50 protein-coding genes (2 of these 50 only partly in view) are annotated in these 55922 nt (G+C 71.7%); 28 read left to right on the plus strand and 22 right to left on the minus strand.

What is annotated here, in order from left to right:
* A protein-coding gene (locus FHT26_RS10295; protein WP_168560028.1) for an RICIN domain-containing protein crosses the window boundary here: on the plus strand, positions 1-1191 show its 3' portion. Its footprint begins 930 nt before the window's first position; the window shows 1191 of its 2121 coding nt (coding positions 931-2121); its start codon lies off the left edge, out of view; the stop codon is at positions 1189-1191.
* A 255-nt stretch (positions 1192-1446) separates the two neighbouring features.
* Here the strand turns inward: FHT26_RS10295 and FHT26_RS10300 are convergent, their stop codons facing one another.
* Together FHT26_RS10300 and FHT26_RS10305 are read right to left on the minus strand one after the other, a co-directional pair.
* Positions 1447-2610, minus strand: coding sequence for a PepSY-associated TM helix domain-containing protein (locus FHT26_RS10300; protein ID WP_210427318.1), 1164 nt, complete (start codon positions 2608-2610; stop codon positions 1447-1449).
* A gap of 2 nt (positions 2611-2612) precedes the next feature.
* Positions 2613-4829, minus strand: a complete 2217-nt coding sequence (locus FHT26_RS10305; RefSeq protein ID WP_168560029.1) for a TonB-dependent receptor — start codon at positions 4827-4829, stop codon at positions 2613-2615.
* Between the two features lie 231 nt (positions 4830-5060).
* Between FHT26_RS10305 and FHT26_RS10310 the strand changes: the two genes are divergently transcribed.
* Positions 5061-5369 carry a hypothetical protein gene (locus FHT26_RS10310; RefSeq protein WP_168560030.1) on the plus strand — a complete coding sequence of 103 codons (309 nt, stop codon included), beginning with the start codon at positions 5061-5063 and terminating at the stop codon, positions 5367-5369.
* Here FHT26_RS10310 and FHT26_RS10315 read toward each other — a convergent pair whose 3' ends face one another.
* On the minus strand, positions 5370-5738 hold the full coding sequence (locus tag FHT26_RS10315; protein WP_168560031.1) for a hypothetical protein: 369 nt from the start codon (positions 5736-5738) through the stop codon (positions 5370-5372).
* A gap of 158 nt (positions 5739-5896) precedes the next feature.
* On the opposite strand from FHT26_RS10315, the gene FHT26_RS10320 reads away from it, so the two are divergent.
* Complete coding sequence (locus FHT26_RS10320; RefSeq protein WP_168560032.1) at positions 5897-6370, plus strand: nucleotide triphosphate diphosphatase NUDT15; 474 nt, start codon at positions 5897-5899, stop codon at positions 6368-6370.
* Here the strand turns inward: FHT26_RS10320 and FHT26_RS10325 are convergent.
* Both FHT26_RS10325 and FHT26_RS10330 read right to left on the minus strand, forming a co-directional pair.
* The gene (locus tag FHT26_RS10325; protein ID WP_246867812.1) at positions 6342-7259 is read right to left on the minus strand and encodes a ketopantoate reductase family protein; all 918 of its coding nucleotides are present in this window, start codon (positions 7257-7259) and stop codon (positions 6342-6344) included. The two genes, FHT26_RS10320 and FHT26_RS10325, sit on opposite strands and share 29 nt — an antisense overlap.
* Positions 7260-7324: 65 nt before the next feature.
* Positions 7325-8182, minus strand: coding sequence for an oxidoreductase (locus FHT26_RS10330; protein WP_168560034.1), 858 nt, complete (start codon positions 8180-8182; stop codon positions 7325-7327).
* A 123-nt stretch (positions 8183-8305) separates the two neighbouring features.
* Here FHT26_RS10330 and FHT26_RS10335 point away from each other — a divergent pair, with 123 nt between their 5' ends.
* The gene (locus FHT26_RS10335) at positions 8306-9295 is read left to right on the plus strand and encodes a LysR family transcriptional regulator (protein WP_168560035.1); all 990 of its coding nucleotides are present in this window, start codon (positions 8306-8308) and stop codon (positions 9293-9295) included.
* Here the strand turns inward: FHT26_RS10335 and pssA are convergent.
* The 3 genes from pssA to FHT26_RS10350 form a co-directional block, all read right to left on the minus strand.
* On the minus strand, positions 9276-9890 hold the full coding sequence (pssA, locus tag FHT26_RS10340) for a CDP-diacylglycerol--serine O-phosphatidyltransferase (RefSeq protein ID WP_168560036.1): 615 nt from the start codon (positions 9888-9890) through the stop codon (positions 9276-9278). The two genes, FHT26_RS10335 and pssA, sit on opposite strands and share 20 nt — an antisense overlap.
* A 61-nt stretch (positions 9891-9951) precedes the next feature.
* Entirely contained in the window at positions 9952-12747 is a 2796-nt protein-coding gene (locus FHT26_RS10345) for an AbfB domain-containing protein (RefSeq protein WP_168560037.1), read from the minus strand.
* 165 nt (positions 12748-12912) lie between these two features.
* A complete protein-coding gene (locus FHT26_RS10350) occupies positions 12913-14001 on the minus strand; it encodes a LacI family DNA-binding transcriptional regulator (RefSeq protein WP_246867813.1) in 1089 nt (362 codons plus the stop codon).
* Between the two features lie 141 nt (positions 14002-14142).
* On the opposite strand from FHT26_RS10350, the gene FHT26_RS29840 reads away from it, so the two are divergent.
* The 4 genes from FHT26_RS29840 to FHT26_RS10375 all read left to right on the plus strand — a co-directional run bounded on the left by FHT26_RS29840 (position 14143) and on the right by FHT26_RS10375 (position 17836).
* Positions 14143-15252 carry a glycoside hydrolase family 16 protein gene (locus FHT26_RS29840; protein ID WP_246867814.1) on the plus strand — a complete coding sequence of 370 codons (1110 nt, stop codon included), beginning with the start codon at positions 14143-14145 and terminating at the stop codon, positions 15250-15252.
* A 40-nt stretch (positions 15253-15292) separates the two neighbouring features.
* On the plus strand, positions 15293-15937 hold the full coding sequence (locus FHT26_RS10365; RefSeq protein WP_168560038.1) for a phosphoribosyltransferase: 645 nt from the start codon (positions 15293-15295) through the stop codon (positions 15935-15937).
* A 92-nt stretch (positions 15938-16029) separates the two neighbouring features.
* Positions 16030-16314: a helix-turn-helix domain-containing protein gene (locus FHT26_RS10370; RefSeq protein WP_168560039.1), complete on the plus strand. Its 285-nt coding sequence runs from the start codon at positions 16030-16032 to the stop codon at positions 16312-16314.
* 73 nt (positions 16315-16387) lie between these two features.
* Positions 16388-17836, plus strand: coding sequence for a sensor histidine kinase (locus FHT26_RS10375; protein WP_168560040.1), 1449 nt, complete (start codon positions 16388-16390; stop codon positions 17834-17836).
* A gap of 15 nt (positions 17837-17851) precedes the next feature.
* On the opposite strand, the gene FHT26_RS10380 is transcribed toward FHT26_RS10375, so the two are convergent.
* A complete protein-coding gene (locus FHT26_RS10380; protein ID WP_168560041.1) occupies positions 17852-18544 on the minus strand; it encodes a response regulator transcription factor in 693 nt (230 codons plus the stop codon).
* Positions 18545-18740: 196 nt separating this feature from the next.
* Between FHT26_RS10380 and FHT26_RS10385 the strand changes: the two genes are divergently transcribed.
* The 11 genes from FHT26_RS10385 to FHT26_RS10435 all read left to right on the plus strand — a co-directional run bounded on the left by FHT26_RS10385 (position 18741) and on the right by FHT26_RS10435 (position 27797).
* The gene (locus FHT26_RS10385; protein ID WP_168560042.1) at positions 18741-18986 is read left to right on the plus strand and encodes a hypothetical protein; all 246 of its coding nucleotides are present in this window, start codon (positions 18741-18743) and stop codon (positions 18984-18986) included.
* Positions 18987-19174: 188 nt separating this feature from the next.
* Entirely contained in the window at positions 19175-20143 is a 969-nt protein-coding gene (locus tag FHT26_RS30480) for a methyl-accepting chemotaxis protein (RefSeq protein ID WP_168560043.1), read from the plus strand.
* A gap of 65 nt (positions 20144-20208) precedes the next feature.
* Positions 20209-22419 carry a heavy metal translocating P-type ATPase gene (locus FHT26_RS10395; protein WP_349238120.1) on the plus strand — a complete coding sequence of 737 codons (2211 nt, stop codon included), beginning with the start codon at positions 20209-20211 and terminating at the stop codon, positions 22417-22419.
* A gap of 7 nt (positions 22420-22426) precedes the next feature.
* Positions 22427-22621 (plus strand): cbb3-type cytochrome oxidase assembly protein CcoS, encoded by a 195-nt coding sequence (gene ccoS, locus FHT26_RS10400; protein ID WP_056806120.1) that lies wholly within the window; start codon positions 22427-22429, stop codon positions 22619-22621.
* A 29-nt stretch (positions 22622-22650) separates the two neighbouring features.
* The gene (gene ccoN, locus FHT26_RS10405) at positions 22651-24093 is read left to right on the plus strand and encodes a cytochrome-c oxidase, cbb3-type subunit I (protein ID WP_168560044.1); all 1443 of its coding nucleotides are present in this window, start codon (positions 22651-22653) and stop codon (positions 24091-24093) included.
* Positions 24094-24111: 18 nt separating this feature from the next.
* A complete protein-coding gene (ccoO, locus tag FHT26_RS10410; protein ID WP_168560045.1) occupies positions 24112-24738 on the plus strand; it encodes a cytochrome-c oxidase, cbb3-type subunit II in 627 nt (208 codons plus the stop codon).
* 12 nt (positions 24739-24750) lie between these two features.
* Positions 24751-24915, plus strand: a complete 165-nt coding sequence (locus FHT26_RS10415) for a cbb3-type cytochrome oxidase subunit 3 (protein ID WP_056806111.1) — start codon at positions 24751-24753, stop codon at positions 24913-24915.
* The gene (ccoP, locus tag FHT26_RS10420) at positions 24912-25823 is read left to right on the plus strand and encodes a cytochrome-c oxidase, cbb3-type subunit III (RefSeq protein ID WP_168560046.1); all 912 of its coding nucleotides are present in this window, start codon (positions 24912-24914) and stop codon (positions 25821-25823) included. Before FHT26_RS10415 ends, ccoP begins: the two co-directional genes overlap by 4 nt.
* A gap of 13 nt (positions 25824-25836) precedes the next feature.
* The gene (ccoG, locus tag FHT26_RS10425) at positions 25837-27303 is read left to right on the plus strand and encodes a cytochrome c oxidase accessory protein CcoG (RefSeq protein WP_168560047.1); all 1467 of its coding nucleotides are present in this window, start codon (positions 25837-25839) and stop codon (positions 27301-27303) included.
* A 17-nt stretch (positions 27304-27320) separates the two neighbouring features.
* On the plus strand, positions 27321-27557 hold the full coding sequence (locus FHT26_RS10430; protein WP_168560048.1) for a hypothetical protein: 237 nt from the start codon (positions 27321-27323) through the stop codon (positions 27555-27557).
* Between the two features lie 9 nt (positions 27558-27566).
* A complete protein-coding gene (locus FHT26_RS10435) occupies positions 27567-27797 on the plus strand; it encodes a hypothetical protein (RefSeq protein ID WP_168560049.1) in 231 nt (76 codons plus the stop codon).
* 247 nt (positions 27798-28044) lie between these two features.
* On the opposite strand, the gene FHT26_RS10440 is transcribed toward FHT26_RS10435, so the two are convergent.
* The gene (locus FHT26_RS10440) at positions 28045-28746 is read right to left on the minus strand and encodes a helix-turn-helix domain-containing protein (RefSeq protein WP_168560050.1); all 702 of its coding nucleotides are present in this window, start codon (positions 28744-28746) and stop codon (positions 28045-28047) included.
* A gap of 83 nt (positions 28747-28829) precedes the next feature.
* On the opposite strand from FHT26_RS10440, the gene hemN reads away from it, so the two are divergent.
* From hemN to FHT26_RS10455, 3 genes are read left to right on the plus strand one after another with little or no spacing between them, the layout of a single operon-like run.
* On the plus strand, positions 28830-30254 hold the full coding sequence (hemN, locus tag FHT26_RS10445; protein WP_168560051.1) for an oxygen-independent coproporphyrinogen III oxidase: 1425 nt from the start codon (positions 28830-28832) through the stop codon (positions 30252-30254).
* 5 nt (positions 30255-30259) lie between these two features.
* Positions 30260-30958: a sulfite exporter TauE/SafE family protein gene (locus tag FHT26_RS10450; protein WP_168560052.1), complete on the plus strand. Its 699-nt coding sequence runs from the start codon at positions 30260-30262 to the stop codon at positions 30956-30958.
* A 19-nt stretch (positions 30959-30977) separates the two neighbouring features.
* Positions 30978-32564, plus strand: coding sequence for an oleate hydratase (locus FHT26_RS10455; RefSeq protein WP_168560053.1), 1587 nt, complete (start codon positions 30978-30980; stop codon positions 32562-32564).
* Positions 32565-32575: 11 nt separating this feature from the next.
* On the opposite strand, the gene FHT26_RS10460 is transcribed toward FHT26_RS10455, so the two are convergent.
* The 3 genes from FHT26_RS10460 to FHT26_RS10470 form a co-directional block, all read right to left on the minus strand.
* Positions 32576-33043, minus strand: coding sequence for a universal stress protein (locus tag FHT26_RS10460; RefSeq protein WP_168560054.1), 468 nt, complete (start codon positions 33041-33043; stop codon positions 32576-32578).
* 89 nt (positions 33044-33132) lie between these two features.
* Positions 33133-34959 carry an AMP-dependent synthetase/ligase gene (locus FHT26_RS10465; protein WP_168560055.1) on the minus strand — a complete coding sequence of 609 codons (1827 nt, stop codon included), beginning with the start codon at positions 34957-34959 and terminating at the stop codon, positions 33133-33135.
* Positions 34960-34970: 11 nt separating this feature from the next.
* Positions 34971-35348 (minus strand): high-potential iron-sulfur protein, encoded by a 378-nt coding sequence (locus tag FHT26_RS10470; protein ID WP_168560056.1) that lies wholly within the window; start codon positions 35346-35348, stop codon positions 34971-34973.
* Between the two features lie 106 nt (positions 35349-35454).
* On the opposite strand from FHT26_RS10470, the gene adhP reads away from it, so the two are divergent.
* From adhP to FHT26_RS10495, 5 genes are read left to right on the plus strand one after another with little or no spacing between them, the layout of a single operon-like run.
* Positions 35455-36480: an alcohol dehydrogenase AdhP gene (adhP, locus tag FHT26_RS10475; RefSeq protein ID WP_168560057.1), complete on the plus strand. Its 1026-nt coding sequence runs from the start codon at positions 35455-35457 to the stop codon at positions 36478-36480.
* A 46-nt stretch (positions 36481-36526) separates the two neighbouring features.
* The gene (locus tag FHT26_RS10480) at positions 36527-37240 is read left to right on the plus strand and encodes an ABC transporter ATP-binding protein (protein WP_168560058.1); all 714 of its coding nucleotides are present in this window, start codon (positions 36527-36529) and stop codon (positions 37238-37240) included.
* Positions 37241-37252: 12 nt separating this feature from the next.
* Entirely contained in the window at positions 37253-39619 is a 2367-nt protein-coding gene (locus FHT26_RS10485; RefSeq protein ID WP_168560059.1) for an ABC transporter permease, read from the plus strand.
* Between the two features lie 3 nt (positions 39620-39622).
* The gene (locus tag FHT26_RS10490; protein ID WP_168560060.1) at positions 39623-40861 is read left to right on the plus strand and encodes an efflux RND transporter periplasmic adaptor subunit; all 1239 of its coding nucleotides are present in this window, start codon (positions 39623-39625) and stop codon (positions 40859-40861) included.
* 55 nt (positions 40862-40916) lie between these two features.
* Positions 40917-43595, plus strand: a complete 2679-nt coding sequence (locus FHT26_RS10495) for a bifunctional acetate--CoA ligase family protein/GNAT family N-acetyltransferase (protein ID WP_168560061.1) — start codon at positions 40917-40919, stop codon at positions 43593-43595.
* On the opposite strand, the gene FHT26_RS10500 is transcribed toward FHT26_RS10495, so the two are convergent.
* The 6 genes from FHT26_RS10500 to FHT26_RS10525 are packed head-to-tail and all read right to left on the minus strand — an operon-like array spanning position 43585 to position 49597.
* A complete protein-coding gene (locus FHT26_RS10500; protein ID WP_168560062.1) occupies positions 43585-44007 on the minus strand; it encodes a universal stress protein in 423 nt (140 codons plus the stop codon). The genes FHT26_RS10495 and FHT26_RS10500 overlap by 11 nt on opposite strands.
* Before the next feature lie 36 nt (positions 44008-44043).
* Entirely contained in the window at positions 44044-44898 is an 855-nt protein-coding gene (locus FHT26_RS10505; RefSeq protein ID WP_168560063.1) for a universal stress protein, read from the minus strand.
* Positions 44899-44941: 43 nt separating this feature from the next.
* Complete coding sequence (locus FHT26_RS10510) at positions 44942-45874, minus strand: carbamate kinase (RefSeq protein WP_168560064.1); 933 nt, start codon at positions 45872-45874, stop codon at positions 44942-44944.
* The gene (gene argF, locus FHT26_RS10515; RefSeq protein WP_168560065.1) at positions 45871-46869 is read right to left on the minus strand and encodes an ornithine carbamoyltransferase; all 999 of its coding nucleotides are present in this window, start codon (positions 46867-46869) and stop codon (positions 45871-45873) included. The genes FHT26_RS10510 and argF overlap by 4 nt, the downstream gene beginning before the upstream one ends.
* Before the next feature lie 20 nt (positions 46870-46889).
* A complete protein-coding gene (locus FHT26_RS10520) occupies positions 46890-48119 on the minus strand; it encodes an arginine deiminase (RefSeq protein ID WP_168560137.1) in 1230 nt (409 codons plus the stop codon).
* A gap of 17 nt (positions 48120-48136) precedes the next feature.
* Entirely contained in the window at positions 48137-49597 is a 1461-nt protein-coding gene (locus FHT26_RS10525) for a basic amino acid/polyamine antiporter (RefSeq protein WP_168560066.1), read from the minus strand.
* A gap of 258 nt (positions 49598-49855) precedes the next feature.
* Here FHT26_RS10525 and FHT26_RS10530 point away from each other — a divergent pair, with 258 nt between their 5' ends.
* The gene (locus FHT26_RS10530) at positions 49856-50653 is read left to right on the plus strand and encodes a Crp/Fnr family transcriptional regulator (RefSeq protein WP_246867815.1); all 798 of its coding nucleotides are present in this window, start codon (positions 49856-49858) and stop codon (positions 50651-50653) included.
* Here FHT26_RS10530 and FHT26_RS10535 read toward each other — a convergent pair.
* The 3 genes from FHT26_RS10535 to FHT26_RS10545 all read right to left on the minus strand — a co-directional run.
* Positions 50610-52730, minus strand: coding sequence for a PAS domain S-box protein (locus FHT26_RS10535; protein WP_168560067.1), 2121 nt, complete (start codon positions 52728-52730; stop codon positions 50610-50612). The genes FHT26_RS10530 and FHT26_RS10535 overlap by 44 nt on opposite strands.
* 14 nt (positions 52731-52744) lie before the next feature.
* Entirely contained in the window at positions 52745-53503 is a 759-nt protein-coding gene (locus FHT26_RS10540) for a winged helix-turn-helix domain-containing protein (RefSeq protein WP_168560068.1), read from the minus strand.
* Positions 53504-53586: 83 nt separating this feature from the next.
* Positions 53587-55922, minus strand: partial view of a PAS domain-containing hybrid sensor histidine kinase/response regulator gene (locus tag FHT26_RS10545; RefSeq protein WP_168560069.1) — the 3' portion only. 499 nt of this gene lie beyond the right edge of the window; only the last 2336 of its 2835 coding nucleotides appear in the window; its start codon lies off the right edge, out of view; it ends in the stop codon at positions 53587-53589.

Raw genomic sequence — 55922 nt, forward strand, 5'->3', positions numbered from 1 at the left:
CTGCCCGGCGCGCGCATCCACCAGTGGGACTGCCTCGGCGCCGCGAACCAGCGCTGGACCCCGCTGCCGGCCGGCGACACGCCGCCGCCGACCGGCACCTGGGTCGGCACCTGGGGCGCCTCGCCGCAGGGCGGCAACACCAGCTTCAACCAGCAGACGCTGCGGCAGATCGTGCACACCAGCGTCGGCGGCGCGGCCGCGCGCGTGCACCTGTCCAACGTGTTCGGCAGCCAGCCGATCACGGTGGCCAACGTGCACATCGCGCAGCGCGCGAGCGGCTCGGCGGTCGTCGCGGCCAGCGACCGCGCGGTCGGCTTCGGCGGGCAGGCCACGGTCGCGATCCCGGCCGGCGGCGAGGCGGTCAGCGACCCGGTCGACTTCAACGTCGCCGCGCTGTCCGACGTCGCGATCAGCTTCTACCTGCCGAATGCGACCACGGTGACGACCGAGCACCAGACCGGGCTGCAGACGAACTACGTGGCGGCCGGCAACGTGAGCGGCAACGCGACGATCGCCCCGAGCGCGACCAGCGGCAGCTACCGGCTGCTGACCAACCTCGACGTGTCGAACGGCAGCCTGCGCGGCAGCGTGGCGACGCTCGGCGCGTCGATCACCGACGGCGTCGGCACGAACTTCGACGCCAACCAGCGCTGGCCGAACGTGCTGGCGAACCGCCTGAACGCGGCCGGCATCGGCGTCGGGGTGCTGAACCAGGGCATCAGCGGCAACAGCAGCCTGCGCGACGGCGCCGGCCCGAGCGCCGAGAACCGCTTCGACCGCGACGTGCTCGGCCAGGCCGGCGTGAAGTGGGTGATCTATTCGGACGACCCGATCAACGACCTGCGCGGCAACCCGCAGCCGACGCTGGAGCAGCTGCTCGGCCCGCTGCAGCGGATGATCGCGAAGGCCCATGCGCACCAGGTGAAATTCCTGTGCTCGACGCTGACGCCCTACAGCGACAGCGTCTGGACGCCGTCGCAGGAGACCACGCGGCAGGCCTACAACAACTTCGTCAAGGGCAGCGCGAGCGGCTGCGACGGCGTGATCGACCAGGACCTCGCGACCCGCGACCCGGCCAACCCGGCGCGCATGCTGCCTGCGAACGACACCGGCGACCACCTGCACCCGAACACCGCGGGGAATGCGGCGATCGCGAACTCGGTGAACCTGAACCTGTTCACGCTGCCCTGAGCACCCGGGGACCGATCGGCCTGGGAATGCCGATTGCCGAGGGGCCTGCGTCGCCACCGCACGCAGGCCCGCCATGACGTCCGTCCCACCGCTGCTGATGCACACCGTGCCGGAACCGCCGGCCACGCCACCGCCGCCGCCCGGCGGGCCGCCGTCGCTGCCCGAGATCGACGACCCGCCGTCGCCGCACCCGGCGGATCCGGTGACCGAGCCGGGCGCGCCGCCGCCGCCGGTCGCGAACCGGGCGCCCTGCGGTCAGGTTTGCGGCAAGTCCTGCGACGGCCCGGCGAGCCGCACGCCGGCCTCGTCGAGCAGCGACCTCGGCTGCCTGCGCTTGACCCAGAGGTACAGCCCGCTGCCGAGCACGACGATCGTGATGAGGTCGAGCAGCGCCCAGACGACCTTCAGCGGCCAACCGCCGTAGTCGCCGAAGTGCAGCGGCTGCGACAGCAGCAGCGTCGCGATGTACCACGGCACCGGCGGCGACGCGGTGACCTGCGCCGTCTGCGCGTCGACCATCACCGGCTGCAGCAGGCGTGCCGTCAGCGGCTCGTTGCCGCGCATGAAGAAGGTGTGGTGGTGCGGGCTCGAGAAGCCGGTGCCGGGGAACGCGATGAAGCCGACGCGCCTGTGCGGCGCCCTGGCCCGGGCGGCGTCGAGCATGCGCTGCGTCGGCGCGCGGGCGCCCTCCTCGACCAGCGGCTGGCCCTGGTAGGGCGCGAGCAGCGTGGTCAGCGCGTCGTACTGCCACAGCTTGATCAGCAGGTCGGCCCAGGTGTTGATCATGCCGGTCGCGCCGACCACCAGCGCCCACGTCACGGTGACGATGCCGAGCAGGTTGTGCAGGTCCAGCCACTTGACGCGCTTCGAGCGCTCGCGCCGCACCTCGCCGAAGCGCAGCTTGCGCATGAACGGCGCGTACAGCACCAGCCCCGAGACGATGGCCACCAGCAGCAGCAGGCCCATCGCGCCGAGGAACAGCTTGCCGGGCAGCCCGGCGAACAGGTCGACGTGCAGGCGCAGCATCACGCTCATGAAGCCGGTGTTGACCGGGACCTCGCCGAGCACCTGGCCGGTGCGCGCGTCGACCGCGATCGACTTGAAGTCCTGCGTCGGCGCGGGCGTCGGCGTCAGCGTGACGTGCCACAGGCGGTCGTCGTCTTCCGGCTGCGACGCGAACTGCACGATGCGCTCGGGGTAGAGCGCGCGCGCCGAGGCCAGCACGGTGTCGAGGCTGGCGCGCGGCGCGTCGACGGCCATCTCCGGCGCCTCGATCTCGCCGCCGGTCAGGTGGTCGATCTCGTGGTGGAAGATCAGCGGCAGGCCGGTCAGGCACAGCAGCAGCATGAACGCGGTGCAGACCAGGCTGCTCCACTTGTGCCACCACGACCAGGTCTTCAGGGCGTTGGCGCTCAGCATGCTCAGAAGTCGACGCTGGCGCTGAGCGAGACGGTGCGCGGGGCACCGACGACCAGGTAGCCGCTGTTCGGGTAGCCGCCGGCCGAGGCCCAGTAGTCCTTGCCGGTCACGTTGTCGACGCGCAGCCGCAGCGTGACGAGCCGCTGCTGCAGGTCGACGATCCAGCGCGCGCCGAGGTCGAGGCGCGTCCACGATGGCAGTTCCAGCGTGTTGGCCGAATCGGCGTAGCTCGACCCGGTGTAGACGACGCGGCCATCGAGCGCCAGGCCGTCGACGCCCGGCACGTTGAACTCGCTGCCCAGGTTGGCCTGCACGCGCGGCACGCCGAGCGTGCGCTTGCCGTCGGTGGCGGCGTTGCCGGTGGACCGCTGCTTCGCATCGAGCCAGGTCAGGCCGCCCAGCAGCTTGACGCCCGGAGCGGCCTCGCCGAACACGTTCAGCTCGGCACCCCGGTGGCGGTCTTCTCCTTCGGAGGTGAAGACGCGCGCCGTATTCGTCAGCGAGCGCGGCTTGGTGGTCGAGAACAGCGCCAGGCTGCCGCCGAGGCGGCCGCCGTCGAACTTCACGCCGATCTCCTTCTGCCTGGACACGTACGGGTCCAGCGACTGGCCGGCGTTCAGCGGCAGCTGCGAGGGGTCGGGGTCGAAGCTCGGCGCGGTGTCGCCCTTCGACAGGCCTTCGACGTAGTTGCCGTAGAACGACAGCCCCGGTCCGGCCTTCGCGACGACACCCAGCATCGGGCTCAGGCGCGAGCGGACGTACGACGCGTTCTCGACACCGGTGTTGTAGTCGTAGCTGTTGGTGTCGATCGTCTGGTGGCGCGCGCCGACCGTGACCAGCAGCCGGTCGTCGAGCAGCGACACGGTGTCGCCGAGCGCGATGCTGCGCAGGTTCGTCAGGCCGGTGGTGATCGGCGAACCCAGCGTGCCGCCGAAGCCGGCGCCGGCGCTGAAGGCCGGCTCGGGATGGCTGACCGGGGCATAGAGGTTGGTCGCGAACGGGTTCAGGTAGTCGAAGCGGTAGGCGTTGCGGCTGTCGAGGCGGAACGCCGAATAGGACGCCACCCATTCGTGGCCGACCGGTCCGGTGCGCAGCTTGCCGCGCAGGCCGAGCTCGCCGGTGTCGACATGATCTTCGCGGGCGTTGTCGAAGCGGTAGGCGCTGGCCGTGCCGTCGAGCGCGCTGACGGTCGGGTTGGCCAGCGAGTTCGATTCGTCGCTGCGGCGCAGGCCGTAGGCGAGCCACGCGGTCACGCTGTCGCCCAGGTCCCATTCGGCGCGCAGCGTGCCGAACAGGTCGCGCTCGTTGGAGTACGACCAGGGCTGCGCGAAATTGCTCGTGCCATCGGGCGCCGACGGCAGCGACGCGAGGCCGGCCAGCGACACGCTCGGGCGCGGCGCCTTCAGCCGGTTGTCATGGTAGCCGATGTCGCCCGACACGCGCACGTCGCGGCTGTGCCAGTCGAGCCCGACCGACAGCACGCCGAGCTCGGCCTTCTCGTCGTCGATCGCGGTCTCGCCGTCGCGGTAGATCGCGTTGACGCGCAGGCCGGTGGCGTTGTCCGGACCGAAGCGGCGCGAGATGTCGGCCGACAGCGTGCCCTGCCGGCCGCTGACGCCGGCCGTCACGCGGGTCAGCGGCTGGTTGGCGGCGCGCTTGGGCAGCAGGTTGATCGAGCCGCCGATGCCGTCGCCGCCCGGGTTCGCGCCGCTCAGGAAGGCCGACGCCCCGCGCAGCACCTCGACGCGCTCGAACAGTTCGGTGGCGATGTACTGGCGCGGCAGCAGGCTGTAGAGGCCGTTGTAGGCGACGTTGTCCGAGCTCAGCAGGAAGCCGCGCAGGAAATAGGCCTCCTGGAAATTGCCGAAGCCGCGCGCGATGCGCACGCCGCTGTCGTTCTGCAGCACCTCGCCGACGCTGCGCGCCTGGCGGTCCTGGATCAGGTCGTTGGTGTAGCTGGTGATGCTGACCGGCGTCTCCATGTTGTCGCGCGTGCCGAGGATGCCGGCACGCCCGCCGCGCGCCACCTGGCCGCCGGCATAGGGCCGGGTCAGCCCGGCGGCCGACGCGTCGGCGCTCGCGCTGATGTTCACGGTGGGCAGCGTCGTCACCGGCGCGCTGGCCGCCGCCTCGGGCGCTGTGGGCGCGGTCTGGGCCTGCACGGCAGGCATCAGGCAGGCCAGCGCGGCGGCGAAGGCAATCGGCGTACAACGGTTCATGGGGATCTCAGTGTCAGCAAATACGAATTGTTCGCATTCTAGTGGAACCCGTTCCGCCCGCCCCTGCGTGGCGCTCACCTGACAGCGCTACCATCGCCGCGCAACTTTGCCGACCGGGAGGTCCACCGATGAAGCTGAATCCCTTGTGCAGCGTGGCGATCGCCGCGGCCCTGCAACTGGCGGCCGACGCCGCGACGGCGATGACCGAGAAGGACGCCGCCAGCAACCTGAATGCACTTCGCGTTCGCGATGAAGGGCGCGGAGCAGTGCGACAAGCTCGGCTACCCGTCGATGGCGGCGCAGCGGCGCTGGGAGAAGGCCCATGCCGACCTGCTGGTGAGCTCGATGGCGCGCATCGAGCAGCATGCCGCGTCGTCCGGCAGCGTGACGCCGGCGCAGGCCAGGGACGTCGCGCTCGGCCTGTTCGTGCGCTTCAAGGACCGCTACGACCAGGAGATGGCGCCGACGGTCACTGCCAAGTCGTGCATGCGCTTCAACGAAACGCTGTCGTTCTACGGCACCAGGCTGATCAGCGACTGATCAGACCGCCAGCATCAGGTGCGGGTGGCTCGCGTAGTTGCGCTGCTCGCTGACCTTGTCCTGCACGAGTTCGACGGCGATGCCCTCGGACTTGTGCTCGTCGAGCGGCGACTTCTGGCATTGCTGCTGCATGTGCTGCTGCAGCATGAAGTCGAACATCTCGACGAGTTCCGGGCTGCGCGTCGTGTGATCGACGCCGGGCTCGGCCGGCTTCGCGCCGGGCGCCTCGATGGCGGGATCGCCGGCCGGCCGGCGCAAGGCGCCGATCGAAGCCGCCTGGAAGGCGGACTGACCGGGCTGCAACGGCATCGGTCCGATCGACCGGTACGAGGCAAGCGGGGACGGTGCGGCGCTGACGGTGATGCTCATGGCGGATCTTTCTGGAAGGGCCTGTGGTTCCCATGCTGCGCGCCGTCCGGTGCGCGGACGGCGCAGCGTGCGATCCGGTGCACGGTTTGCCGAAGCTGACCGGCCGCAGCGCCCGGCACCGGGTGACCCGGGCGTCAAGAAGGGAGAATCGCGCGACAATGACCGACACCACGACATCCCCTCCCCCGCCGCCGCGCGTCGGCGTCGGCATCCTGGTGCTGCGCGGCGGCAGGATCCTGCTCGGACGCCGGCGCGGCGCCCACGGCGCGGGCACCTGGTCGGCACCCGGCGGGCGGCTGGAATACGGCGAGTCGATCGAAGACTGCGCGCGCCGCGAGCTGCTGGAAGAAACCGGGCTGGCGCTCGGTGCCGGCGAGCGCGGCCCGTGCACCAGCGATGTGTTCGACGAGGTCAGGCAACACTACGTGACGGTCTTCGTGCTGGCGCGGCACACGCATGGCGAGCCGGCGACGCTCGAGCCGGACAAGTGCGACGGCTGGCAGTGGTTCGACTGGTCGGCGCTGCCGCAGCCGCTGTTCGCGCCGCTCGCGTCGTTGCGGGCCACCGGCTTCGACCCCGAGGCCGGCACGGGCCCGCACGGCATCAGCGCGGATTCGCCTCGATCAGCGTGACCAGCGTGTGCAGCACGCGGTTGACCGGCGTCGGCACGCCGTGCCGCTCGCCGCGTCGCACGACCAGCCCGTTCAAGTGGTCGATCTCGCTCGGCTTGCCGCGCATCACGTCTTGCGCTGTCGACGAGAACTGGCCCGGCATCGTCGCGGCCAGCCCGAACACCGTGGCCTCGATGTCGCCCGGCACCTGCACGCCCTCGGCCTGCGCGACCGCCCGGCATTCGGCGATCACGTCGCGCATCACCTGCGGCACGCCCGGGTGGTCGACGAAACGGCCGTAGGGCACGCGGCCGATCGCCGAGATCGCGTTGTAGGCGCAGTTCAGGATCAGCTTGGCCCACAGCGCGCCGCGCACGTTGTCGGAGATCGTCGCCGGCACGCCGGCCGCAGCAAGCATCTCGGCAAGACTCGCCGCGACGCTGTTCGGCGCAATCACCAGCTCGCCACGGCCGTGGTGCAGCAGGTGCCCCGGCCCGGCCATCTCGGTGGCGACGTAGACCACGCTGGCCGCCACCTCGTTCGACAGCACGCTGCGCACGCGCTCGTCGTTGTCGACGCCGTTCTGCAGCGTCAACACCAGCGCGCCGGGCGACAGGTGCGGGCGCATCGCCGCGGCGGCGGCTTCGGTGTCGGTGGACTTCACGCAGAACAGCACCAGCTGCGCGCCCTGCACCGCCGCCGCCTCGGTGCTGGCCTGCAGCCGCACGCGCTCGTCGAACGTGCGCGTCTGCATGCGCAGCCCGTCGCGTGCAATGGCGTCCACGTGCTGCGGCCGGGCAATCAGCGTCACATGGTGGCCGGCGCGCGCCAGCATGCCGCCGAAGTAGCAGCCGACGGCGCCGGCGCCCATCACGGCGACGGTCCAGGGGGTGGGGGCAGTGCGTTCCATGGGGCGCTTCGGAGTGGCGAAGGCCGCAGTGTCCGACAGATGCATCGCCCCTTGCCGACAGTCGGTCAGGCGCCCTTCGGAAAATCGGTCGACGCCGACAGCCGCTCCCACGCCGCCGTCTCCCGCTCGACGAACGCGTTCTTGTCGCGGATCGCCTGCAGCGTGTCGGTGCCCAGCGGCAGGCGCAGCGGCGGCGTCGCCGATTCGACCAACGCGAGCATCGCCTGCGCGAGGCGCTGCGGATCGCCCGGCTGGTTCAGGCTGATGCGCTTCGCGGCCTCGCGCACCTGGCCGGCCGTCGGCGCGTAGTCGTCGACGATGCGCGGCGACACCACCAGCGACGACTGCTCCAGGAACTCGGTGCGGAAGTAGCCCGGCTCGACGACCGTCGCATGGATGCCCAGCGGCGCCAGTTCGGCATGCAGCGCCTCGGTCAGCCCCTCGACCGCGAACTTGGTCGAGCAGTAGACGCCGAAGCCCGCGCCCGAGCGGTAGCCGCCGACCGACGACAGGTTGATCACATGGCCGCTGCGGCGCGCGCGCATCGCCGGCAGCACCGCCCGCGTGACGTTCAGCAGCCCGAAGACGTTGGTCTCGTACAGCCGGCGCACCTCGTCGGCGGTGGCCTCTTCGACCGCACCGAGCAGCCCGAAGCCGGCGTTGTTGACCAGCACGTCGATGCGGCCGAAGCGTGCCAGCGCGGCCGCGGCGGCGGTGGCCGATTGCGCCTCGGAGGTCACGTCGAGCGCGAGCGCCAGCAGGCCGGGCTGCGCGCCGAAGCGCTGTTCGAGCGTGCTGGCGTCGCGCGAGGTGGCGACGACCGCATCGCCCTGGGCGAGTGCCGCGTCGACGATGCGCGCGCCGATGCCGCGGGCGGCCCCGGTGATGAACCAGACGCGCTTGAAGCTGGGGGAGGTGGTCATGGCGATGTCCTTGCGAAGTGGTGGTGTTCGGTGAGTTGGTGACGCCACTTTAGGCAGCCGATTGCGATCGAACTAGCCCACAATCGCTGGCGACATTCGCAAGCCGATCGTGACAATCCCACCATGGCCTTCAACGAACTCCGGGCGATCGCCACCTTCATCCGGGCTGCCGAACTGGGCAGCCTGCGCCGGGCCGCCATCGCGCAGGCGATCACGCCGCAGGCGGCCAGCCAGTCGCTTGCGCAGCTGGAGGCGCACCTGGGCGTGCGGCTCTTCCACCGCACGACGCGGCGGCTCAGCCTGACCGAGGAAGGCAGCCGCTTCCTCGAGGCGGCGCAGCCGGGGCTGGCGACGCTGCAGCGTGCGCTGCACGGCGCGCGGCGCGACCGCGAAGAGATCGCCGGCCCGCTGCGCATCGTCGCGACGCGTTCGCTGATGCTGCCGGTGCTGTGGCCGGTGCTCGACGAGTTCTGCAGCCGCCATCCCGACATCGAGCCCGACGTGCAGCTCGACGACCGGCTGGGCAACTGGGTGGAAGACCGGGTGGACGTCGGCTTCCGCGCCGGCACGCCGCCAGCCGACGGCGTGATCTCGCGCCGGCTGCTCCCGCTGCAGCTGGTGGTGTGCGCGACGCCGGCCTACCTGGCACGCCACGGCACGCCGCGCAGCATCGACGATCTCGCGCAGCACCGCTGCAGCGGCTTCCGGCACCCGGCCACCGGCAAGGTGATGCCGTGGGAATTCCGCGTCGGCTCCGAGATCGTGTCGCGCCACGTCGCGCCGGTGTTCTGCACCAACGACGTCGAGCTGGAAGCCGATGCCGTGCTGTCGGGCCACGCGATCGGGCAGCTGGTGGGCGTGACGGCGGCGGCGCGGGTGCGCAGCGGCGAGCTGGTGCCGGTGCTCACCGAGCACGTCGCCGAACACCTGAACCTGTACCTCTACTACGGCAGCCGCATCGCGCAACCGGCCCGCGTGCGCGCCTTCATCGACCTGGTGGTGGAACGGGTCGCGGGGAACGCGGCGTTCTTCCTGGAGGCGCATGAGCTGGAGCCGCCGCGCACCCGACGCGCGCGCCGGCCCTCGCGACGCCTCACGGCTTCGGAATCTTGATCCGGCTGATCATCAGCGACCCGGAGAGCCCGAACAGCAGCACCAGCGGGTGGAAGTAGTGGGCGCCGATCATCACCTCGCCGAACCACAGGTCCGGGCCGAGCGCACCGAACCAGGCGGCCGCGCCGAGCATCAGCACCAGCACGATCGAGGTCGGGATCGGCGTGCCTTCGAAATGCGTGACCTTGCCGCTCTCGTCCGACATCGCCACCGCGGTGACGTTGTAGCGCGCGAGACGCGACACGCCGCAGGCCACGAAGTAGGCCAGCACGATGCGGTCGTACAGCCCGCGCATGCCGCAACCGTAGGCAATGATCGCCGGCGCGACGCCGAACGAGATCACGTCGGCCAGCGAATCGAGCTCGCGGCCGAGCGCCGATGCCTTCTGCCGCCAGCGGGCGACGCGGCCGTCGAGGATGTCGAACACCAGCGCGGCGATCACCAGCGCGCAGGCGAAATGGATGTGCACCGGGTTCGCGCTCGCGAGGTAGGACATCATCGAGAACAGCGCCCCGGTGCCCGACACCGCGTTGCCGAGCGTGAACCAGTCGGCCAGGTGGAACTCGCGGATCATCGAAAACGGCTTCGGCTTCATGCGCTGGCGCTCCATCGTCGGTCAGGGCGGGCAGTTTAGTTGACTGCCCGCCCCTGCCGCATCAAGGCGCCCAGGCGTTCTCCACCGCCCATTTGGTGTCCGCATCGAAGCTGCCCGAGGTGTTCCAGCTGCTGCCGCCCTGCCCGTCGGCGATCCACACCTCGGCCGCGTAGTGGCGCAGGTAGCGGTTCGGGTAGTTCGATGCCGCGAAGCGCGTGCCGGCACTGCCGTCGGCGGTTCCCTGCGCGCAGAAGGTCGCGTCCGCCCTGTACAGCGCACTGTCCTGCAGCGGATCGCGGCGCACGCGCGAGTTGCTGTGCCGCAGGTACTCGCCGGGGAAGTTGCGCGACTCGAACGAGTAGCAGCTCGCATCCGCCAGCCCCGGCACCATGCGCCAGCTGGCGTCGGCTTTCAGCGTGGCATCGCTCGCCGCGGTGACGACCTCGGTGTAGGCCAGCGCGTTCTGGTGCCGCAGGTAGCGGTTGTCATAGCCCGGCGTCAGCACGCGCAGCGAATGCAGCGTGTTCGCGCCGATCAGCACGCTGCTGCGCCACCAGCCGGTGGCCGGCGCCCACGATGCATCGGCGCGGTAGCCGGCGGTGTCCTGCAGCGGGTTCAGCCACACCTGCGCATTGGCATGCCGCACATAGTGGCCGGGCAGGTTCTTCGACTCCAGCGACAGCCCCGTGCCGCCATCCAGCGCCTTGCGCGGGCAGAAGGTGGCGTCGGCCTGGAACAGCGCGCTGCCGTCGCTCGGGTCGATGCGCAGCCGGAAGTTCTGGTGGCGCAGGAACTGCCCCGGCTGGTTGACCGATTCGAACGACAGGCAACTGCTGTCCGCCAGCCCGTTGACGACCTTCCACGACGTGTCCTTCTTCAGCAGCTCGCTGCTGTTGGCATCGACCACTTCGGTCACGCCCAGGCTGTCGGCATGCCGCAGGTAGCGGTTGGTCACGCCCGGCGTCACGGTGCGGAACGAATACGACGTGCCGCGCCGCAGGTAGGGCTCGCCGCCGATCAGCGCCTGGTGCGCCGTCTTCAGCCGCGCGAAGTCCATCTTGCGCACCTGCCGGTCGTAGGTCAGGAAACCGTTCAGCTCGTCCTCGACGTCGCTGATCTCGGTGTAGACCGCCGCGCTCAGGCCGCGCGACACCGCCAGCTCGCGCAGGCCGTTCACCTGCTCCAGGTAGACATTGGTCAGCGTGGCCGCATCGGGATAGAGCGTGTAACAGCAAGTGGACGCCGGGTTCCACATGTGGCCGTCCACGCGCAGCCCGTTGCCGCCGAACTCGCCGAGCACCGAGATCCGGTTCGGCTGCCAGGCTGGCGCGCTCGGGCCCGGGTAGTCGTGGTTGTCGATCAGGTCGCCGGTGCCCTGGTCGCCCGGCGCGAAGTTGATGCCCGAGTGGGTGTCGGTCAGCCGGCTCGGGTCCCAGGCCTTGAACTGGTTGGCCATGCGGACCATGTCGAAGTCGCCCCAGCTCTCGTTGAAGATGACCCAGGTGACGACGGCCGGCGACGAACGGTGCTCGTCGACGATCTCGCGGTCTTCGGCCTCGACCTTGGCGCGCACCGCGGCACTCGATTCGGCGTCCCACGCATGCGGCATGTCCTGCCACACCAGCAGGCCCAGCTTGTCGGCCCAGTAGAACCAGCGTTGCGGCTCCACCTTGATGTGCTTGCGCACCATGTTCAGGCCCAGGTCCTTGATGGCCTGCAGGTCGGACTTCAGCGCGTCGTCGGTCGGCGCGGTGTACAGGCCGTCGGGCCAGAAACCCTGGTCGAGCGGGCCGTACTGGAACACGAACCTGCCGTTCAGCAGCGGGCGCGGCACGCCGTCGACGGTGCCGACGGCGATCGAGCGCATGCCGAAGTAGCTGCCGACCTCGTCGACCACCACGCCGTTGCTGCGCACGCGCAGCTTCAGGTCGTACAGGAACGGATCGTCGGGCGACCACAGGTGCGCGTTCGGCACCGGCACGCTGAACTCGACGTCGGCGCTGCCGGCGGCCACGCCCACCTGCGCGCCGCCGCTCGACGCGACGGCTTCGATCGCCTGGCCGGCCAGCCCGCTTCCGCGCACGATGATGCGCAGGCGGCTGTTCGGAAGGTCGGGCGTCATGTCGAGGCGCGTGATGTGCGGCGTCGCGACCGGTTCCAGCCACACCGTCTGCCAGATGCCGGAGCTCGGCGTGTAGAAGATGCCGCCGGGGTTCAGCGTCTGCTTGCCCAGCATGTCGTCGCCGGTGGTCGGGTCGAACGCGCCGACGACCAGGTCGTTGCTGCCGCTGCGCAGGTACGGCGTGATGTCGAAGCTGAACGCGTCGTAGCCGCCGCTGTGCTGGCCGACCTGCTGGCCGTTCACGTAGACGGTGGCCTTGCGGTCGACCGCGCCGAAGTTGAGCTTCACGCGCTTGCCGCTCCAGCCGGCCGGAACGGTGAACGTGCGCTTGTACCAGAGGTTGCGGTCGTTCATGCGCTGGATGCCGGACAGGAAGGACTCCACCGGGTACGGCACCTTGATCTGCTCCGGGTTGGCCGGAAAGGCGGGCGCGGTGGCCGGCGGGCTGTCGGCGTTCGGCGCGGCGCTGCCGCCGTTGTAGCTCCAGGTGCCGTTCAGGTTCAGCCAGTCGGCACGCGTCAGCTGCGGGCGCGGGTACTCGGGCAGCGGCACCGCGGCCTGCTGCGCCGCCGCGGTCCACGGCGTGGTCAGGCGCGCGCTGACGGCCTGCGCGGATTCGTGGGAGGGGCTCGCCTGCTGCAGCGGTTCGGCGGCGGAATCGCTGCCGCCGCCGCAACCCGCGGTGAGCAACGGGACGAGCAGGCTCGCCAGCCATCGCCGGTGGGTGGTCTTCATCGTGTCTCCTTCTGTCGCCTCGGAACGGGATGTTTGCGGCACCAGCCCGATGACGGACGGCTCGCGTCCGTGCGCGGCCATCGCTAATATTTGATTAATATTAGGCGCACGGCGGGTTCAGCGCGTCAACCGCGCAGGTGTAAGGCCGTGTGAGGAGGGGGGACTTCAGCCGACCGTCTGGCGCGGCACCAGCCGCCCGTCGACCTTGACGCGCCGGCGCCGGCCGTCCGGCGCGGCGACCTGCGCCAGCAGCATCTCGACCGCCAGCCGCCCCATCTCGTAGTTGGGCAGCACCAGCGTGGTCAATGGCGGACTGGTGTGGCGCGCGATCTCCTGGTCGTCGTAGCCGATCACCGCCACGTCGTGCGGCACCTGCTTGCCGAGCTGGCGCAGCGCCTCGAGGCAGCCGACGGCCATCAGGTCGTTGGCGCAGAAGAACGCGGTCGGCGGCTTCGGCCGCTTCATCAGCGCGAGCGTGTGGTCGTGGCCCGACGCGACATGCCAGTCGCCCTCGCGCACCAGCGCCGCGTCGTAGGCGATGTCGGCGCTGGCGAGCGCGCGGCGGTAGCCCTTCAGCCGGTCGCGCGCGGCGTCCATCCACGGCTCGCCGTTGATGAACGCGATGCGGCGGTGGCCGGCGTCGAGCAGGCATTCGGTGGCGACGAAGCCGCCCAGCACCTCGGACGGCTCGACCGACGAGAAGCGCGGCTCGCCGCCCGCTGCGGGCTCGGCTTCGCTGCAGTTCAGCAGCACCGTCGGCACGCGCCCGAGCTGCGGCGGCACGCTGACCTGGCGCGTGAAGATCGTCGAGTAGACGACGCCGATCAGCGCCGGGTTGGCCAGCATCGTCGACAGCACGGCGGCCTCGATGCCGGCATTCGAGCGCGTCGCGAACACCGCGACCAGCGCGCCCTGGTTCCAGGCCTCGTCCTTCGCGCCGTCGATCGACAGCACCGGGTGCGGGCTGGTGGAGACCTCGTCGACCAGGTAGAGGATCAGCGGTGTCGACCCGGCGGCCGCGCGGGTGCGGCCGCGGCGCCCCGGGGCGGCGGCGGCGCCGCGCCGGTCCGGCAGCCGGTAGCCGAGCTCGGCGGCCACGCGCAGCACCCGGGCGCGGGTCTCGTCGGACAGCTTGGTGCCGGTCATGCCGTTGAGCACCAGCGAGACGGTCGACTGCGACACCGCGGCCTGCGTCGCGACATCGGTCATCGTGACGCGGCGGGCGAGCTCGGTGGGCGGCGCTTTGGCGGGCATGTCGACGGCAGGTGGATTACTAATAGGCGGCGGGCTCGGCGCTCCTATGGTACGGGAGCGGCTACAACATGTAGCGATCGTCACGCCGGGCTTGCGGGTGGAAGGCGCGGCACGAGGCATGCTGCGCGCCGGAGGAAGAACATGACCCTGAACAGCACCCGACTTCATTCGATGGCCCGCCTGGCAGCCCTGTGCGCCGGCGTGCTCGCGCTGGCCGCCTGCGGCGGCAACGACGACACGGCAGCGCCGCCGCCGGTCAGCTCGGCGCCTTCGCCCGCCCCGGCACCCGCGCCAGCACCGTCGCCTGCACCCGCACCGGCGCCCGCACCGGCTCCATCACCCGCACCCGCGCCTGCTCCTGCGCCCGCTCCGTCGCCCGCCCCGGCACCGGCGCCTGCACCATCCCCGGCACCGGCGCCCGCGCCGGCTCCGTCGCCTGCCCCCGCACCGGCGCCCGCTCCCGCGCCAGTCCCGGCACCAGCACCGGCACCGGCACCCGCCCCCGCACCGAGCAACGCCCCTGCCGGCTACACGCTGGTCTGGTCCGACGAGTTCGACACCGGCACGCTGCCGGACGCAGGCAAGTGGGTGTACGACACCGAAGCCAACGCGACCGGCTGGTACAACAACGAGCTGCAGTACTACGCGGTCGCGCGGGCCGAGAACTCGAAGATCAGCGACGGCAAGCTGGTCATCACCGCGCGCAAGGAGCGCCTGACCAGCGCGAAGGACTACGGCGGCCAGGACTACAGCTCGGCCCGCCTGATCACCAACGGCAAGGCCAGCTGGACCTACGGCTTCTTCGAGATCCGCGCCAAGCTGCCGTGCGGGCGCGGCACCTGGCCGGCGATCTGGATGCTGGGCACCACCGGCGACTGGCCGGCCGGCGGCGAGATCGACATCATGGAACAGGTCGGCAAGAACCCGACCGCGATCGAAGGCACGATCCACACCACCTCGACGGCCGGCACCTTCGGCGACGGCGGCGAGACGCGGATCAACGACGCCTGCAGCGCCTTCCACAACTACCAGCTGACCTGGACGCCCGAGAGCCTGGTCATCGGCGTCGACAACAAGCCGTTCCACACCTACGCCAACAAGCACCAGGGCAACGCCAGCTGGCCGTTCGACAAGCCGCAGTACCTGCTGTTGAACCTGGCGATCGGCGGCGACATGGGCGGCTCGGTCGACGACACGATCTTCCCGGTCAGCATGGAGGTCGACTACGTGAAGGTCTGGCAGAAGAAGTGATGCCGCGGCACAGTGGACCCTGCTGACGAAGGAGTCGTCGATGCAGGAGCCGTTGTTCCACGATCGCCGCGATGCGGGGCAGGTGCTTGCCCGGCGCCTGTCGGCCTACCGCGGCCGGCCGGACACGCTGGTGCTGGCACTGCCGCGCGGCGGCGTGCCGGTGGGCCATGCGGTGGCCCAGGCGCTCGGCCTGCCGCTCGATGTGTTCATCGTGCGCAAGCTCGGCGTGCCGGACCACGAGGAGCTCGCGATGGGCGCCGTCGCGAGCGGCGGCCTGCGCGTGATGAACGACGGCGTCGTGCGCCTGCTGGGCATCGGCGCGGCGCAGGTCGACGCGGTCGCGCAGGCGCAGGCGCTCGAACTGGCGCGGCGCGAGCGGCTCTACCGCGGTGCGCGCCCCGCGCTGGAGATCGCACGGCGCACCGTGCTGCTGGTCGACGACGGCATCGCCACCGGCGCGACGATGCGGGTCGCGGCCCGGGCCCTGCGCGCGATGGCGCCGGCGCGCCTCGTCATCGCGGTGCCGACCGGCGCCCGCAGCACCTGCGCAGGCCTGCGGCGCGAGGCCGACGAGCTCGTCTGCGCAACCACGCCCGAGCCGTTCCGCGCAGTGGGCTGCTGGTACGAGGATTTTGCGCAGACGAGCGACGACGAAGTGCGGCGCTTGCTCGCCGCCACGAAATGACTCTCGCATTCGGGCCGTCCATGACGTATCTTCTCTGCTGATTTCACGGCCTCCCCCTGAAGCGCGACCCGGTCGCACAGCCAATACCGCCTATGGACAACCTGCCATCACTGGGCCGAGAAATCGCCCGCCTCCGGCAAGCCCGAGGACTGACGCAAAAAGCCTTGGCCGAACTGAGCGGCATCGGCCCGTCGACGCTCGCACGCTTCGAGACCGGCGGCGTCACCGAATTCGGAGCGGACAAGCTGCTTCGCCTGCTCGGCGCGCTGGAGCATGAGTTGAGCTTCTCGCCGCGCCATCGTGTCTCCACGCCGGACGATGCGCGGGCAGAACGCCAACGCAGCGTCGACGCCAACGCGGGCAGCGGCGAAGACTGACTGATCGGTCGGATGACTCGCATCGTCGGGGAGGCCGTCGCACACGCCCCGGGCTGCCGCGGCCCACCCTCCGATGATCGACGCACGCACCTCCTTCATCCTGGCCGGCCTCCTGTTTGTCGCGTTGCCCGCCACGACCTGGACGATCCTGCACCGCCGGCACGACCGTCGCTCGGTGGCGACCTGGTGCAGCGGCAGCTTGCTGTACGGCTTCGGCTTCATCCTGCTCGGCCTGCGCGAATCCTTCGATGCCCGGGTGGCCTTCGGCCTCGGCACCTTGCTGGTGTTCGCCTCCTACCCGCTGCGCGCCGCCGCGCTGCTGCGCGAACTGGGCGACAGCCGCCCGAACCTGCCGCGGCTCGCACTGCCCTGGCTGGTCGCGTCGACGGCCTACCTCGCTGTGCTGACGCTGGGCGAACTGCAAGCGCGCCCGCTCGCGGTGTCGCTGCTGGCGAACCTGGGCGGTGCGGCCTGGCTGGCCTGGCTTGCATGGACGCTGCACCGGCGCAACGGCTCGCGAAGTGCTGCGATGCTGGCATGGACCGACGCCATGTTCGCCGCAGCGCTGGCGGTGCGGCTGGTGGCGGTCGCGAGCCGGTGGGAATCGGCGCGCGCATTCGCCGGCCACGTCGACCTGATCCTCGCGTTGGTGTCCAGCGTGATCGCATCGCTGTACGGCAACATGGGCTACATCGGCATCGCACTCGAGTCGGCGCGGCGCCAGGAGCTCACGCGCGAGGCCGAACTGGCCCGCGAGCACGAGCGCCGCATGCAGACCGAACTGCGCCTGCAGGAGCAGGCGGCAGCACACGAGGACCGCGGGCGGCTGCTGGCGCAGCGCGAGGAGATGCTCGCGATGCTGGCGCACGAGGTGCGGCAGCCCCTGAACAATGCCTCCGCGGCGCTGCAGAGCGCGGCCGAAGCCGTCGCCGACGAGCAGCGCGATCGCCGCTCCGCCGCCGACCGCCTGCAGCGCGCCAGCACGGTGCTGTCGCAGATCACGACCGCGCTGGACAACACGCTGGCCGACGCGGTGCTCCTCAACGACGCGACGCCGCTCGCGCGCCAGGACATCGACATCGACACGCTGGTGCAGCTGGCGTTGGCCGACGTCGAGCCGGCGGAGCGTCCGCGCCTGCGCATCGAGCGCGCGACCGGCACCCGCACCGCGTCGATGCACGCCGGCCTGATCCGCCTGGCCCTGCGCAACCTGATCGCCAATGCGCTCGCCTACGCACCGGCAAACACGCCGGTGACGGTGCGCATCGCCGATTCGGACGAGCCGCTGGCCCTGGTCGTCGAGGTGGTCGACCGCGGCGCGGGCATCCCCGACGAACTGCGGCCGCGGCTCTTCACCCGCGGCGCACGCGGCACGGCGCCCGGCCAGCGCCACGGCCACGGGCTGGGCCTGTACATCGTGCACCGCGTGATGGCGCTGCATGGCGGCGAGGTGCGCCTGCAGCATCCGGCGGCCGGCGGCCTCGCGATCGCGCTGGTGATCCCGCAGAGCTTCGACGAGTGAGGTCGCGGCCGCGCTTCAGTGCCGGACCACCGACAACGTCGCGCGGAACACGTAGCCCACGCGCGACTGCGACTGCAACGGGACCACCATCGGCGTCGCCCGCTCGATGCGCCGACGCAACCGGTAGATCGTGGCATGCAGCACGTTGTCGGGCTGCTCGCCGCTGCCGTGGCCGAGCCGCTCGCGCAACGCCTCGCGGGTGACGCTGCCGCCCTGCGCCTGCGCAAAACATTCCATCACCGCCAGGTCGGTCTCGCTGAGCGCTATGCGCGCGCCGTCGGGCGCCACCAGCTCGCTGGTGCGGCGATCGAGCTGCCAGCTGCTGACCTGCTCGCGCGCCGTCACCGCCCGCCGCTGCACGGCCTTCACTGCCAGCGCGACCTGCTCGAAACGCACCGGCTTGGCCAGGTACATGTCGGCACCGGCGTTGACCACCGACTCGAACACGTCCGGCGCCAGCCGGCCCGACACCACCAGCACCCCGGCGTTGGTGCGCCGACGCAGGATGCGCAGCAGTTCCAGCCCTTCGACGCCCGGCAGCATCAGGTCGAGGACGTAGAACTCGAAGTCATAGGCCTGGGGGTCGACCAGCAGGTCGCCGCCATTGCCATAGACCTGCACGGCCACGCCGCGTTCGCGAAGGTACTGCGACAGAAATTCGGAGAACTCGGCGTCGTCGTCGACGAGGGCTAGCGTCTTGGGAAGCATGGGCCGGGTGAACGGGCTGGGACGCCAAAAGGGTAACGCATCGCATCAGCTGCCGCTCAGTGAAAAAGTTCATGATTCTTGAGCTCATAAATGATCAAGAGAACATGCCCCGACGGACGCCCCCGCCCTTGAACAACACGCGCCTGAATTCGGGCTTCGCGGAATTCTTCCGCTACCACGGTGGCTGGCGCCGGGCGTGCGCCTGTTCCGCGCGATCGGCTTTCGCGCCAAGGCCCTGTGGGTGGCCTTCGCCTTCGTGGTGCCGCTGGTGCTGGTGCTGTACTACCTGCGGTCGGCCGAGACCGCCCAGATCGAGGTGGCACGTGCCGAGTTGCAAGGGGTGGCGTACGTGCGCCCGGCGATCGAGCTGATGCGCGCGGCCCAGGCGCGCCGCTACGCGCTGATGATGCGGACCGGGTGCGCGATGCCTTCAAGGCATTGACTGCCCAGCACACCTGGCGGTGTTCCGCCTGCCGATGCAGGCCGAGAACACCGCGCAGTTGCGCGGCATCGCGGCGCTGGTGCTGCGCACGCGCGAGCTGAGCCAGCGGCTCGCTCGACCCCGACCCCGCGGTCCTCGGCGACGCCGCCACCGCCGCGCTCGACAAGCAGTTCGCGCTGGAGCAGAAGGTGCTCGATCGGCTCGAGGCGCAGCTGCGCACGCGCATCGCGGGCACCCAGGCGACGTTGTACGGGCAATTCGGCGTCGCCCTCTTCTTCATCGCGCTCGCCGGCTACCTGCTGTTCGCGTCCTACAAGGTGATGATGGGCGGCCTGCAGGAGGTGTCGGGCCACCTGAAGGAGATCACGCGGGGCAACCTGACGACGGCGCCGCGACCCTGGGGCACCGACGAGGCCGCGCAACTGATGACCACGCTGGGCGAGATGCAGACCAGCCTGCGCCGCATCGTCAGCGTCGTGATCGAGACCGCCGAGAACGTGCAGACCGCCAGCGGCGAGATCGCGTCCGCCTCGATGGACCTGTCGCAGCGCACCGAGGAAGCTGCGGCGAACCTGCAGCAGACCTCGGCCAGCATGGCGCAGATCTCCGCCTCGGTGACGCAGTCGGCCGACACCGTGGCGCAGGCGAGCGCGAGCGTGCACGACAACGCCGGCGCGGCCGAGCGCAGCGGCCAGGCGATCACCGAGGTGGTGCGCACGATGGACGACATCCGCAGTTCGTCCGGCCGCATCGGCGAGATCATCGGCGTGATCGACGGCATCGCGTTCCAGACCAACATCCTCGCGCTGAATGCGGCGGTCGAGGCGGCCCGGGCCGGCGAACACGGCCGCGGCTTCGCGGTGGTCGCCTCCGAGGTGCGGGCGCTGGCCGGCCGTTCGGCCACCGCGGCGCGCGAGATCCAGTCGCTGATCGGCGCGAGCATCGAGCAGGTGCACGGCGGCTCGGCGGTCGTCGGCCGTGCCGGCGAGATCATGCAGGCCGTCGTCTCGAACGCCGGCCGCATCGACAAGCTGATCGAGCCGATGGAGCTGGACCTCGGCAGCGCCTGGTGCCAGGACAAGGTGCTGCGCCGCGAATCGCCGGACGACTGGAAGTTCAAGGACCTCGACCGGCTGGCCGGCCTGCCGAAGGCTTGATCCCGATCAAGTCTGCGGCGTCGCGCACGCCGCAGACTTCCGCCACGGGCGCTACCGGAGAACTCGTGGACCTTGCACTGACGACCGCCCGCGACAGCGAGGCCCGCGATACCGCCGTGGGCACCGACACCGGCGCCGCGACGCAACGCGCCGGCCTGCAGCTCGCCGGCCTGCAGTGCGGCGCCTGCGCCGGGCTGATCGAACAGGCGGTGCTCGCGGTCGACGGTGCCGGCCGGTGCAGCGTGAATGCCGCGACGCACGCTGCCAGCATCACCTGGGACCCGGCCCGCACCTCGCTCGACGCGCTGGTCGGCGCGATCCGCCGTGCCGGCTACGACGCCGCGCCCGACGCCCCCGCGCCGGCGCGCGCGCTGCGCCGGCGCGAATCGCGCGCCGCGCTGTGGCGGCTGTTCGTGGCCGGCTTCTGCACGATGCAGACGATGATGCTCGCGACGCCGCACTACGTCGCGGCGCCCGGCGAACTCGCGCCCGACATGAAGCAGCTGCTCGACTGGGGCGCCTGGGTGCTGACGCTGCCGGTGCTGTGGTGGTCGGCCGCACCGTTCTTCCAGGGCGCCTGGCGCAGCCTGCGCAGCGGCCGCATCGGCGCCGACGTCCCGGTGGCGCTCGGCATCGCCGTCACCTTCGTCGCGAGCACCGGCGCCGCGTTCGAACCCGGCGGCCCGTTCGGGCACGAGGTCTACTTCGATTCGCTGACGATGTTCGTCAGCTTCCTGCTCGGCGGCCGCTGGCTGCAGATGAAGGCGCGCCACCGGGCGGCCGAGGCGCTCGACGGTGCGCTGTCGGCGCTGCCCGACAGCGCGCTGCGGCTGGGCGCCGACGGCTCGACCGAGCGCGTCGCGCGCGACGCGCTGCGGCCGGGCGACCGCGTGCAGGTGGCGCTCGGCGAGGCCTTCGCCGCCGATGGCGAAGTGCTGCAAGGTCGCACGCAGGCCGACGAATCGCTGCTGAGCGGCGAGGCGCGGCCGGTCGACAAGCCGCCCGGCGCGACGCTGGTGGCCGGCAGCCTCAACATCGGCGCGCCGGTCGTGATGCGGGTCGACCGCAGCGGCGGCGACACCCGGCACGAGCGCATCGTCGCGCAGATGCACGAGGCGCTGGCCGGCCGGTCGCCGGCGGCCGATGCGGCGCAGCGCTGGGCCGCGCCCTTCCTGTGGTGCGTGCTGCTGCTGGCGGCCGGGGCCGGCGCGGCGTGGAGCGTGGTCGACCCGTCGCGTGCGGTGTGGGTGGTCGTCTCGGTGCTGATCGTCACCTGCCCGTGCGCGCTGTCGCTCGCGGCCCCGGCCGCGTTCGTGGCCGCCGCGCGCGGGCTGGCGCGGCACGGCGTGCTGTTGCAACGGCTGGAAGCGCTGCAGGTGCTGGCGCGCGTCGACACGGTGTTCATCGACAAGACCGGCACGCTGACGCAGCAGCAGCCGCGCTGCACCGCCGTGCGGGTGCTGGGCAGCCCGCGGGACTCCGAGGCCGCGCTGCTGCAGCGCGCCGCGGCGCTCGCGCGCTGGTCGCGCCACCCGCTGTCGCAGGCGGTGGCCGCGCTGGTGCCGCACGACGGCATCGCGTGGTCCGGGGTCGGCGAGCACGCCGGCCACGGCCTGTCGGCACGCGATGGCGACGGCATCGAATGGCGGCTCGGCTCAGCCGACTGGGTCGGTGCAGCGCCCGCGGACGACGACGTGCTGCGCCTGTGGCTCGGCCGCGCCGGCCAGCCGCTGCTGTGCCTCGAATTCGACGAGCAGCTGCGCAACGACGCGGTCGATGCGATGCGCGCGCTCGGCGCGGCCGGCTGGCGGCGCGTGCTGCTGTCGGGCGACACGCCGCGGCGGGTCGAATCGATCGCCCGCCGCGTCGGCGCCGACGCGGCGATCGGCGCGGCCGACCCCGGCGCCAAGCAGGCCGCGGTGCAGCGCGAACAGGCGGCGGGCCGCTGCGTCGCGATGGTCGGCGACGGCATCAACGACGCCCCGGTGCTGGCGCAGGCCGACGTGTCGTTCGCGATGGGCCATGGCGCGCTGGTCGCGCGCTCGAATGCCGACCTGGTCGTCGTCTCGAACCGGCTCGACGGCCTGGACGCCGCGCGCCGCACCGCCCGCCGCACGGTGCGCGTGGTGCGGCAGAACCTCGCGTGGGCGGCGCTCTACAACGCCGCCTGCATCCCGCTCGCGCTGGCCGGCTGGCTGCCGCCGTGGGCCGCCGGGCTCGGCATGGCCCTCAGCTCGCTGCTGGTCATCGCCAACTCGCTGCGCCTCGCGCGCTGAACGCTCCATGGACATCCTCTACCTGCTGATCCCGCTGTCGGCGCTGCTGGTGCTCGCGCTGCTCGGCGTGTTCGGCTGGGCCCTGAACCGTGGCCAATTCGACGACCTGGACGACGAAGGCCGCCGAATCCTCGGCCCGGACGACGCTGCCCTTGATCAAGCGCAAACCCGCGCAGACCGGTCCCCCCAAGAATCCCCGTGAAGCAATCATGGTGAAAGAAGAGGCGATCTATGACTCAGGAATCCGCGGCCCCGCAGCCCGTCTTCAGTGACTGGAGCGTGCGCTGGTTCTCCCTCGCAGCGGTGCTGTGGGGCGTGGTGGGGATGCTGGTCGGCGTGTTCATCGCGGCCGAACTGACCTGGCCCGAGCTGAACCTGGGCATCCCGTGGCTCAGCTACGGCCGCCTGCGGCCGCTGCACACCAACGCGGTGATCTTCGCGTTCGGCGGCTGCTCGCTGTTCGCCAGCAGCTACTACGTCGTGCAGCGCACCTCGCAGGCGCGGTTGTTCCTGCCGAAGCTCGCGGCCTTCACGTTCTGGGGCTGGCAGGCGGTGATCGTCGCGGCCGCCATCACGCTGCCGCTGGGCATCACGCAAGGCAAGGAATACGCCGAGCTCGAATGGCCGATCGACATCCTGATCGCCATCGTCTGGGTGTCGTACGCGGTGGTGTTCTTCGGCACGATCGCGGTGCGCAAGGTCCGCCACATCTACGTCGCGAACTGGTTCTTCGGCGCGTTCATCCTGGCGGTGGCGCTGCTGCACATCGTCAACAGCGCAGCCATCCCGGTCAGCCTGACCAAGAGCTACTCGGCGTATGCCGGCGTGCAGGACGCGATGGTGCAGTGGTGGTACGGCCACAACGCGGTCGGCTTCTTCCTGACCGCCGGCTTCCTCGGGATGATGTACTACTTCATCCCGAAGCAGGCCGGCCGGCCGGTGTACTCGTACCGGCTGTCGATCGTGCACTTCTGGGCGCTGATCTTCACCTACATGTGGGCCGGCCCGCACCACCTGCACTACACCGCGCTGCCCGACTGGGCGCAGAGCGTGGGCATGCTGTTCTCGCTGGTGCTGCTCGCGCCGAGCTGGGGCGGCATGATCAACGGGATCATGACGCTGTCGGGCGCGTGGCACAAACTGCGCGACGACCCGATCCTGAAGTTCCTGATCGTCTCGCTGTCGTTCTACGGCATGAGCACCTTCGAGGGGCCGATGATGTCGATCAAGACCGTCAACGCGCTCAGCCACTACACCGACTGGACCATCGGCCACGTGCACTCCGGCGCCCTCGGCTGGGTCGGGCTGATCTCGATGGGCACGCTGTACTACCTGGTGCCGCGCATGTTCGGCCAGACGAAGATGTTCAGCGTGCGGGCGATCGAGCTGCACTTCTGGATCGCCACCGTCGGCATCGTGCTGTACATCGCCGCGATGTGGATCGCCGGCGTGATGCAGGGCCTGATGTGGCGCGCGGTCAACCCCGACGGCACGCTGGTCTACAGCTTCGTCGAGAGCGTGAAGGCGACCTTCCCGTTCTACGTGGTGCGGCTGGCCGGCGGCCTGCTGTACCTGGCCGGCATGCTGATCATGGCCTGGAACGTCGTGAAGACCGCCACCTCGGGTCGCTACGCACCGGTGCCGGTGCCTGCACTGCGCCCCGCCCACGCCTGAGCCCGCGGAGACCACCCCATGGCTGATACCCACACCACCCCCGGCTTCTCGCACGAGAAGATCGAGACCAACAACTTCCTGATGATCGTGCTGATCCTGCTGGTGATCGCGGTCGGCGGCCTGGTCGAGATCGTGCCGCTGTTCTTCCAGCGCTCCACCACGCAGGCGACGCCGGGCCTTTCGCCCTACACCGCGCTGCAGCTGGCCGGTCGCGACGTCTACATCCGCGAGGGTTGCTACAACTGCCACTCGCAGATGATCCGGCCGTTCCGCGCCGAGACGCTGCGCTACGGCCACTACTCGACGGCCGGCGAGTTCGTCTACGACCACCCGTTCCAGTGGGGCAGCAAGCGCACCGGCCCCGACCTGCAACGCGTCGGCGGCAAGTACAGCGACGAGTGGCACCGCGTGCACCTGTTCAACCCGCGCGACGTGGTGCCCGAGTCGAACATGCCGGCCTATCCGTGGCTGACGAAGGCCGCGCTGGACCCGGCCGAGATGGCCCCGAAGCTGACTGCGCTGCGCCGCGTCGGCGTGCCCTACACCGATGCCGAGATCGCCGCCGCCGGCGAGGCCGTGAAGGGCAAGACCGAGATCGATGCGCTGATCGCCTACCTGCAGGTGCTCGGCACCTCGGTGAAGTAAGGAGTGGACCCCATGGATGTCAACGACCTCAGAAGTGGCGTGACGGTACTGTCGATGCTGGTGTTCCTGGGCATTGCCGCCTGGGCCTGGTCGCGGCGCAACCAGTCGCGGTTCGATGAAGCGGCACGCCTGCCGTTCGGCGACGAGAACGCCCGTGGCGAAGGAGATGCGCGATGAGCGACTTCTTCAGCCAGGGCTGGTCCGTCTACATCGGCGCGGTGACGCTGCTGGGCCTGCTGGCCTGCCTGGTGCTGCTGTTCATCGCGAGCCGCCGCCAGGTGATGGCCGCCGACAACAGCACCGGCCACGTGTGGGACGAGGACCTGCGCGAGATGAACAACCCGCTGCCCATGTGGTGGGTGGTGATGTTCGTGCTCACGGTGGCCTTCTCGCTGGCCTACCTGTTCCTGTACCCCGGTTTCGGCAGCGCCGCCGGCAGCCTGGGCTGGACCAGCCTCGGCCAGTACGACGCCGAGCAGCGCGCCGCGCAGGCCGAGATGGCGCCGCTGTATGCGCGCTTTGCCGCAATGCCGGCCGACAAGCTGGCGGCCGAGCCGCAGGCGATGGCGATCGGCGAGCGGCTGTTCATCAACAACTGCGCCGCCTGCCACGGCTCGGACGCGCGCGGCAGCAAGGGCTTCCCGAACCTGACCGACAACGACTGGCTCCATGGCGGCACGCCCGAGAAGATCGAGGAGACGATCACCGAGGGACGCCAGGGCATGATGCCGCCGATGGCCGCGGCGATCGGCGGCCCGCAGGAGATCCATGAGGTCGCGCAATACGTGCTGAGCCTGTCGGGCAGCGCGCACGACCCGACCGCGCAGTTCGGCAAGCCGCGCTTCATGGCCTGCGCCGCCTGCCACGGCATCGACGGCAAGGGCAACCAGGCGCTCGGCGCGCCCAACCTGACCGACAAGATCTGGCTGCACGGCTGGGGCGAAGAGGCCATCGCCGCGATGATCAACAACGGCAAGCTGAACGTGATGCCTGCGCAGAAGGACCGGCTCGGCAAGGCGCAGATCCACGTGCTGGCGTCGTACGTGTGGAGCCTGTCGAACCGCGGCCCCACCGCGGCGCCCTGACCCGGCGGCCGGGATGAACGTGCGAGAGAAGAACGGGCGCGAGGCGAAACGGGTGATTCCGATCGCGCCGGTCGCCGCCGATTCGGCGGCCACCGTCTCGCTGTACGCGAGCGAAGCGAAGATCTACCCGCGTGCGGTGCACGGCCTGTTCGCGGCCTGGCGCTGGGTGCTGGTGTGGGCCACGCAGCTGGTCTTCTACGGGCTGCCGTGGCTGACCTGGAACGGTCGCCAGGCGCTGCTGTTCGACCTGGAAGCGCGGCGCTTCTACATCTTCGGCCTGGTGCTGTACCCGCAGGACTTCATCTACCTGACGGGGCTGCTGGTGCTCAGCGCCTATGCGCTGTTCCTGTTCACCGCGGTGGCCGGCCGGCTGTGGTGCGGCTATGCGTGCCCGCAGACGGTCTACACCGAGATCTTCCTGTGGGTCGAGCGCCACCTCGAAGGCGACCGCATCGCGCGCATGAAGCTGGACGCCGCGCCGTGGTCGGTGAACAAGCTGCTGCGCAAGGGCGGCAAGCAGGCCGCCTGGATCGCGATCGGGCTGTGGACCGGCTTCAGCTTCGTCGGCTACTTCACGCCGATCCGCGTGCTCGCCGGCGAGGCGCTGCAGCTCGGCTTCGGCCCGTGGGAATGGTTCTGGGTGCTGTTCTACGGCTTCGCGACATATGGCAACGCCGGCTACATGCGCGAGCAGGTGTGCAAGTACATGTGCCCGTACGCGCGCTTCCAGAGCGCGATGTTCGACCGCGACACGCTGGTGATCGGCTACGACGAGCAGCGCGGCGAGCCGCGCGGCTCGCGCCCGCGCAGCGCCGACGCGAAGGCGCTCGGCAAGGGCGACTGCATCGACTGCACGCTGTGCGTGCAGGTCTGCCCGACCGGCATCGACATCCGCAAGGGGCTGCAGTACGAGTGCATCGGCTGCGCGGCCTGCATCGACGTGTGCGACGGCGTGATGGACAAGATGAACTACCCGCGCGGGCTGATCCGCTACGCGACGGAGAACGGCATGGCCGGCGGCTGGACGCAGGCGCAGATGCTGCGCCGCGTGCTGCGTCCGCGCGTGCTGGTCTATGGTGCGGTGATGGTCGCGATCTCGGCCGGCTTCGTCGCGAGCATCGCATTGCGCCAGCCGTTCAGGGTCGACGTGGTGCGCGACCGCGGCACGCTGGCACGCCAGGTGGAGGACGGTCGCGTCGAGAACGTCTACCGCCTGCAGGTGATGAACGCGACCGAATCGGCACAACGCTACCGCGTGCGCGTGAGCGGCATCGAGCAGGCGGCGATCGCGAGCCCCCCGGAGGTCGAGGTGGGACCCACCGAGGCGCGCTGGTTCGCGGTGCGGGTGCAGCTGCCGCCGCAGCGCGCGGCCGCGATCGGTCCGGGCGCACACCCGATGCGGTTCGAGATCGAGCGGCTGGGCGGCGAAGGCGCTGCCGCCGAGGTGCACGAGAAATCGACCTTCATGGTTCCACGCTGAAAGACAAGGAGACACGCATGACCCCGACCGTGACGCTCGCGCCGCCGTGGTGGCGCTACAGGATGGTGTGGCTGGTGATCAGCGGACCGGCTGCCGTGGTGGTGGCCGGCATCGCGACGATGGTGCTGGCGTGGACGCACATCGACCCGGTGCTGGACGAGCCGGCGAGTGCCGCGGCGCGGGTCGCGGCGGCCAAGACGGCGGCCGCGCCGGCGCAGCAGGCGCGCAACCATGCCGCGACGCCGGCACCCTGAGCGGCCGCCATGACCCGCAGCACCCGCTTCATCACGATCCTGTGGCCGGCCTTCATGATGGCGGGCGTGCTGGAGGCACTGGTCTTCGTGGTGGTCGACCCGAATGAATTCCAGTGGTTCGGCGGCCCGCTGATCGGCTGGTCGCCGCGCGCGATCTACAGCGTCACCTTCCTGATCTTCTGGGGTGCGATCGCGACTTCTTCTGCGTTGACGATGCTGTTGGAGAGCGAAGCTCCTTAGCGAGCTGTGGTTGGGGGAAAAGATTGAAGTGATCGACGAGTCACGGACTGGTATCCGGGCTGCGAACACACTCGGTTCGTGCGGGGCGGCGGGTGGGATGCGCTGGGGGCGATTTCTGGGGCGACGAAGAAGATCGGCTTCGGGGAGTCGGCGCCCCCGCCAGGGGGCGTCGACCGCCCCGGCATGAGCCCCCAGCGCATCCCACCCGCCGCCCCGCACGCGCACGCCGCAAGCATGCGCATCCAAGTCAGCCGGCCAGAGAACGCAGCCCTGGCATGTCGACGATGTCGATCTCGCGCAGGCGCACCCGCAGGCAGCCCGACGCGCGCAGCCGCGTCAGCACGTGGCTGACGGTTTCGATGCGCAGGCCCAGGTGGCTGCCGATGTCCTCGCGGCTCATCGGCAGGCGCAGTTCGGCGGCCGACTGCCCACGCTCCTGCGCCCGCTCCGACAACCCGAGCAGGAACGCCGCAATGCGCGCGCCGGCCTGGCGCTGGCCGAGCAGCCGCATCAGCGCATGGTCGCGCACGATCTCGCGGCTCATCAGCTGGTGGAAGCGCCGCTGCAACATCCCCGACGCCGCCAGTGCCTGCTCGACCTGGTCGTACGGCAGCTCGCAGACCTCGGAATCCTGCAACGCGATCGCCTGGCAACGGTGCAGCCCGGCATCGATCGCATCCAGCCCGAGCAGGTCGCCCGGCAATGCGAAGCCGGTCACGCGGCCGTTGCGCGGCGGCGTGCCGACGCTGGTCTTGAAGCTGCCGCTGCGCACCGCGTACAGCGAGACGAATCCCTCGTCCTGCTGGAACAGCGTGTCGCCGGCCGCCACCCGGCGCACGTTGCCGGCCACCGCCGAAGCGATGTCGTCGCGCACGACCGGCAGGCACAGGTGGCGCCGCTCGCACAGCGCGCAGTCGGGTTCGGCGGGCAATGCAGGGGAATGGTTCATCGAAGCCATTGTGGGAGGCCGCTCGCGGGCGCCGATTGATCCAGCGCAAACCGCCGCGGCACGCGCCGCGCGACAGTGCCGCCATGGCCTCCGCAACCTCCTCCCTTCCGCTCGACGACGACCTGCTGCGCCGCTTCGACATGCCCGGTCCGCGCTACACCTCGTACCCGACCGCCGACCGCTTCGGCGAGGCGTTCGATGCGCCGGCATACCAGCGCACGCTGCTCGCGCGCGGCGCCAGCGGTGCCCCGCTGTCGCTCTACGTGCACATCCCGTTCTGCGAATCGGTCTGCTACTACTGCGCCTGCAACAAGGTGATCACGCGCCACCACGAGCGCGCCGTCGAATACCTGGACGCCCTCGCCGTCGAGATCGAGCTGCACGCCACCGCGCTCGGCAGCGGGCTGCCGGTGTCGCAGCTGCACCTGGGTGGCGGCTCGCCGACCTTCCTGGACGATGCCGAACTCACGCGGCTGATGTCGATGCTGCGCGCCGCCTTCCGGCTGCTGCCCGACGCCGAGATCTCGATCGAGGTCGACCCGCGCACCGTCACGCCGGCCCGGCTGGCGCACTTCCGCACGCTCGGCTTCAACCGCATCAGCTTCGGCGTGCAGGACATCCAGCCCGACGTGCAGCAGGCGGTGCACCGCGTCCAGCCCTTCGAGGACGTGCGCGTGCTGGTCGCCGCCGCGCGCGTGCAGGGCTACGAGTCGATCAACGTCGACCTGATCTACGGCCTGCCGAAACAGACGCCGCAGAGCATGGCCGAGACCGTCGCGCGGGTCGCCGAGTTGCGGCCCGACCGCGTCGCGCTGTATGGCTACGCGCACCTGCCGGAGCGCTTCAAGCCGCAGCGGCGCATCGTCACGGCCGAGCTGCCCGGCGGCGCCGACCGCGTCGCGATGCTGCGCGGCGCGATCCACGGCTTCCTCGCCGCCGGCTATGAAGACATCGGCATGGACCACTTCGCGCTGCCCGGCGACGCGCTCGCCCGCGCACGCCGCGCCGGCCGGCTGCACCGCAACTTCCAGGGCTACAGCACGCAGCCCGATTGCGACCTGATCGGCCTCGGCGTCTCGGCGATCGGCCGCATGGGGGCCAGCTACAGCCAGAACGCGAAGACGCTGCCGGAGTACTACGAGGCGCTCGCGCAGCGCCGCTTCCCGGTCGTGCGCGGCCTCGCGCTCGATGCCGACGACCTGCTGCGCCGCGACGCGATCATGGCGCTGATGTGCCAGGGCCGCGTCGACCTGGCGGCGCTCGGCCTGTCGCACCAGGTCGACGGCAAAGGGTATTTCGCACCCGAGCTCGCGTCGCTGCAGGTCTTCGCCGCCGACGGCCTGGTCGAGATCGACCACGGCGCGACCGTGCGGGTCACCCCGCGCGGCTGGCTGCTGGTGCGGGCGATCGCGATGGTGTTCGACCGCCACCTGCAGGCCGCGCGCGCACGGATGCGCGAAGGCGGCGGCGCCACCTCGACCGGCGCGCGCTTCTCGCGCGTGCTGTGACGACGATGAGCCCTGCGCTGTTCACCGGTGCCGCACTGCTCGGCCTGGCCGGCTCGGTGCATTGCGCGGCGATGTGCGGCGCGAGCAGCGCCGCCGTCGTGCGCGCCTGCGGCGGCAGCGCGGGCGGTCGCACGCTGCAGGCCGCCGCTGCCTTCCACGGCGGGCGCCTTCTCGGCTATGCGCTGGCCGGCGCCATGGTCGCTTCCAGCGTCTCGGCCCTCGGCTGGATGGCCCAGGCGACGCCGGCCTTGCGCCCGCTGTGGGCGCTGCTGCACGTGGCCGGCATCGCGCTCGGGCTGTGGCTGCTGGCCAGCGGGCGGCAGCCGCGCTGGCTCGCGCAGCTCGGCCGGGCGCCGGCGACGGCGCAGGCGCCGCGCGCCGGCGGCTGGCAGGTGGTGGCCGGGCCGCTGAAGGCCGGTGCCGCCGGCAGCATGTGGGTCGCATGGCCGTGCGGGCTGCTGCAGTCGGCACTGGTGCTCGCGGCGCTGGCCGACGGCGCGCTGGCCGGCGCCGCCGTGATGGCGGCGTTCGCCGTCGCGTCGTCGCTCGCGCTGTGGGGCGCACCGCTGCTGTGGACCCGGCTCGATCGGCAGGCGCTCGCCTGGAGCATCCGCCTCGCCGGCCTGTGCCTGGTGCTCGGCTCGGGCTGGTCGCTCGGCCACGGGCTGTGGCCGGACGCGGCGCTCTTCTGTACCACCTCCTGATCCTCCTTTCGACATGACCATGACCCTTCCCTCCTCTCCCCGCGCCTTCATCGTCGGCAGCGGCATCGCCGCACTGTCCGCCGCCGTCCTGCTGATCCGCGATGCCGGCTGGCGCGGCCGCGACATCCGCATCCTCGAGGAGCTGCCGGTCGTCGGCGGCGCGCTCGACGGCAGCGGCGATGCGATCGGCGGCTTCCTGACCCGCGGCGGACGCATGTGGACGGAGGAGGCCTACGTGTGCCTGTGGGACGTGCTCGCGAGCGTGCCGGCCGCCGGCGACCGTTCGCGCAGCGTGAAGGACGCGGTGTGGGCCTTCAACGCCGAGGTGCTCACCGATGCGGGCGCCCGGCTGATCGACGGCGAGCACCGCATCCTCGACGCGAGCGCGCTCGGCTTCGACCTGCACGACCGGCTCGACCTGGTGCGCCTGCTGGTCACGCCCGAACGGCTGCTCGGCACGCGCCGCATCGACGCCTGGTTCGCGCCGCACTTCTTCGAGACGAACTTCTGGGCCCTGTGGCGCACCACCTTCGCGTTCCAGAACTGGCACAGCGCGGTCGAGCTGCGCCGCTACATGCTGCGCTTCCTGCAGGAGTTCCCGCGCATCCACACGCTCGGCGGCGTGCGCCGCACGCCACTGAACCAGTACGACTCGGTGGTGCGGCCGATGCAGGACTGGCTCGCGCAGCACGGCGTGGTGTTCGAGCTCGGAAGCCGCGTTCTGGACGCCGATTTCGCCGAGGAGGGCGGCGGACGGCGCATCGAGAGGCTGCATGGCGAGCGCGCCGGCCGGCCGTTCGCGATCGACCTCGGCCGCGACGACAAGGTGTTCCTGACGCTCGGCTCGATGACGGCCGACGCGAGCCGCGGCGGCCACGACCGCGCGGCCGAACTGGTGCGCGAGCCGCTCGACGGCGCGTGGACGCTGTGGAAGCGGCTCGCGCGCAAGGCGCCCGGCTTCGGCCGCCCGCAGGCCTTCTGCGGCGACGTGGACCTCAGCAAGTGGCTGTCGTTCACGCTGACGCTGCGCAACCCGGCGCTGATCGAGCGCATCCGCCAGTTTTCCGGCAATGCACCGGGCACCGGTGCGCTGATGACGTTCAAGGAATCGAACTGGCTGATGTCGATCGTCGTGCCGCACGCCCCGCACTTCGCGAACCAGCCGGACGGCGTCTGGACGGTGTGGGGCTACGGCCTGTTCGTCGACAAGCCGGGCAACTTCATCGACAAGCCGATGGCCGCCTGCACCGGCCGCGAGATCCTCGAGGAGCTGGTGCGCCACCTTGGCTTCACCGACATCCTCGACCAGCTGCTGGCCACCAGCACCGCGATCCCGGTGATGATGCCGTACATCACCAGCGAGTTCGCGTGCCGCGGGGCCGGCGACCGGCCGGACGTGGTGCCGCGCGGTGCGCTGAACTACGCGCTGCTCGGGCAGTACGTCGAGATCCCGGAGGACGTGGTGTTCACCGTCGAGTATTCGGTGCGCAGCGCGATGCACGCGGTGTACGGCCTGCTCGGCATCGAGCGGCCGATCCCCGCCGTGTACCACGCGATCGCCGACCCGGCGGTCGCGCTGGCGGCGATGAAGACGCTGGTCGGCTGACGCGCCGGGATTCAGGCGGTCGCCGGCCCACCCGCCGCGGTTCGCACCAGCAGCACCGGCACCGGCGACGAGCGCAGCACCTGCTCGGCATCGCTGCCGAGGAAGAAGCGGCTCGCACCGCGGCGGCCGTGCGTGCCGAGCACGACCAGGTCGGCGCCCCAGCGGGCCACTTCCTGCTCGACCGCTTCGGACAGCCGCGTGGCCAGGCCTTCGAACAGCTGCGTGTCGACGGCGACGCCGGCGGCGAGCGCGGTGGCGCGCCCCTTCTCGAGGATCTCCTCGCCGGCCTGGCGCAGCATCGGCAGCACCTCGCCGGAATAGGCCGCAAAGCTCGCGTAGCCCGCGCTCAGCGTCGGGTCCTCGACCAGGTTCAGCAGGCGGATCTGGCCACCGGTCAGCCTGGCCAGGCGGATGGCTTCGTCCAGGCCGAGCATCGAGGTGGCGCTGCCGTCGATCGGCACGAGAATGCGTTGGTACATGATGGGTTTCCGGTGGCGTGGCGACGTGCCACCGCGACAGTGTGGGAAACCCACGGCCGCGCCGGCTTGATCCAGATCAGCAGCCGCCGTCAGCGCCGGTACAGCGCGTCGATCTCGGCCTCGAAGCGCACCAGCAGGTTGTGGCGCTTGAGCTTCAGCGTCGGCGTCATCAGGCTGTTCTCGACCGTCCACGGCTCCAGCGTGAGCCACACCGCGCGCGGCACGCCGTAGCGTGGGAACGCGGCGGCCTGCTGCGCGATGCGCTGCAGCGCGGCCTGCTGCACCGCCGGCAGGTTCAGGCTCGCAGGCTGCGCCGGATCGACGCCGAGCGACTGCGCCAAGGCCTGCCACCGCGTGCGGTCCAGCACCGCCACCGCCGCGATGAACGGCCGGTTCTCGCCGAGCACGAAGACCTGGCTGAACAGCGGATCGGCCGCGATCGCGAGCTCCAGGTCGGCCGGCGCGATCTTCTCGCCGGTCGACGTGACGATGATCTCCTTGATTCGCCCGAGGATGCGCACGCGGCCGCCGTCGATCGACGCCTGGTCGCCGGTGCGCAGCCAGCCGTCGTCGGTGAACGCACGCGCGCTGTCCTGCGGCCGCTTCCAGTAGCCCTTCATCACGTTCGGGCCGCGCACCTGCAGCTCGCGGTTCTCGCCCAGGCGCAGCTCGACGCCCTGCAGCGCGGTGCCGACGGTGGCCGGGTCGTTGTGCTCCAGCGTGTTGGCGGCGACCACCGGCGAGGTCTCGGTCATGCCGTAACCCTGCAGCACCGGCACCCCGAGGCCGAGGAAGCAGCGCGCGAGCGCCGGTGCGAGCGGCGCGCCGCCGCTCACCGCCACCCGCAGCCGGCCGCCGAAGCTCGCCCGCAGCGGCCGGCCGGCCAGCGCATCGAGCAGCGGCGCCACCAGCATCTCGGCCGCGGCCCACGGACTGGCCGTGCACGGCAGCCCCTGCTGCCGGCAGAAGCGGCGCCAGCCGACCGCCTGCGCCGCATCGAACAGCCAGCGCTTCGCGCGCGAACCGGCCAGCCGCGCATCGAGCTGCGCGCGCACGCGCTCGTAGATGCGCGGCACCGAGATCAGCACCGTCGGGCGAACGGTGCGCAGGTCCTCGGCCAGCAGCGCGACCGAGCGCGCATGCGCGACGCTGCTGCCGGCGGCGATCGGCAGGTAGTAGCCGGCGGTGCGCTCGAAGGTGTGCGACAGCGGCAGGAACGACAGGAAGATGTCGTCCGGCCCCGGCGCGACGTGCGCCAGCACCGCCATCACGTTGGCGACCACGTTGGCGTGCGTGAGCATCACGCCCTTGGGCTTGCCGGTGGTTCCGGAGGTGTAGACGATCGCGGCGAGGTCGTCGGGAAGCGGTGCGGCGGTCGCCCGCCCGGCCGCGCCGGCACCGGCGGCGAGCCAGTCGCCCGCGGCGATCACCGGGACGGCGCCGCCCTCTCCCGCCGGCACCGACGCCGTCGCGCCCACCACGACGACGCAGCGCAGCGCCGGCAGCGCGACGCCGGTGGCGCGGATCGCCTCCCATTGCGCGGCCTCCTGCACCATCAGCACCGCCGCCTCGCAGTCGCCGAGGATCCAGGCGATGCTCGCCGGGTTGTCGAGCGCATGCATCGGCACCGGCACGCAGCCGGCGGCCATCGTCGACAGGTCGGCCCAGACCGCGTCGACGCCATTGGGCAGCAGCAGCCCGACGCGGGCGCCGGCCGGCAGCTGCAGCGCCGCGAGCGCGAAGGTCCAGCGCTGCACCGCGGCCGCGGCTTCGCGCCAGCTGAGCGCAGCCCAGCGGCCGGCCACGGCATCGAAGCGGCGGTACGCGGTGCCTTCGGGGCTGCGCCGCACGCGCGCCTCGAAGAGTTCGGTCAGCGTGCGGGCGCGGGACAGGATGATCGGATCAGGGAGGGTCATCCGGGGGATTGTCATGCCGCCGTTCGCTGCACGTAGGCGTCGCACCAGCCCTTGGCCGCCACCAGCTTGCGCGGGAACAGCGTGCACTCCGACCACGGCTGCGCCGGAACGCGGTACAGCGCGCAGTTGTCGCAGGTGCTGCCGGCCCGGAACTTCGGGTAGGCCTTGCGGTCCACGCGCGCCACGTCCTCGACGTAGCCGACCGCCTTCGCGTGCGGGTCGCGCTCGTCCAGGTGCGGCCAGGTCGACGGGTCCGGCGGCGGCGCCGGCTTCGGCTTCGCCGGCGCCAGCGGCGCGAGCAGCACCGCCCCGGCCGGCACGAGCCGGATGAAGCGCCGCCGCGTGCAATTCCCATCCAGTTCCATGCCGTCGTCCTCTCGAGGGTTCATCGGATGGACCGATTCTTCGGTGTGCGCCCGTGCCGCGGCTTGCGCCACGTCAAGCATCCCCAGCGGCATGCTGCCTATCGTGGCGTTCCCCTTCAGGAGAAGCGCCATGCCGCAGATGAAAGCCGCCGTCGTCCATGCGTTCGGGCAGCCCCTCGAGATCGAACAGGTGCCGGTGCCGGACGTGCCGCCCGGGCAGGTCCTCGTCAAGGTCGAGGCCTCGGGCGTGTGCCACACCGACCTGCATGCCGCGAGCGGCGACTGGCCGGTCAAGCCGCGCCTGCCGTTCATCCCGGGGCACGAGGGCGTCGGGTTCGTCGCCGCCGTCGGCACCGGCGTGAAGGGGGTGAAGGAAGGCGACCGCGTCGGCGTGCCGTGGCTGCACACCGCCTGCGGCCGCTGCGAGCACTGCATCACCGGCTGGGAGACGCTGTGCGACGAGCAGCAGATGACCGGCTACACCGTCAACGGCGGCTATGCCGAATACGTGCTCGCCGACCCGGGCTACGTCGGCCACCTGCCCGACGGCGTCTCGTTCGCCGAGATCGCGCCGGTGCTGTGCGCCGGCGTCACGGTCTACAAGGGCCTGAAGGTGCTGGACTGCAAGCCGGGCGACTGGGTCGCGATCTCCGGCATCGGCGGGCTCGGGCACCTCGCGGTGCAATACGCGAAGGCGATGGGCTTCCATGTGATTGCCGTCGACATCGACGACGCCAAGCTCGCGCTGGCACGCCGGCTCGGCGCCGAGATGACGCTCAACGCCGCGACGCAGGACCCGGTGGCCGACGTGCAGCGCGCGCTGCGCGGCGCAAACGGCGTGCTCGTGACGGCCGTCTCGCGCAGCGCGTTCTCGCAGGCGCTGGGCATGCTGCACAAGCGCGGCACGATGTCGCTGGTCGGCCTGCCGCCGGGCGATTTCGCGCTGCCGATCTTCGACGTGGTGCTCAACGCGAAGACGGTGCGCGGCTCGATCGTCGGCACCCGCAAGGACCTGCAGGAGGCACTCGCCTTCGCCGGCGAAGGCAAGGTGCACACGATCTTCACCGAGGACCGGCTGGACAACATCAACGCGGTGTTCGACCGGATGAAGCAGGGCGACATCGAGGGCCGCGTCGTGATGCGCATCGGCGCATGACGGCCGCCCCGGGCGACGCGGCACCGGACGCCTCGGTGCACCCGCGATGACCGATCCGGCCTGCGTGTTCCGCGCGGAACAGATCACCAAGACCTACGGCAGCGGCGAGGTCCGGGTCGAGGCGCTGCGGGCGGTCGACCTGCAGGTGCGGCGCGGCGAGTTCGTCGTGCTGCTCGGGCCGTCGGGCAGCGGCAAGTCGACGCTGCTGAACATCCTCGGCGGGCTGGATGTCGCGAGCACCGGCCGGCTGTGGTTCGGCGACGAGGAACTGAGCGCCGCCGACGACGCCGCGCTGACGCGCTACCGGCGCGAGCACGTCGGCTTCGTGTTCCAGTTCTACAACCTGATCCCGAGCCTGACGGTGCGCGAGAACGTCGCGCTCGTCACCGACATCGCGCGCGACCCGATGCCGGTGGACGACGCGATCGAGCGCGTCGGGCTCACGCCGCGGCGCGACCACTTCCCGGCCCAGCTGTCCGGCGGCGAGCAGCAGCGCGTGGCGATCGCGCGCGCGATCGTCAAGCGCCCCGACGTGCTGCTGTGCGACGAGCCGACCGGCGCGCTCGACTACCAGACCGGCAAGCTGGTGCTGGAGGTCATCGCGCGCATCAACGCCGAGCTTGGCACCACCGCGATCGTGATCACGCACAACGCAGCCATCGCCGGCATGGCCGATCGCGTCGTGACGCTGGGCGACGGCCGCATCCAGCAGGTGGCGGCAAATGCGCACAAGCTGCTGCCGTCCGAGCTGACGTGGTGACCTGGTGATGCGATGAAGGCCCTCGACCGCAAGCTGCTGCGCGACCTGCGCCTGATGTGGAGCCAGGCGCTGACGATCGCGCTGGTGGTGGCCAGCGGCATCGGCGGCTTCGTCACCAGCCTGTCGGCGGTCGACTCGCTGGCGCTGGCGCGCGACCGGTTCTATGCGCAGGGCCGCTTCGCCGACGTGTTCGCCGCCGTCAAGCGCGCCCCCGACGCGGCCGCCGAGGCGCTCGGCCGCATCGACGGCGTCGCGCAGGTGCAGACCACGCTGGAGGAAATGGCGCGTGTCGAGGTGCCCGGCTCGGCCGACCCGGTGCTCGGGCAGCTGATCGGGCTGCCGCGGCGCGGCAGCGACGCGATGAACCGCGTGCTCGTCAGCGCCGGCCGCGCGCCGGCGGCGGTGGCGGCGGGCGACGACCGCATCGAGGCGCTGGTCTCCGAGGGCTTCGCGCAGGCGCGCGGCCTGGTGCCCGGATCGCAGCTGCGGGTGCAGCTGAACGGCCGGCGGCGCACGATCGTGATGGTGGGCACCGCGCTGTCGCCGGAGTACATCTTCGCCGGCCTGTGGGGCATGCCCGACACGCGCGGCTTCGGCGTGTTCTGGGTCGACCGCGAAACGCTCGCCGCCGCGTACGACATGCGCGGCGCGTTCAACCGCGTCGCGGTCCGGCTCGCGCCGGGGGCGTCGAAAGAAGCGGTGATCGACGGGTTGTCGCGCCGGCTTTCGCCGTACGGCGGCCGCCAGGCCAACGGCCGCGACGAGCAGCCTTCTCACCTGATGCTCGACAACGAGATCAAGGAGCAGCGCGTGCTGGGCACCATCCTGCCGGCGATCTTCCTCGGCGTGGCCGCGTTCCTGCTGAACGTGGTCGTGACGCGGCTGGTCTCGACGCAGCGCGAGCAGGTGGCGGCGCTGAAGGCGCTCGGCTACCCGGACCGCGCGATCGGCCTGCACTACCTGAAGCTGGTGATGGCGATCGTGCTGGTCGGGCTGGCGCTCGGCGTGCTGCTGGGCAAGGTGCTCGGCACGCTGCTGACCGGGCTGTATGCCGAGCTGTTCCGTTTCCCGAGCTTCGAGCACGCGATCGCGCCGTGGCTGCTGGTGGTGAGCATCGGCATCACGGTCGTGACGGCGGTGGCCGGCACGTTGAACGCGATCGCCGCCACCGTGCGGCTGGCGCCGGCCGAGGCGATGCGCCCGCCCGCACCCGGCCACTACCGGCGCACGCTGCTCGAGCGGCTGGGCGTGCGCGGCATGAACCCGGCGCTGCGCATGATCGTGCGCAACATCGAACGGCGGCCGTTGCGCAGCGGGCTGTCGGTGGCCGGCGTCGCGGCGGCGGTCGCGATCGTCGTGCTGGGCAACTTCTTCCGCGACGCGATCGACGTGATCGTCGACAGCCAGTTCAACCTGAGCATGCGCACCGACATCACGGTGTGGGCGGCCGAAGCGGTGGGCGACGGCGCGCGACGCGAGCTGACGCACCTGCCGGGCGTGCGCGACGTGGAGTCGACCCGCTTCGTCGCGGTGAACTTCATCAACGGGCATCGCCGCGAGCGCAGCCTGATCCGCGGCTACGCGCCGCGCTCGCAGCTGTTCCGCGCGATCGATGCGGACGGCCGCGAGACGGTGCTCGACGGCCGCGGGCTGGTGCTGACCGACCGGCTGGCCGACAAGCTCGGGCTGCGCGTCGGCGACCGGGTGCGCGTGGAGGTGCTGGAGGGCCGCGAGCGCACGCTCGAGCTGGTGGTGGGCGCGACGGTGCGCGAGATGATGGGGCTGAACGCCTACATGGACCGGCCGTCGCTGAACCGGGTGCTGGGCGACGGCGACCTGTCGACCGGCTTCATGATGGCGCTCGAGCCCGGCAGCGAGGACACGGCGCTGGAGGCGACGAAGGCGCTGCCGGCGGTGGCGGGCGCCTGGAGCAAGTCGACGATGCTGCGCAACCTGCAGCAGATCAGCGCACGCAACGTGCGCATCATGAGCACGATCCTGACGATGTTCGCGAGCGTGATTGCGGTCGGCGTGGTCTACAACAACGCGCGCATCGCGCTGTCGGAGCGGGCCTGGGAACTCGCGAGCCTGCGGGTGCTGGGCTTCACGCGCGCCGAGGTGTCGGGGCTGCTGCTGGGCGAGCTGGCGATGGTGATCGCGCTGGCGCTGCCGATCGGCATGGCGATGGGCTGGGCGATCACGCACGGCGTGGTCGAGCTGCTGAAGTCCGACCAGTTCTATTTTCCGGTGGTGATCCGGGCGCGCACCTATGCGGGTGCGGCGCTGTGCGTGCTGGTGGCGGGTGCCGCGAGCGCGCTGGTGGTGCGCCGGCGCATCGACCGGCTCGACATGGTGTCGGCCTTGAAGACGAGGGATTGAACGATGAAGACGCTGAAGCTTCCCCACGTGGGGCGGGCCTGGCTGGCCGGCGGCGCCGCGACGATCGCGGCGGTCGCGGTGATGACGTGGGCCTTCATGCCGCGGCCGGTCGAGGTGGAGGTGGCCGTCGCGGCGACCGGCCGTTTCGAGGCGGCGGTCGAGGAGGATGCGAAGACGCGGCTGCGCGACCGCTACGTGGTGTCCGCGCCGCTCGCCGGGCAGCTGGCGCGCATCGCGCTGCGCGAGGGCGATGCGGTGGCGGCCGGCGCGGTGGTGGCGCAGCTGACGCCGGTGCTGTCGCCGATGCTCGACGAGCGCACCCGCCGCGAGCAGCAGGCGCGGCTGGAGGTGACCGAGGCGCAGCTGCAGCGGGCAAGCGCGCGCGCCGAGGGGGCGCGGGTGGCCTTGCTGCAGGCGCGCAACGATGCGCAGCGCAGCGAGCAGCTGGCGAAGCAGGGTTTCGTGTCGCCGACGCGGCTGGAGAGCGACCGGCTGGCAGCGCTGGCGGCGCAGCAGGAGCTGGACGCCGCGACGGGCGACCAGCATGCCGCCGGCCACGAGGTGGAGCAGGCGCGGGCGGCGCTCGGTGCGGTGCGCAATGCGCCGGCCGGTGCGCCGCGGGCGTTCGCGGTGCGCTCGCCGGTGTCGGCGCGGGTGCTGCGCGTCGCGCAGGCGAGCGAGGCGACGGTGGCGCTCGGCGCGCCGCTGCTGGAGCTGGGCGACGTGGCCGGGCTGGAGGTGGTGGCCGAGCTGCTGACCGCCGATGCGTTGCAGGTGCACACGGGTGCGCCGGTGGCGATCGAGCACTGGGGCGGCGAGACGGCGTTGCGCGGCCGGGTGCGGCTGGTCGAGCCGGGCGCGTTCACGAAGGTGTCGGCGCTGGGCGTGGAGGAGCAGCGCGTGCGGGTGCTGGTCGACATCGCGAGCCCGCCGGCCGACTGGTCGGCGCTCGGCGACGGCTACCGCGTGACGGTGCGGGTCCTGACGATGGCGAAGGACGGCGTGACGAAGGTGCCGGTGAGCGCGGTGTTCCCGCTGCCGTCGTCGATGGGCGGCCCGGGCGCGCGAATGGGCGTGTTCGTCGTCGATGGCGGCCGGGCGCGGCTGACGCCGGTGGTGATCGGCGCGCGCAACCCGACCGAGGCATGGGTCCGGGAGGGGCTGCCGGTCGGCGCGCGGGTGATCGTCTACCCGCCGTCGGCGGTGGGGGATGGGGTTCGCGTGAAGGTGCGGACGGTATGAGCAAGCTCGGGCGGCGTGCACGGCGCCGGCACGGGGCCGATGCGACACTGGCACGATGAGCATCCGCCACCTCGACCGCCTGCTGGAACCCCGATCGGTCGCGGTGGCCGGGGCCTCCGACCGCCCCGCCAGCGTCGGTGCCACCGTCTGGCGCAACCTGCGCGCCGGCTTCCGCGGCCCGCTGCATGCGCTGAACCTGCGGCTGCGCACGCTCGACGGGCAGCCGGTCTTCTCGCACCCCGACCAGTTGCCGGCGCCGCCCGACCTGGCGGTGCTGTGCACGCCGCCCGAGACGCTGGCCGACCTGGTCGACCGGTTCGGCCGGCTCGGCACGCGCGCCGCGATCGTGATGACCGCCGGGCTCACCGCCGCGCAGAAGCAGGCGGTGCTCGAGGCCGCTCGGCCGCACATGCTGCGCCTGCTCGGCCCGAACTGCCTCGGGCTGCTGACGCCGCGCCTCGGGCTGAACGCGAGCTTCGCGCACACCGACGCGCTGCCCGGCAACCTGGCCTTCGTCTCGCAGTCGGGCGCGCTGGTCACCGCGGTGCTCGACTGGTCGCGTGCGCGCCGCATCGGCTTCTCGCACCTGGTGTCGCTCGGCGAGCATGCGGATGTCGATTTCGGCGACCTGCTCGACCACCTGGCGAGCGACGCGCACACGCGTGCCATCCTGCTGTACATCGAATCGATCGGCGGATCGCCCGGCGGCGTGCGCAAGTTCATGTCGGCCGCGCGCGCGGCGGCGCGCAACAAGCCGGTCATCGTCGTGAAGGCCGGCCGCGCCGGCAACGGCCTGCGCGCGGCGGCGTCGCACACCGGCGCGCTGGCCGGCTCCGACATCGTGTTCGATGCCGCGATCCGTCGCGCCGGCATGCTGCGCGTCGACACGCTGCAGGACCTCTTCGTCGCGGCGCAGACGCTGGCGCGCTTCGGTGCGAACCGCGACGACCGATTGACGCTCGTCACCAACGGCGGCGGTGCCGGCGTGCTGGCCGCCGATGCGGCCGCGCGCTGCGGCGTGCCGCTGGCCGAGCCGACGCCCGCGCTGCAGGCCCGGCTCGATGCGGTGCTGCCGGCCACCTGGTCGCACGGCAACCCGGTCGACATCATCGGCGACGCGCCGGTGCAGCGCTATGTCGACGCGCTGCAGGCGGTGCTGGCCGAGCCGCAGGCCGGCGCGGTGCTGTTCATGCATGCGCCGACCGCGATCGTGCCGAGCGCCGACATCGCGCGCTCGCTGCTGCCGCTGGCCCGGGAGGCCACCGGCCGCCTGATGGCCTGCTGGCTCGGCGACGGCGCGGTGGCCGAGGCGCGCGCCCTGTTTGCCGATGCCGGCGTGGCCGACTACGCGACGCCGGAAGAAGCGGTCAACGCGTTCTCGATGCTGCGTTGCTACCGGCACAACCAGGCGACGCTGCTGGAGACGCCGACCGCCAGCGGCAATGCCGCACCCGACCTCGCCGCGGCGCGCCGGGTGTTCGACGCGGTGCGGGCCGACGGCCGCGAGCTGCTGCAGGAGCACGAAGCGAAGGCGGTGCTCGCGGCCTACGGCATCCCGGTGGTGCGGACGCTGCGCGTCGATGCGGACGCCGACGCCGCCGCCGAAGCCGCCGGCCGCATCGGCTACCCGGTGGCCCTGAAGATCGCGTCGCCCGACATCACGCACAAGTCGGACGTCGGCGGCGTCGCGCTCGGCCTGGCCGACGAGGCATCGCTGCGCGCGGCCGCGGCCCGCATGCTCGACACGGTGCGCCGGGTGCTGCCGCAGGCCCGCGTCGGCGGCTTCAACGTGCAGGCGATGGCGAGCCGGCCGATGGCGCAGGAGCTGATCGTCGGCGCGAGCATCGACCCGAGCTTCGGCCCGGTGCTGATGATGGGCCACGGCGGCACCGCGGTCGAGGTGCTGGCCGACCGGGCGATCGGGCTGCCGCCGCTGAACCGGGCGCTCGCGCGCGAGCTGGTGTCGCGCACCGCGGTGTCGCGCCTGCTGGCGGGCTACCGCGACCACCCTGCCGCGCGGCTCGACGCGGTGGGCGACGTGCTGATCGCGGTGTCGCAGATGCTGGCGGACCTGCCGGAACTGGCCGAGCTCGACATCAACCCGCTGTGGGCCGACGGCACCGGCGTGCTGGCGCTGGACGCCCGCATCCGCCTGGGCCGCGAACCGGTCGCCGGCGCGGCGCGTTTCGCGATCCGGCCCTACCCCGATGCCCTGGTCGAGACGCTGCCGTGGCAGGGCGAGGCGCTGACGCTGCGGCCGGTCCGCCCCGAAGACGAGCCGGCGCACCGCCGCTTCGTCGAGCAACTGAGCCCGGACGACCTGCGCTTTCGCTTCTTCAATGCGCGGCGCGAGCTGGCGCACAGCGAGCTCGCGCGGCTGACGCAGATCGACTACGCCCGCGAGATGGCGTTCGTCGCGGTTCGCACGAGCGCCGACGGCACGAGCGAGACGCTGGGCGTCGCGCGGGCCGCGGTCGATCCGGACAACCAGGAGGCCGAGTTCGCGGTCGTCGTGCGCAGCGACCTGCAGGGCCGGGGCCTGGGCCGGTTGCTGATGGGCAAGCTGATCGCCTACCAGGCTGCGCAGGGCACGCAGCGCCTGGTGGGGCTGGTGCTGCACGACAACCTGGCGATGCGCGCCTTCATGCAGCGCCTGGGCTTCGAGCAGCGAGGCGGCGACAGCGACGCGCTGCGCCTGGTGCTGCCGCTGCAGGCGCCGCCGGTCAGCGGATGACGAGCACCGGCGTCTTGCACTGGCTCAGCACGCGGGTCGTCACCGACCCGAGCACCATCGAGCCGAAGCTGGAGTGCCCGTGCGAGCCCATCACGACCAGGTCGAAGCGGCCGCTGTCGGCCAGTTCGCTGATTACCGTCGGCGCATGGCCGATCTTCTCGACGAAGCTGGCGTTCCACTTCTGCTGCGCGACGAAGGCGCGCACCGGCTTCATCACCTCGTCGGCTTCGGCGCGGTAGTAGTTCGCGACCGTCTCGCGGTCGAAGAAGCCCTTGGCATGGGCGGGCACCGGCATCGTGACGGTGAGCACGGTGTAGTCGTGGCCCGCGCCGAGGAACTCGTCGTGGGCGGCCAGGTAGGCCAGCATCTGCTTCGTGCAGGCGCTGCCGTCGACGGCCAGCAGGATCTTCATGGTCTCTCTCCTTGGGGTGGTGGAAGGGTGTCGGACTCAGTGCACCATCAGCAGCGGCAGCCGCGCGGTGTGCATCAGCGAACGGGTCGCGCCGCCGAGCACCTGCTCGCGCAGCCGGCCGTGGCCGTAGCAGCCCATCACCAGCCACTGCGCGCCGACCTCGGCGGCCAGCGCCGCCAGTTCGTCGCCGATCGAGCGCGGCTCGTAGCCGCGCTGGTGCATGACGGGCGCGATGCCGTGGGCCTTCAGGTGGCCGACGATGTCCAGGCCGCCGGCAGCGCCGACGACGGCGGCGCGCGACCAGCTCGCCACGTGCACCTCGCGCGCCTGCGCGAGGAACGGCAGCGCGGCGGCCACGGCGCGGGCGGCTTCGCGCGACGGCTTCCACGCGACCAGCACGCAGTCGGGCGCGGAACTCGCGATGCCGCGGTCGGGCACGATCAGCGCGGGCTTGCCGCTCTCGATCAGCAGCGATTCGGTGAAGCCGGCCGGCAGGTCGTGTCCGACGGTCGACGGGTCGCGCTGGCCGAGCACCAGCAGGTCGGTGCACAGCGCATGCTGGACGACGGCCTGCAGCACCGGCTCGCGCACGACCTCGGCCCAGCGCACGCGCGAGAGTTCCTCGCCGCCGGTGAGGTCCTGCAACAGCCGTTCGCGCGCGCGCTGGCGGGTGTCGGGTTCGGCCAGCGTGGCGGCCGCCCCGGCGACGGCACCGAAGCGGCCGTCGGGCTCGGCGTGCAGCGGCGTCGCCGCGAACAGCGCGGTGACCTCGCCGTCGTGCCGCTCGGCCAGTTCGCGCGCGATCGTCAGCCGGTTCGCGGTGTGCGCAGAGGTGTCCGCGAGCATCAGGATCGAGCGGACCGGGTTCACGGTGGCAAGGCGTTGCGACATGCCGCCAAGGTACGCCGCTGCCGCCGCGGCGTGTTGATGCACCTCAACCGAGGTCGGTCTCGTCGCGCGTGACCTGCGTGCCGGCGGTGCCGGCCAGCAGCGCGGCCACGTCGTCGAGCCGTCCGATCGCCGCGCGCCGCCCGGTGGTCTCGACGAAGCCGGCCGCGGCGAGCGCCTTCGCGCCCATCGATCCGGCGGGCAGCTCGAGCCGCCGCAGCGAGCGCGGCGTGGCGGCCGCGAGGCGGTGCGCCTGCGGCGTGCCGAAGCCGAGCTGGATGCCGTCGACGTCGGTGAGCAGCAGCAGGATGTCGGCCTGCAGTTCGCGGGCCAGCAAGGCGCTGGCGGCGTCCTTGTCGATGACGGCGTCGATGCCGCGCAGCAGCCCGTCGCGCTCGACGACCGGGATGCCGCCGCCGCCGGCGCAGACCACGACGACGCCGGCCTTCAGCAGGTGGCGGATCGCCGGCAGCTCGACGATCTGCCGCGGCTGCGGCGACGCCACGACGCGCCGCCAGAGCTCGCCGTCGGGTGCGAACTGCCAGCCGCGCGCGCCGAGCAGCTGCACCTCGGGCCGGCGGTAGCCGGGACCGACCGGCTTGGTCGGTGCCGAGAAGGCCGGGTCGTCGGCATCGACGCGCACCTGGGTCAGCAGCGTCGCGATCGGGTGGCCGCCGAGCTCGCAGGCGAGGGCCTGCTCGACCAGGTACCCGACCATGCCGTCGCTCTCGGCGCCGAGCACGTCGAGCGGCGTGGCGTCGGTTCCGGCGCCGGCGCGGCTGTCCTGCCAGGCGGCGGCCTGCAGCGCGAGCCAGCCGACCTGCGGCCCGTTGCCGTGCGTGATCACCAGGTCGTGGTCGGCGGCCAGCGGTGCGAGGGCGCGGGCGGCGGCCACCAGGTTGTCGCGCTGGACCTGCACCGACATCGGCTGGCCGCGGCGGATCAGTGCGTTGCCGCCGAGGGCTGCGACGATCCTCATGCCAGCGTCGCCACGAGCAGCGCCTTGATGGTGTGCATGCGGTTCTCGGCCTGGTCCCAGACGATCGAGGCCGGCGATTCGAACACCTCTTCGGTCACCTCCATCCCGTCGAGGCCGAAGCGCTGGAACATCTCTTCGCCGCGCCGCGTCGCCCGGTTGTGGAAGGCCGGCAGGCAGTGCATGAACTTCACCGCCGGGTTCCCCGCCGCCGCCATCAGCCGCGCATTCACCTGGTATGGCCTCAGCAGCGCGATCCGCTCGGCCCAGGCCGCTTCCGGCTCGCCCATCGACACCCAGACGTCGGTGTAGATGAAATCGACACCCTCGACCGCCTGCAACGGCGCTTCGGTGAAGCTCAGCTTCGCGCCGCTGATCCGCGCCAGCGCCTCGCACTGCGCCTGGATCCCGGCCGCCGGCCACAGCGCGCGCGGCGCGGCGATGCGCAGGTCCATGCCCATCAGCGCCGCGCCCTGCAGCAGCGAATCGCCCATGTTGTAGCGCGCGTCGCCCAGGTAGGCCACCCGCATCTCGCGCAGCGGCTTGTCGCACTGCTCCTGCATCGTCATCAGGTCGGCCAGCACCTGCGTCGGGTGGAATTCGTTGGTCAGGCCGTTGTAGACCGGCACGCCCGCATGCGCGGCCAGTTCCTGCACGGTCTGCTGCGCAAAGCCGCGGTACTCGATCGCGTCGTACAGCCGGCCCAGCACCCGGGCAGTGTCCTTCACGCTCTCCTTCTCGCCGAGCTGCGAATCGCCCGGGCCGATGAACGAGACGTGCGCCCCCTGGTCGTGCGCCGCGACCTCGAACGCACAGCGGGTGCGCGTCGACGACTTCTCGAAGATCAGCGCGATGTTGCGCCCGCGCAGCGTCGGCTGCTCGGTGCCGGCCGCCTTCGCGCGCTTGAGCTCGTGCGACATCTCCAGCAGGTGCTGGAGGTCGCGCGCGTTCAGCTCGTCGAGCGACAGCAGGTTGCGGTTCTTCAGGTTGTAGGCCATGTTGCGTTTCCTCTGCGCGTTCAGAACACCACCGCGTCGCGGCTCAGCGGGCAGCTCATGCAATGCGCCCCGCCCCGCCCCCGCCCGAGCTCGCCGCCCGGGATCTCGATCACCTCGATCCCCGCCGCGCGCAGCCGCCGGTTGGTCTGCGTGTTGCGGTCGTAGCCGATCACGACGCCCGGCTCCAGCGCCAGCACGTTGTTGCCGTCGTCCCACTGCTCGCGCGCGCTCTCGAAGTCGTCGCCGCCGGTCGCGATGGCATTCAGCGCCGGCAGCTCCAGCGCGGCGCTCACCACGTCCAGCAGGTGCTGGCCGGCCAGCGTGCGGATGCGCGGTGCCCCGCCGCGCGGGCCGGGTTCGAGCTCGTGGCACACCATGCGGTCCACCACCTCGGGGAAATAGGTGACCACCTCGCGCGAACACGGCGTGAACACCGTGTCCAGGTGCATCGCCGCCCGCGCCCGCGGCATCTGCGCGGCGATCACGCGCCGCGCCGCGCCGTGCTCGAACAGGCGGTGCGCGAGTTGCACCACCGCCTGCGGGCTGCTGCGCTCGCCCATGCCCACCAGCAGCACGCCGCGGCCGAGCGGCATCAGGTCGCCGCCTTCCAGCGTCGCCATCCCGTGGTCGCGCACCTCGCCGCCCCACCAGGTCTCGAAGCCGCCATTCACGAAACGCGGATGGAAGCGGTACACCGCCGCCTTCAGCAAGGTCTCGCCCCGGCGCACCGGCCAGAACATCGGGTTCAGCACGACGCCGCCATACAGCCAGCTGCTCGCGTCGCGCGTGAACAGGCTGTTCGGCAGCGGCGGCAGCACGAAGTCGTGCAGGTCCAGGTACGGGCCCAGCAGGCCGTTCGGCCGGAACGGCAGCTCCGACTTGGTCATGCCGCCGATCAGCAGCTCCGCCAGCCGCGCCGGCGGCAGCTCGGCAAGCGCCGCCTGCAGGTCGTCGAGCATGCCCAGGCCGACGCTGTCGGGCACGACCCGCTGCTGCAGCACCCAGCGCCGCGCCTCGGGTTGCGCCAGCGTCTCGGCCAGCAGGTCGTGCAGTTCCAGCACCTCGACGCCACGGCGCGTCATCTCCGACACGAAGTGCGCGAAGTCGCGCTGCGCGCGTTCGACCCACAGCACGTCGTCGAACAGCAGCGCGCGGCAGTTGTCCGGCGTCAGCCGCTGCTGCGCCAGCCCCGGCCGGCACACCAGCACGCTGCGCAGCCTCCCGATTTCCGAATGCACGCCCCAGTTCATCGCCTTGTCCACGCCTCTCAGATCTTCTGCAAGTCCAGCGTGCCGCCGGCGATCAGCCAGAGCGTCACGAACGCCACCGCGAGCAGCAGCACGGCAGCCACCTGCTCGCCCGCTCCCGAATACACCGGCAGGCCCCGGCGCCGCCGCGCCAGCGCATGCACCACCAGCCCCGGCGCGTACACCAGGGCGGTCAACAACAGGTACACCGGCCCGGCCGCGTAGACCAGCCACGCGCTGTAGACCGTCGCGACCGCGCCGGTCAGCAGCAGCCCGCGCGAGGCCGTGCCGCGGCGCAGCGCGAACAGCGCGCACAGCAGGTAGGGCAGCAGGATGGTCGAGGTGGCGAGCTTGATCAGGGCCAGGTAGGCGTTGCCGGCCAGCAGCGACAGCAGCAGCACCGCCTGCACGATGCCGTTGCTCCACCACAGCGCGGCCACCGGCGACTGCCGGCGGTTCTCGCGGGCCAGGCCGGCCGGGAAGACGTCCTCCTTCGCGGCGCTGTACGGCACCTCGGCGCCGAGCAGCGTCCACGCGAGCATGGCGCCGCCGACCGAGACCAGCAGCCCGAGGTTCACCAGCGCCGCGCCCCACGGCCCGACCACCTGCTGCAGCACGCCGGCCATCGACGGGTTGGCCATCTGCGCCAGCGCGGCCTGCGGCACCACCCCCAGCGACAGCAGCGTGATCGCCATGTACAGCGCGAGCGTCGCGCCGAAGCCGAGCATCGTCGCGCGACCGACGTCGCCGGCACTGCGCGCGCGGCCGGAGAACACCGACGCGCCCTCGATGCCGATGAAGGCCCACACCGTGACCAGCATCGTCGAGCGCACCTGGTCGAACACCGGCCCGAGCTTCGGATCGCCCCACATCGACAGCGAGAAGGTCTGCACCTTGAACGCCAGCGCGACCAGCGCCACGAACATCAGCAGCGGCACCAGCTTCGACAGCGTCACCAGCGTGTTGACGGCGGCGGCGGTGCGCACGCCGCGCAGCACCAGCGCGTGGTACGCCCACAGCAGCCCCGACGCGAGCGCGACGCCCACCCCGGTGTTGCCCGCACCCAGCCCCAGCGCCGGCAGCAGGTTCGACAGCGCCGCGACGATCACGATCAGGTAGCCGGCATTGCCGATCAGCGCCGACAGCCAGTAGCCCCAGGCCGACTGGAAGCCGATGAAGTCGCCGAAACCGGCCCGGGCGTAGCCGTAGACGCCGCCGGCCACGTCGGGCTCGGCCTGCGCGAGTTGCAGGAACATCATCGCGAGCGACAGCATGCCCAGCGCGGTGATGCCCCAGCCGATCAGGATCGCGCCGGCACCGGCGCCGGCCGCCATGTTCTGCGGCAGCGAGAACACGCCCGAGCCGATCATCGAGCCGATCACCAGGCTCGCCAGCGCCCCCAGCGGCAACCCGCGGCCGGACGCGCCCGCAGCGGCCGGCAGGCGCTTGCGCGACGGCGGGAGGGCAACGACGGTGGACATGGCGATCTCCTGGAAAAGCCCTCGATCGGGCATGGAGTCAGCCTAGTCGGGACGGCCGTGCCGGCCTTGATGCCCGTCAAGCCACCGACGCGTCAGGCGCCGCGCCACGCATCGCCGGCGCGCCTGATGCCGACCGGATACCGACCGGATACAGACGGTTCACCGGCTGTTACCCAGCGAGCCCGCCTGGTCGCGCTGCATTGACAGGCGATTCCTAAGCTCTCGTCCATTCCACGACAACCCCCCCAGGAGCCCACCATGCACACCGCCACGCTGCACGCCGAGTCCGCCAGCCGTCCGTCGATGCCGATGACGGCCGCCCTGCCGGCGCCCTCGCGCAGCATGGCCCGCCCCGATGCCGGCACGGTGTGCGCCCGGGTCAACGAATCGCTGAAGCTGCTGGCCGAATCGGTCGAGGTGCAACGCCGCATCGTGCATGCCGGCGACACGGTGTTCCAGGGCGGCCAGGGCTTCCAGTGCCTGTACATCATCAATTCCGGCTTCTTCAAGACGCTGAACGTCGCGGCCGACGGGCGCGAGCAGGTCGTCGGCCTGCACTTCAAGGGCGACTGGATGGGCTTCGACGGCATCGCGCACGGCCAGTACGGCTGCGATGCGATCGCGATGGACACCGGCGAGGTCTGGTCGGTGCGCTACGACATGCTGCTGCTCGCCGCGGCCCGCCAGCCGGCGCTGCTCGGCCTGCTGCACGCCGCGATGAGCCGCGAGATCTCGCGCGACCGCGACTCGCTGCTGTCGCTGGGCACGCTGCCGGCCGATGCGCGCGTCGCCGACTTCCTGCGCTACTGGGCCGAGTCGCTGTCGCAGCGCGGCCTGCGCGCCGACCAGATCACGCTGCGCATGACGCGCGCCGAGATCGGCAACTACCTCGGCATGACGCTCGAGAGCGTCAGCCGCGCGCTGTCGCGCATGGCGCGCAGCAACGTGATCCGCTTCACCGAGAAGGGCCGGCGCGACCTGTGCATCGCGAGCACCGAGGCGCTCGCGTCGTTCATCCAGGCGGCGATGACGCCGGCGTCGCGGGTGCTGCAGTGACGGCCGCCCGCAGGTCCGCACGAACCATCGCACGCACCATCGCATCGGACAGCTCCTCGCGCGAGTAGGGCTTGCGCAGCAGCTCCCACGGCAGGCCGACGCCGTCGCCGACCATCGCCTCCGACGAATAGCCCGACATCAGCAGCACCGCCAGCGCCGGCCGCAGCACTTTCGCCCGGCGCGCGAGGTCGGTGCCGCGCAGGCCGGCGCCGAGGATCACGTCGCTGAGCAGCAGGTCGATCGGCTGCGCCTGCTCCAGCGCGGCCAGCGCCGGCTCGGCGCTCGAATGGGCCGTGACCTCGCACTTCAGCGCGAGCAGGAAGGTGCGGCACACCGCCAGCACCTCCGGATCGTCTTCCACCACCATCACGCGCAGGCCGGGCGGCAACGCGGCCAGCGCCTCGCCCCGCGCCTCGGCGAGGCTCGGCAGATCGAAGCGCGGCAGGTACAGCGTGACCCGCGTGCCGGCGCCCGGCGCCGAATCGAGCGCCACCGCGCCGTTCGACTGCCTCGCGAAGCCGTACACCGTGCTCAGCCCGAGCCCGGTGCCGCGGCCGGCCTCCTTGGTCGTGAAGAACGGCTCGAACGCGCGGTCGCGCACCGCCTCGGACATGCCGTGCCCGGTGTCCGAGACGCTGATTTCGACGAAGCCGTCGTCGCGCTGTGCCGCCTCGCCCAGCTCGGCCACCAGCGGTGCCGGCACGCGCCGGCAGGGGCGGCAGGCGAACGACAGCGTGCCGCCGTCGGGCATCGCATCGCGCGCATTGATCGCGATGTTGAGCAAGGCCGATTCGAGCTGGCCGGGGTCGGCGCGGCAGCCGGGGCATCCGTCGGGCGCGTCGACGACGATCTGCACACGCTCGTCGAGCGTGCGGTGCAGCATGTCGGCCAGCGAGCGCAGCAGCAACGCCGGCTCCACGCGCGTGGGCACCAGGCGCTGGCGGCGCGAGAACGCGAGCAGCTTGCCGGTGAGTTCGGCGCCGCGCTTGGCCGCCCGCGTGGCGGCGCCCAGCATCTGCTGCAGCCGCGGCTCGTCGGCGACCGGCGGCTCGTACTCGAGCACCTGCAGGTTGCCCTGGATCACCGTCAGCAGGTTGTTGAAGTCGTGCGCGATGCCGCCGGTCAGCTGGCCGACGCTTTCCATGCGCTGGGCATGGTTCAGCTGGTCCTCGGTCTGCGCGCGCTGCAGGCTGGCGGCCAGCAGGCTGGACAGCGAATCGAGGAAGCGCAGCTCGTCGTCGCCGAAACGGCGCGCCTCGCGGCTGCGCACCGCGAGCACGCCGACGATGCTGCCGCGTTCGGACAGCGGCACGCCCAGCCCGCTGACCAGGCCGCGCGCCAGGAAGTCCGGCGGCACCTTGAAGCGCGTCTCGCGCGCGTAGTTGGAGACCACCACCGGCCGGCCTTCCGAGAGCACGAAGCCGGGCGGCGTGTCGGGCCGGTTCGGCACGTGGCGCCCCTCGACCTCGTCGCCCTCCAGCCCGACGCCGGCGGCGAGCCGGAACTCGATGCAGTTCGGCTCCAGCAGGTAGACGACCGCCGTCTCGACCTGCAGCCCCTCGGCGGCGATCTGCGGCACCTGGCGCAGCAGCGCCTGCGGATCGCGGGTGTCGACGGCCAGCCGCGCGAGCTTGGCGACGTGCTCGCTGTAGCGGGCCTGCTGCAGCGCCTGCTGCACCCGCGGGTACGCGGCGATGCCGCGGATCGCCGCGACGACGAACGGCAGGCCGTCGTCCTGCACCGGGCTCAACGCGATCTCGACGATCACCTCGCTGCCGTCCTTGCGCCGCGCCGTCAGCTCCAGCTGCGTGCCCATCGGGCGCGGCTTCGGGCTCATGCCGTAGGCGCCGCGGTAGGCCGCATGGCGCGGGCGGATGCTGTCGGGCACCAGCGCATCGACCGGCAGGCCGACGAGTTCTTCCACCTGGTAGCCGAGCAACCCGGCGGCCGCGGGATTGGCCCGCACGATCAGCCCCTGCGCATCGACCAGCAGCAGCGCATCCGGATAGGCGGAGAACAGCGACCGGAACAGGCGCCCTTCTTCGGGCGTCGGCGGCGGCAGGCGGTGCGGTGGCATGGCGGCTTCCTCGTTCAGGCGCCGACCACCGGCACCGCAAGCATGTAGCCGGCGCTGCGCACCGACTTGATCAGCTGCGGGCTCTCGGGGTCGGCCTCGAGCTTCTTGCGCAGGCGCCCCACCTGCACGTCGATCGTGCGGTCGAACGGCGCCGCCTCGCGCCCGCGCGTGCTTTCGAGCAGGAAGTCGCGCGACAGCACGCGGCCCGGGTGGCGCACGAACACGCTCAACAGGTCGAACTCGCCGCTGGTCAGCGCCACCTCGACGCCGGCGCGGTTGGCCAGCCGGCGCGCGGCGAGGTCGAGCTCCCAGTCGAGGAAGCGCAGGCGCTCGGCCGGCCCCTGCGCGGCCGCGGGCGCCGCGGCCGGCGCGGCGACGGCGGCGACCGCCGGGGCGGCGACGCGCCGCAGCACCGACTTGATCCGCGCGAGCAGCTCGCGCAGGTCGAACGGCTTGGTCACGTAGTCGTCGGCGCCGATCTCCAGCCCGACGACCTTGTCGACCGCATCGCCGCGGCCGGTGATGATGATCAGCCCGCACTGGTGGTGCTCGCGCAGCCGGCGCGCGATCGCGAAACCGTCCTCGCCCGGCAGTCCGAGGTCCAGCAGCACCAGCGATGGCGGATCGAGCGACATCAGCGCATCGAGCGCCCGGCCCTGGTGGACCTGCGAGACGCGGAAACCCTGGCCACCAAGGTAGTTGGCGAGCAACTGGGTGATGTCCACCTCGTCGTCCAGCACGGCGATGTGCTGCGGAACCCCCTGCGATGTCACGAAATGCCCCCTTGCTGCGCGGTCGGCGGCCTGCCTCCCTGCCGCCCGGCAGCACTATACGCGGCACATCGCCCCGCTCGCGGTCATTCAGGCGCCAGTTCGTGCAGCGCGCGCAGCGCGCCGGCGTCGTCGAACGACTGGAGGCAGGCATCGAGGCGCCCGAGCGACGCGCCGAAGCGCGCCAGCAGCGCCGGCCGCAATCGCTCGAACAGCGAATGGGCCTCGAAATCGCCGGCCGACAGCAACGCGGCCAGCTCCGCCATCTGCACCGCCCCGGCCGCGACGGCCGCGGGCTGCCCGATCGGCCCGGCCACCGGCAGGGCCAGGTGCCGGCGCAGCGCGTCGTAGAGCGCGGCCGGCTCGACCGGCTTCGCGACATGGCCGTCCATCCCGGCAGCCAGGCAGGCGGCGCGGTCCTCGTCGAACGCACTCGCGGTCATCGCGAGGATCGGCGTGCGGTCGCCGAGCGCACGGATGCGCCGCGTCGCCTCCAGCCCGTCCATGCCGGGCATCTGCAAATCCATCAGGATCAGCGAGAACGGCCCGTGCTGCACGCGTTCCAGCGCCTGGGCGCCGTCGCAGGCGACCTCCGCGTCGATGCCCACGGCCCGCAGCACGTCGCACGCCACCTCCTGGTTGACCTGGTTGTCCTCCACCACCAGCACGCGCAGCCGGCCCTGCTGCGCACGCAGCGCCGCCTCTGCACAGGGCAGGCCGGGGTCCGCCGGCGCGGCCGTGTCCGGCGGGCCGGCGAGCGCCGCGCTGGCCGGCTCCAGGCAGGCGGAGAACCAGAACTCGCTGCCCCGCCCCGGTTCGCTGCTGACGCCGACCTCGCCGCCCATCATCGCGGCCAGGCGCTGCGTGATCGCCAGGCCCAGGCCGGTGCCGCCGAAGCGCCGCGTGGTCGAGGTGTCGGCCTGCACGAAGGCCTCGAACAGGCACGCGAAGCGGTCGGCCGCGATGCCGATGCCGGTGTCGCGCACCGCGAAGCGCAGCCGCACGCCCGCCGCGGGGTCGGCCAGCCGCTGCACCTGCAACGCGACACTGCCGTGCGACGTGAACTTCACCGCGTTGCTGAGCAGGTTCAGCATCGCCTGCAGCAGCCGGGTCGGGTCGCCGTGCAGCAGGTCGGGCACGTCGTCGTCGGCCCCGAGCGACAGCGCGAGCCCCTTGGCCTGGGCCCGTTCGGCCACCTGGCTGCGCGCCCGCGCGAGCAGCGCGCGCAGCGAGAAGCAGGTGCGTTCCAGGTCGAGCCGGCCGGCCTCGATCTTCGACAGGTCGAGGATGTCGTCGATCACCTGCAGCAGGTGGGAGGCGGCATCGGACACCTTGCGCAGCCGCTGCGCCTGGCCCGGCTCGTGCACGTCGCGGCGCAGCAGGTGGGTCAGCCCGATGATCGCGTTCATCGGCGTGCGGATCTCGTGGCTCATGTTCGCGAGGAAGGCGCTCTTCGCGTGGTTGGCCGCCTCGGCCTTGTCGCGCGAGACGACCAGCAGCCGCTCGCTCTCGACCAGCGCCAGGTTGAGCCGCTGCAGCTGGCGCGTGCGCTCCTCGACGAGTTCCTCCAGCCGGTGCCGGTGGCGATCGAGTTCGGCCTGCGTCGCATGCCGCTCGGTGATGTCGGTGAACGAGGTGACGACCGCGGTGAGCCGCCCTTCCTCGCGCATCGGCTCGGCATGCGCAAGCACCCAGCGCAGGCTGCCGCCCGGCGGCACGACGCCGACCGTCACGTCGTGGCAGGGCTGTCCATCGCGCAGGCAGCGCTGCATCGGCAGCGCGGCGCGCGGCATCGGCGTGCCGTCGGGCCACAGCGTGCGCCAGCCGGCCAGCGCGGCCGGTTGCCGCAGCTGCGCGAGGTCCATGCCGAAGAAGCGCTCGGCCTGCGGCGAGCAGGCCTGCACGCGGCCGTCGCAGCCGACGATCAGGATGCCCTCGTCGAGCGCGCACACCATCGAGCGGTACTGGGCCTCGCTGCGCCGCAGCGCATCGGCCGCGAGGCGGCGCTGCGTCACGTCGGCATGCACCACCACCGCCCCGCCGCGGCCGGCCCGCAGCGGTGTCGCCGTCATGTGGAACCAGCCGGCGCCGCCCGGCCCGTGGCAGGCGTACTCGTGCGAGAACAGCGCCCGCCGGCCGGCCAGCACGTCGGCGATGCCGTCGGCGACGCGCTCGGCATCGGCCCCGGTGCCGCTCCCTGCGCCGCTCCGCGCGCCGGCGCGGGCGGCCGCGCGGCAGAGCCCGAGGTAGTCGATGCCGACCCCGGCCCGGGCCGCCAGTTCGGCATCCGTGCCTTGTGCCGCCGCGAAGCGCCGCCACGCGGCATTGACGCCGACGATCACGCCGCGGTGGTCCAGCACCGCCATGTGGTCCAGCACCGAATCCTCCACCGCCTGCACCAGTTCATGGGCTTCGCGCAGCG

The organism is Rhizobacter sp. SG703, assembly GCF_012275445.1.
Taxonomy (GTDB): Bacteria; Pseudomonadota; Gammaproteobacteria; order Burkholderiales; family Burkholderiaceae_C; genus Rhizobacter.

What these genes read in the sequence shown, in the direction of transcription:
- FHT26_RS10435 (WP_168560049.1), top strand. Translation starts at nt 27,567, where the DNA reads ATGACCCGCAGCACCCGCTTCATCACGATCCTGTGGCCGGCCTTCATG.
- FHT26_RS10310 (WP_168560030.1), top strand. Translation starts at nt 5,061, where the DNA reads ATGCACTTCGCGTTCGCGATGAAGGGCGCGGAGCAGTGCGACAAGCTC.
- FHT26_RS10450 (WP_168560052.1), top strand. Translation starts at nt 30,260, where the DNA reads ATGAGCCCTGCGCTGTTCACCGGTGCCGCACTGCTCGGCCTGGCCGGC.
- argF (WP_168560065.1), bottom strand. Translation starts at nt 46,869, where the DNA reads ATGGCCTACAACCTGAAGAACCGCAACCTGCTGTCGCTCGACGAGCTG.
- FHT26_RS10430 (WP_168560048.1), top strand. Translation starts at nt 27,321, where the DNA reads ATGACCCCGACCGTGACGCTCGCGCCGCCGTGGTGGCGCTACAGGATG.
- FHT26_RS10465 (WP_168560055.1), bottom strand. Translation starts at nt 34,959, where the DNA reads ATGACCCTCCCTGATCCGATCATCCTGTCCCGCGCCCGCACGCTGACC.
- FHT26_RS10460 (WP_168560054.1), bottom strand. Translation starts at nt 33,043, where the DNA reads ATGTACCAACGCATTCTCGTGCCGATCGACGGCAGCGCCACCTCGATG.
- FHT26_RS10525 (WP_168560066.1), bottom strand. Translation starts at nt 49,597, where the DNA reads ATGTCCACCGTCGTTGCCCTCCCGCCGTCGCGCAAGCGCCTGCCGGCC.
- FHT26_RS10480 (WP_168560058.1), top strand. Translation starts at nt 36,527, where the DNA reads ATGACCGATCCGGCCTGCGTGTTCCGCGCGGAACAGATCACCAAGACC.
- FHT26_RS10365 (WP_168560038.1), top strand. Translation starts at nt 15,293, where the DNA reads ATGCAGGAGCCGTTGTTCCACGATCGCCGCGATGCGGGGCAGGTGCTT.
- FHT26_RS10370 (WP_168560039.1), top strand. Translation starts at nt 16,030, where the DNA reads ATGGACAACCTGCCATCACTGGGCCGAGAAATCGCCCGCCTCCGGCAA.
- FHT26_RS10510 (WP_168560064.1), bottom strand. Translation starts at nt 45,874, where the DNA reads ATGAGGATCGTCGCAGCCCTCGGCGGCAACGCACTGATCCGCCGCGGC.
- FHT26_RS10415 (WP_056806111.1), top strand. Translation starts at nt 24,751, where the DNA reads ATGGATGTCAACGACCTCAGAAGTGGCGTGACGGTACTGTCGATGCTG.
- FHT26_RS10335 (WP_168560035.1), top strand. Translation starts at nt 8,306, where the DNA reads ATGGCCTTCAACGAACTCCGGGCGATCGCCACCTTCATCCGGGCTGCC.
- FHT26_RS10490 (WP_168560060.1), top strand. Translation starts at nt 39,623, where the DNA reads ATGAAGACGCTGAAGCTTCCCCACGTGGGGCGGGCCTGGCTGGCCGGC.
- FHT26_RS10535 (WP_168560067.1), bottom strand. Translation starts at nt 52,730, where the DNA reads ATGCCACCGCACCGCCTGCCGCCGCCGACGCCCGAAGAAGGGCGCCTG.
- FHT26_RS10345 (WP_168560037.1), bottom strand. Translation starts at nt 12,747, where the DNA reads ATGAAGACCACCCACCGGCGATGGCTGGCGAGCCTGCTCGTCCCGTTG.
- FHT26_RS10440 (WP_168560050.1), bottom strand. Translation starts at nt 28,746, where the DNA reads ATGAACCATTCCCCTGCATTGCCCGCCGAACCCGACTGCGCGCTGTGC.
- FHT26_RS10375 (WP_168560040.1), top strand. Translation starts at nt 16,388, where the DNA reads ATGATCGACGCACGCACCTCCTTCATCCTGGCCGGCCTCCTGTTTGTC.
- adhP (WP_168560057.1), top strand. Translation starts at nt 35,455, where the DNA reads ATGCCGCAGATGAAAGCCGCCGTCGTCCATGCGTTCGGGCAGCCCCTC.
- FHT26_RS10505 (WP_168560063.1), bottom strand. Translation starts at nt 44,898, where the DNA reads ATGTCGCAACGCCTTGCCACCGTGAACCCGGTCCGCTCGATCCTGATG.
- FHT26_RS10530 (WP_246867815.1), top strand. Translation starts at nt 49,856, where the DNA reads ATGCACACCGCCACGCTGCACGCCGAGTCCGCCAGCCGTCCGTCGATG.
- FHT26_RS10325 (WP_246867812.1), bottom strand. Translation starts at nt 7,259, where the DNA reads ATGGAACGCACTGCCCCCACCCCCTGGACCGTCGCCGTGATGGGCGCC.
- FHT26_RS29840 (WP_246867814.1), top strand. Translation starts at nt 14,143, where the DNA reads ATGACCCTGAACAGCACCCGACTTCATTCGATGGCCCGCCTGGCAGCC.
- FHT26_RS10320 (WP_168560032.1), top strand. Translation starts at nt 5,897, where the DNA reads ATGACCGACACCACGACATCCCCTCCCCCGCCGCCGCGCGTCGGCGTC.
- FHT26_RS10305 (WP_168560029.1), bottom strand. Translation starts at nt 4,829, where the DNA reads ATGAACCGTTGTACGCCGATTGCCTTCGCCGCCGCGCTGGCCTGCCTG.
- FHT26_RS10495 (WP_168560061.1), top strand. Translation starts at nt 40,917, where the DNA reads ATGAGCATCCGCCACCTCGACCGCCTGCTGGAACCCCGATCGGTCGCG.
- FHT26_RS10350 (WP_246867813.1), bottom strand. Translation starts at nt 14,001, where the DNA reads ATGCCCGCCAAAGCGCCGCCCACCGAGCTCGCCCGCCGCGTCACGATG.
- FHT26_RS10455 (WP_168560053.1), top strand. Translation starts at nt 30,978, where the DNA reads ATGACCCTTCCCTCCTCTCCCCGCGCCTTCATCGTCGGCAGCGGCATC.
- ccoP (WP_168560046.1), top strand. Translation starts at nt 24,912, where the DNA reads ATGAGCGACTTCTTCAGCCAGGGCTGGTCCGTCTACATCGGCGCGGTG.
- FHT26_RS10470 (WP_168560056.1), bottom strand. Translation starts at nt 35,348, where the DNA reads ATGAACCCTCGAGAGGACGACGGCATGGAACTGGATGGGAATTGCACG.
- FHT26_RS10330 (WP_168560034.1), bottom strand. Translation starts at nt 8,182, where the DNA reads ATGACCACCTCCCCCAGCTTCAAGCGCGTCTGGTTCATCACCGGGGCC.
- ccoO (WP_168560045.1), top strand. Translation starts at nt 24,112, where the DNA reads ATGGCTGATACCCACACCACCCCCGGCTTCTCGCACGAGAAGATCGAG.
- hemN (WP_168560051.1), top strand. Translation starts at nt 28,830, where the DNA reads ATGGCCTCCGCAACCTCCTCCCTTCCGCTCGACGACGACCTGCTGCGC.
- FHT26_RS10315 (WP_168560031.1), bottom strand. Translation starts at nt 5,738, where the DNA reads ATGAGCATCACCGTCAGCGCCGCACCGTCCCCGCTTGCCTCGTACCGG.
- FHT26_RS10380 (WP_168560041.1), bottom strand. Translation starts at nt 18,544, where the DNA reads ATGCTTCCCAAGACGCTAGCCCTCGTCGACGACGACGCCGAGTTCTCC.
- ccoN (WP_168560044.1), top strand. Translation starts at nt 22,651, where the DNA reads ATGACTCAGGAATCCGCGGCCCCGCAGCCCGTCTTCAGTGACTGGAGC.
- pssA (WP_168560036.1), bottom strand. Translation starts at nt 9,890, where the DNA reads ATGAAGCCGAAGCCGTTTTCGATGATCCGCGAGTTCCACCTGGCCGAC.
- FHT26_RS10500 (WP_168560062.1), bottom strand. Translation starts at nt 44,007, where the DNA reads ATGAAGATCCTGCTGGCCGTCGACGGCAGCGCCTGCACGAAGCAGATG.
- FHT26_RS10485 (WP_168560059.1), top strand. Translation starts at nt 37,253, where the DNA reads ATGAAGGCCCTCGACCGCAAGCTGCTGCGCGACCTGCGCCTGATGTGG.
- ccoS (WP_056806120.1), top strand. Translation starts at nt 22,427, where the DNA reads ATGGACATCCTCTACCTGCTGATCCCGCTGTCGGCGCTGCTGGTGCTC.
- FHT26_RS10300 (WP_210427318.1), bottom strand. Translation starts at nt 2,610, where the DNA reads ATGCTGAGCGCCAACGCCCTGAAGACCTGGTCGTGGTGGCACAAGTGG.
- ccoG (WP_168560047.1), top strand. Translation starts at nt 25,837, where the DNA reads ATGAACGTGCGAGAGAAGAACGGGCGCGAGGCGAAACGGGTGATTCCG.
- FHT26_RS10520 (WP_168560137.1), bottom strand. Translation starts at nt 48,119, where the DNA reads ATGAACTGGGGCGTGCATTCGGAAATCGGGAGGCTGCGCAGCGTGCTG.